Here is a 57,488-nt window from a genome sequence, read left to right as displayed (position 1 = left end):
AGTCCTACAAATCGCTGTCAAAGGAGCCTATCAGGGTCAGGGAATTGCGTCAGCCTTGTTTGCTCACTTGCCGACAGACAAGGAGCTTTTCCTCGAAGTTAGAAAGTCGAATCACCGAGCGCAAGCATTTTACAAGAAAGAAAAGATGGCAGTCATCGCTGAGAGAAAGGCCTACTACCATGACCCAGTTGAGGACGCCATTATCATGAAGAGAGAAGCAGATGAAGGATAGATATATTTTAGCATTTGAAACATCTTGTGATGAGACCAGTGTCGCCGTACTGAAAAACGATGACGAGCTCTTGTCCAATGTCATTGCTAGTCAAATCGAGAGCCACAAACGTTTTGGTGGCGTAGTGCCAGAAGTGGCCAGTCGTCACCATGTTGAGATCATTACAGCCTGTATTGAGGAGGCACTGGCAGAAGCAGGAATTACCGAAGAGGACGTGACAGCCGTTGCGGTTACCTATGGACCAGGTTTGGTCGGAGCCTTACTAGTTGGTTTGTCAGCTGCCAAGGCCTTTGCCTGGGCGCATGGCCTACCACTTATCCCCGTCAACCACATGGCTGGCCACCTTATGGCAGCTCAGAGCGTGGAGCCATTGGCCTTTCCTTTACTAGCCCTCTTGGTCAGCGGTGGACACACCGAGTTGGTCTATGTTTCTGAGGCTGGTGATTACAAGATTGTTGGGGAAACGCGAGATGACGCAGTTGGTGAGGCCTATGACAAGGTCGGCCGTGTCATGGGCTTGACTTATCCAGCAGGTCGTGAGATTGACGAGTTGGCCCATCAAGGTCAGGATATTTATGATTTCCCACGTGCTATGATCAAGGAAGACAATCTGGAGTTTTCATTCTCTGGTTTGAAGTCTGCCTTTATCAATCTTCACCACAATGCTGAGCAAAAAGGAGAAAGCCTATCTACAGAGGATTTGTGTGCTTCCTTCCAAGCAGCTGTCCTGGATATTCTCATGGCAAAAACCAAGAAGGCTTTAGAAAAATACCCCGTGAAAACCCTTGTTGTGGCAGGTGGTGTGGCGGCCAATAAAGGTCTCAGAGAACGCTTGGCAGCCGAAATCACAGATGTCAAGGTCATCATCCCACCCCTGCGCCTCTGCGGAGACAATGCGGGTATGATTGCCTATGCTAGCGTCAGCGAGTGGAACAAAGAAAACTTTGCAGACTTGGACCTCAACGCCAAACCAAGTCTCGCCTTTGATACTATAGAATAAAGAGTCAGCTTGAAGCTGGCTTTTTTGCTAAAATATTTTATAATATGTTAAAAAAGGAAAAATTTTTACGAATAGAACAGTAAAGGGAGTTTGGCCATGATTGAAAAAATGGAATTGGGAGAATTTTACAAGGAATTGCGGCTGGCGAGGAAACTCAAGCAGTCAGATGTAGCTTGTGAGGGTCTGACAGCATCCCAGCTATCCAAGTTTGAACTAGGGCAGTCTATGCTGTCTGCAGATAAGTTGATCCTAGCTATCCAAGGTATTAATGTGACCTTCGATGAGTTTGGACACAAGCTTAATAATTATCAGGAATCCCCACATATGCGATTTGGTAGAAAGGTTGTGGATCGCTTTGCCCATCAAGATATAGCTGGCTTAGAGCAACTATTAGAGGAAGTTGAGCAAGAACAGATGGCGCAGACCTATCGTCGTTTGAACGCTATTGTGATTAAAAACGCTATCCATTCTCTGGATAAAAACTATCCGCTAGAAGAGGAGGATAGCGAGTTTTTGACTAGCTACCTCTATGCTATCGAGTCTGGGACCTGGTTTGAACTCTATCTTTTTTGCAATACCATGCCCTTCTTGAGCAACCAAGACCTGATTTTTTTATCTACCTCTTTACTTGAAAAATCCAAGGAATTTAAAGAGTTGGTACACAATAGACTGTATATGAAAAGTGGTTATCTTAATATTATCTCAGAACTTATGGAGCGTAAACTTTTCTCCTACATCCCAATCTTTGAAGCCGAGTTGGAGAGTATGCTTCGCCCGTATGATGTTTTTGAGAAAGTATCATTGCAGTTTTTAAAGAAATTGAGCATTTTCCTCCAAACCAAAGGAAGCAATCAAAAAGAGATTGAACACTTTATCCAATCTCTGCAAATATTAGAAAATCCACAATTAACAGCCCTTTTTGAACTACGCTTACAGCAATATAAAGAACTTATCGATTAATCTACTATCGCGAATGTGAAATTTCCATGAGAAAAAATATCAAATATGCGATTTTCTAAAATGAGCTAATTTCCGTGTTATACTGTCCTTATTTCATAGTATAGGAGAAAATAGAATGAAAAAGATAATTTCACGCTATTACTTTTTTATAGCTATTCTGCTTGTCATTGCTGACCAGCTCTTCATTCGTTTGCTTTTACATAGCGACCTTGCTGCTGGTCTATCTGACTTTGCCTATTATTTGTCGGATATGATGTTGAATTTTCTTGTGGTTCTGCTTGCTATTATTGTTATGGTTTGGTCAGGGAAATGGCAGAAAATCAACAGCAGAAAATTTAAGGGTTCCTATCTTTTTTATTCCTTTTTAGCTCTTCTTGCTTTCGTTATTTGGAATTTCGTCACATTTTTTATTTTCCCCCCTGCCAAAAATGAAATTTCTTATCAACTCGCCATTCCGACTTTTACAGGAGCAACGGCATTTTTGATGTATTTTTTCTATCCTGTAATTGCAGGTCCCATTTTTGAAGAGATAATCTATCGTGGATTGGTGATGACCGCTCTGGAAAAAGTTAAGAAATGGGGACTGGATGTGCTTGGTTCGGCTGCTTTATTCGGGATCTTGCATATTAGTAACCACGGTTGGGTATTGACAGACTTTTTTTTCTATATGGGTGGTGGTCTCATATTTGCAGTCTTATTTAGAGTAACCAGGTCTATTTATTGGCCTATTGGACTGCATATAGTCTACAATGGCATTGGTCAAATTTTACCGTTGCTGTAATTTTGGGTGCTCAATAATACCGGTCTATCTTGCGGGGAAAAACTTCCCATTTGAACTAAAAAGGAGTTGCGATGAAAGTATTTATTCAAAATAGAGATTTTAGGCAATTAACCATCAACCAGTGGATTTCAACGGTTGGGGATACGATTTTTTATCTTGCTTTTTTGAATTATGTGGCAGATGCTTCGTTTGCCCCCTTGGCGATTTTACTCATCACGATTTCAGAGACTGTTCCTCAAGTTCTGCAAATCTTTATGGGAGTTTTGGCTGACTTTCAACATCATCGTGTCCTAAAGTACACGGTTATTAGTTTTGTCAAATTTGTACTTTATTCTATAGTGGCACTTTCGCTTTCAGGGCAGTCCTTTTCCTTATGGCTCGTATTCTTTATTTGTTTAATGAACCTCTTGTCGGATACATTGAGTTACTTTTCAGGAGCCATGCTAACTCCTATTTTTATAAGAATCATCGGGAAAGAACATCTGACAGAAGCCATTGGCTTTAAACAATCAACAGTTAGTTTAGTTCGGACAATCAGTAATATTCTAGGAGGGGTTTTACTAGGAATTCTTTCCATTCAGTTCATTTCCTTGCTAAACGCTCTGACGTTTCTGATAGCATTTGTAGGTATTCTCTTTATAAAAAATGATCTTTTGAAAGTTGAAAAAACAATTAGCTATCAAGAAGGTCTTTCTATAAAATCGTTTTGCCAGCATTTGTTCCAATCATCGAAATTGATCTGGAATATGGATAGAGTGGTCTTCATTTTATTTATCGTCTCTATCAGCCAAGCTGTAATCAATGTCACTGTTCCTATTTCGACTCTTTTTTTAAGAAACCAACCGTTTTTGAATTTGCAAACTGGTCAATCTCTTGCTTTGTTGTCAACACTGGAATTGTTAGCACTTATTGTCGGAAGCCTTGTAAGTGGCTATCTGAAAAATACGATTTCTATAAAAACAGCTCTATACGCTTCGGTCGTCGTCCAGTTACTCCTTCTAGTAGGATTTGCCACAGTTCATTTTGGCTTGATTCTGCTTTTCAGCTCCTTGGATGCCTTCATCGCAGGGTTACTCTCTCCTAGATTGCAAGAACTCGTCTTTAAACAAATACCTGAGGAGTCAATGGGAGCGGTTCAATCCTCTATTGGTGCTATTACGGTTGTTTCACCAAGTCTATTCACAATCGTTTTCGTAACGATTGCTACAAGTTTTGGAACCCTAGCGGTCAGCTTTATTCTATTGCTATTACTCCTAACCGCATTTGTCATGCTCTTGAATATTCGTGAGAGCATTTAGTAGGGATTTCTGATTTAACTTTTGTTCATACGATAAGACTGGCTTCCCAGTCTTTTTCTTATTATGACGGTTTGTTACTGACTCTTGCTCAATTTAAAACAAAAAGAAGCATTTTTAAAATCCAATCACGGAATCCGATTCTATCAAAGTTTGTCAGTCTGAGAGTTTTTTAGTATAGTAGAAATATGAAATTTACAAAAATAATCAGTAGTCTGCTTGCTCTTGGAGCTTTACTCATGCTTTTATCAGCTTGCCAGAATATCAAAAAGACACAACTGGTCTTGTTTGAAACACTTTCATTCGACATGTCTCTTAAATCCTTTGAAGAAGTATTTGGAGAGGCTAGTGAAGTGGTGGAGGAAACAGAGATGGCCTATCGGGATACTTGGCATGCAGAAGACCCCTATTTCTATAAAACGGGACGCCTTTTCTATGATTACGAAAATATTGCTTTGAATGGTTATACAGGTCAAGCAAGATTCACATTTTCAAAATCGCATCGCTTGGAAGAAGCGACAGTTCATATTCCTGTAGCTTCAAAAGGGGAGCAATATGTAGTGCTCAACAATCTATCCCAGACTATAAAAAAAGAAATTGAAGCTCTTCCAAATTTTCAATCTGTAACTACCGAGACGGTAGGACTATACGATGACGGCTATCGCTATAAAGTCAAGTTGAAAGGACAAAGGAGAGAATTTTGGATCGATGTTTATCCGACAGAAGATGAAGATGCTAAAGAAATTGAAGATAAAAAGTATACTATTCGGGTGGATCAGTTTAGGATGCATTAATAACACTCATGGGATTTCAGCATTTTTTGCTAGCTACTAGTTTCAAACTCTAAACTTTTTTCTCTTCTTTGAATGTGTTATAATATTCCTTGCTGTGGCTGTGACCTTGAACAGCCTCAAACGAAGAGAATAAGAGGAGAGAGATGAAAGAAAAAGGATTTTGGGAAGGTGTTCAGGCGGCCATGCCGACTGCCCTTGGCTATGTCAGCATTGGTCTGGCTTGTGGGATTATCGGCGCGCCCTATGTGACACCTGTTGAGATGGGTTTGATGAGCCTCTTTGTTTATGCTGGGAGCGCCCAGTTTGCCATGTTGGCATTGATTGCAGTACAAGCGCCTGTGGCAGCTATTGCTATGACGGTCTTCTTGATCAACTTGCGACTCTTTTTGCTGAGCTTGCATGCATCGACCTATTTTCGTCATACTAGTCTCTGGCAAAATATCGGCATGTCCAGTCTCCTGACAGATGAGACCTATGGGGTTTTGATGGGAGAATTAGCCCATACAGACAAGGTCAATCCTATGTGGATGCATGGGAACAATATCAACAGTTATGTAGCTTGGTTTGTGGGGACAGTAGTCGGAACGGCTCTAGGTGGACTCCTACCAAATCCAGAAATTTTTGGCTTAGATTTTGCCCTTGTGGGAATGTTTATTGGGATTTTTACTTCGCAATTCCAGATTATGCAAAGAAGGATTCCTGTCCGCAATCTGCTGATGATCCTAGCAGTTGTTGCGGTGTCTTTCTTTTTCCTCTTGACAGTGGTGTCTCAGTCACTAGCTGTTCTATTTGCGACCTTGCTAGGTTGTACCATGGGGGTGGTTTTAGATGGTCAGTAAGTATATTTTAATGGCAATCGTCTTTTCTGGATTGGTGACTTGGATTCCTCGTATGATTCCTTTCATCTTGGTCAAGTACAAGGGTTTGCCAGCTATCGTTGAGCGTTTTTTGAAGTTTTTACCTGTTTCCATTATCTTTGCCTTGATCCTTTCAAGTGTGGTGTCAGGTAAGGTTGGAAGCCTTCCTCAAATCAAATGGCTAGACTTTTTAGCAGTCTTTCCAACGGCTTGGGTAGCCTTTCGCTACCGCAATCTAGTGGGTACGGTTCTTTTTGGGGTTGTCTTGATTGCAGTCTTGCGTCTGGTCTTTTAATCAGCTATAAGAAAAACCTATCACCGAGATAGGTATCATATAATGGCGAAAAAAAATATTTTCTGTTAAGATAGTACAGTATTCTATTTTGGAGGAAATGACATGAAAAAAATCGTCAAATATTCATCTCTTGCTGCCTTAGGACTCGTTGCCGCAGGTGTGCTAGCAGCTTGCTCAGGTGGAGATAAGAAAGATAGCGCATCTAGCGAAGCAGCAACACCTGGTAAGAAAGAAATTGTCGTAGCGACCAACGCTTCACCAAAACCATTTAACTATGAAGACAACGGTGAGTTGACTGGTTATGAGATTGAAGTAGTTCGTGCTATCTTTAAAGACTCTGACAAATACGATGTCAAGTTTGAAAAGACAGAGTGGTCAGGTGTCTTTGCGGGCCTTGACGCTGATCGCTACCAAATGGCTGTGAACAACATCAGCTACACCAAAGAACGTGCTGAAAAATATCTTTATGCAGCTCCAACTGCTAAAAATCCTAACGTTCTCGTTGTAAAGAAAGACGATAACAGTATTAAGTCTCTCGATGATATTGGTGGAAAATCTACTGAAGTCGTTCAAGGAACAACAACAGCTAAACAACTAGAAGACTATAACAAACAACATGCAGACAATCCAACGATTCTTAACTACACCAAGGCTGATTTCCAACAAATCATGTCTCGTTTGAGCGATGGTCAATTTGACTACAAGATTTTTGATAAAATCGGTGTTGAAACAGTTATCAAAAACCAAGGTTTGGATAACTTGAAAGTGATTGAGCTTCCAAGTGACCAACAACCTTACGTATACCCACTTCTTGCTAAAGGTCAAGATGAGTTGAAATCATTTGTGGACAAACGCATCCAAGAACTCTACAAAGATGGAACACTTGAAAAATTGTCTAAACAATTCTTCGGAGACACTTATCTCCCAGCAGAAGCTGACATTAAATAGTTATATAAAATCATCCAGTCTGAGAAAGGCGGGTGATTTCTCAATTTTTAGATATATAGTTTCAAACTATATGTCTGCCTATCTAATAACAATTTGCTAAATCAAATAAAGTATGAGATACTATTACGGTATTATTTTTAAAGGAGAAAGAATCATGAAAATTAAAAAATGGCTCGGTGTAGCAGCTCTTGCTACAGTCGCAGGTTTGACTCTTGCAGCTTGCGGAAATTCAGAAAAGAAAGCGGACAATGAAACAGTTGTTAAAATCGCAACAGTTAACCGTAGCGGTTCTGAAGAAAAACGTTGGGATAAAATCCAAGAATTGGTTAAAAAAGATGGTATTAAATTGGAATTCACAGAGTTCACTGACTACTCTCAACCAAACAAGGCAACTGCTGATGGCGAAGTAGACTTGAACGCTTTCCAACACTACAACTTCTTGAACAACTGGAACAAGGAAAACGGGAAAGACCTTGTAGCGATTGCAGATACGTACATCTCACCAATCCGCCTTTACTCAGGTAAAAATGGAGAAGAAAACAAGTACACGAAAGTGGAAGAAATCCCAGATAACGGTGAAATCGCTGTACCAAACGATGCAACAAACGAAAGCCGTGCGCTTTACTTGCTTCAATCAGCTGGTTTGATCAAATTGGATGTTTCAGGAACTGAACTTGCTACTATCGCAAACATCAAAGAAAATCCAAAGAACTTGAAGATTACTGAATTGGACGCTAGCCAAACAGCTCGTTCATTGTCATCAGTTGACGCTGCCGTTGTAAACAATACCTTCGTTACAGAAGCAAAATTGGACTACAAAAAAGCACTCTTCAAAGAACAAGCTGATGAAAACTCAAAACAATGGTACAACATCATCGTTGCGAAAAAAGATTGGGAATCATCACCTAAGGCTGATGCCATCAAGAAAATTATCGCAGCTTACCACACTGATGAAGTGAAAAAAGTTATCGAAGAAACATCAGACGGTTTGGACCAACCAGTTTGGTAATAAGACACAGGGAGGTGGGAGAGAGTTTCCACCTCTTACTTTTGTCTAGAGCATGGATTGTAAAGAAGACTATACGTTCATAGAAAGGTAGAGAGAATATGGTTTTTCCTAGTGAACAAGAACAGATTGAAAAATTTGAAAAGGATCATGTAGCTCAACATTATTTTGAAGTCTTGCGCACCTTAATTTCCAAGAAATCAGTCTTTGCCCAGCAGGTTGGACTTAAGGAAGTCGCAAACTATCTGGGTGAGATTTTCAAGCGCGTAGGGGCTGAAGTAGAGATTGATGAGACTTATACGGCTCCCTTTGTCATGGCGCATTTCAAGAGTTCGCGTCCAGATGCTAAGACCTTGATCTTCTATAACCACTATGACACCGTGCCAGCGGATGGTGACCAGGTGTGGACAGAGGATCCTTTTACCCTTTCTGTGCGCAATGGCTTTATGTATGGGCGTGGAGTTGACGACGACAAGGGGCATATCACGGCTCGTTTGAGTGCTTTGAGAAAATACATGCAACACCATGATGACCTACCTGTCAATATTAGCTTTATCATGGAAGGGGCAGAGGAGTCTGCTTCCATGGATCTAGATAAGTATTTAGAGAAACACGCAGACAAACTTCGTGGGGCGGACTTGCTAGTCTGGGAACAAGGTACAAAGAACGCCTTGGAGCAGCTGGAAATCTCTGGCGGAAACAAGGGGATTGTGACATTTGATGCTAAGGTAAAAAGTGCTGATGTGGATATCCACTCGAGTTATGGTGGAGTTGTGGAGTCAGCACCATGGTATCTCCTCCAAGCCCTACAGTCTCTTCGAGCTGCAGATGGTCGTATCTTGGTTGAAGGTTTGTACGAAGAAGTACAAGAGCCAAATGAACGAGAACTAGCCTTGGTGGATACTTACGCCCAACGCAATCCTGAGGAAATCAGTCGCATTTATGGCTTGGAATTGCCTCTCTTACAAGAGGATCGTGCAGCCTTTCTAAAACGGTTCTTTTTTGAACCTGCACTCAATATAGAAGGAATCCAGTCTGGCTATCAAGGTCAGGGTGTTAAGACTATTTTGCCAGCAGAAGCCAGTGCTAAGCTAGAGGTTCGTTTGGTTCCTGGCTTAGAACCGCATGATGTTCTGGAAAAAATTCGGAAACAGCTAGACAAAAATGGCTTTGATAAGGTAGAATTATACTATACCTTGGGAGAGATGAGCTATCGAAGCGATATGAGTGCACCAGCCATTCTTAATGTGATCGAGTTGGCCAAGAAATTCTATCCACAGGGCGTTTCGGTCTTGCCGACAACAGCGGGGACAGGGCCTATGCATACGGTCTTTGATGCCCTAGAGGTACCAATGGTGGCCTTCGGTCTAGGAAATGCCAATAGCCGAGACCATGGTGGAGATGAAAATGTGCGAATCGCCGATTACTACACCCATATTGAATTAGTAGAGGAGCTGATTAGAAGCTATGAGTAGAGATATTATCAAGTTAGATCAGATCGATGTGACTTTTCACCAAAAGAAGAGAATCATCACAGCGGTCAAGGATGTGACCATTCACATCCAAGAAGGGGATATCTACGGAATCGTTGGATATTCTGGAGCAGGGAAATCAACCCTTGTACGGGTGATTAACCTCTTGCAAAAACCATCTGCTGGGAAAATTACCATTGATAACGACGTCATTTTTGATGGCAAGGTAACCTTGACGGCAGAGCAGTTGCGTCGTAAGCGTCAAGACATTGGGATGATTTTCCAGCATTTTAACCTGATGAGTCAAAAGACAGCAGAGGAAAATGTGGCCTTTGCCCTCAAACACTCTGGACTCAGCAAGGAAGAAAAGAAAGCTAAAGTAGCTAAGTTGTTAGATTTGGTTGGTTTGGCAGATCGTGCTGAAAACTACCCTTCACAACTATCAGGAGGGCAAAAACAGCGTGTGGCCATTGCGCGTGCCTTGGCCAATGATCCGAAAATTTTGATTTCAGACGAGTCAACGTCTGCCCTCGACCCTAAGACAACCAAGCAGATTTTGGCCTTGTTGCAAGATTTGAACCAAAAATTAGGCTTGACCGTTGTCCTGATTACACACGAAATGCAGATTGTCAAAGACATTGCTAACCGTGTGGCAGTTATGCAGGATGGCCGTTTGATTGAAGAAGGTAGTGTCCTTGAAATTTTCTCAGACCCTAAACAACCTTTGACTCAAGACTTCATCTCAACTGCCACAGGTATTGACGAAGCCATGGTCAAGATTGAGAAGCAAGAAATCGTAGAGCATCTATCTGAGAACAGTATCTTAGTGCAACTCAAGTATGCAGGTGCTTCGACAGACGAACCACTTTTGAATGAATTGTACAAACATTACCAAGTAACAGCTAATATTCTCTATGGAAATATCGAAATTCTCGATGGCACTCCTGTTGGAGAATTGGTTGTGGTCTTGTCAGGTGAAAAAGCAGCACTAGCAGGTGCTCAAGAAGCCATCCGTCAGGCTGGTGTCCAGTTAAAAGTATTGAAGGGAGGACAGTAATATGACAGAGTTTATTCAAACTTACTTACCAAATGTCTATAAAATGGGCTGGGCTGGACAAGCCGGCTGGGGAACGGCTATCTACCTAACTCTTTATATGACAGTTCTTTCCTTCATCATCGGAGGGTTCTTGGGGCTGGTGGCAGGTCTTTTCCTCGTCTTGACAGCGCCAGGTGGTGTCTTGGAGAACAAGGTAGTCTTCTGGATTTTAGACAAGATTACCTCTATTTTCCGTGCGGTTCCCTTTATTATCCTCTTGGCAATCATGTCGCCACTGTCTCACTTGATTGTCAAGACTAGCATTGGGCCAAACGCAGCCCTTGTACCCCTTTCTTTTGCAGTCTTTGCCTTCTTTGCCCGTCAGGTGCAGGTTGTCTTGGCTGAGCTGGATGGCGGTGTCATTGAGGCGGCTCAGGCGAGCGGAGCGACCTTCTGGGATATCGTGGGTGTTTACCTATCAGAAGGTCTTCCAGATTTGATCCGTGTGACGACTGTGACCTTAATTTCCCTTGTTGGGGAAACAGCTATGGCCGGTGCGGTTGGAGCTGGTGGTATTGGTAATGTAGCCATTGCTTATGGATTTAACCGTTTCAATCATGATGTGACAGTTCTAGCAACCATTATCATCATCTTGATTATCTTTACGATCCAGTTCTTGGGAGATTTCTTGACCAAGAAATTAAGTCATAAATAAAAAGAGCCGAAGGGCTCTTTTTTGTTCTAGGAAGCTGCCAACAGGGGGCATTTAAAGTTTTTAAATTATGGTATAATAGATAGAGTTAACTCTTTCTGGTGATAGGATAGGAAAAAATTAGAAAGATAAACCTTGAAGCGAGATGAGAAAATGAAAAAGGAGTTCGGTTGATATGAATTATTTTGAGGGGAATGAGTTCTTCCTTCTCTTGTTTGTAGTTTTACTGATTGGTTTTGTGGTAAACTTTTTTGAAAAACGTAAGGACTACTATATTTTGGGGCTCTCCCTCTTATTTGCAGGAGCTATCTATGGTAAGAGTCGAGCGATGATTGTCTATTTGCTCGCCTTTATCGTTTATCAATATTTTCTGGTTTTTCTAGCACAAAGGATAGAGGCAAAGCGGCTGAAACCACTGGTTTTCCTTTCCATTCTTCCTTTGGTAATCAATAAAGTCTTTGCTCTGACTTCTCTGCATTTGTTGGCCTTTATTGGAATTTCTTACATGTCCTTTAAGACCATTCAGATCATGCTAGAAATATCGGATGGCTTGATCAAAGGAAAAATCAGTGTAAAAGATTATCTACAGTTTTTGCTCTTTTTCCCAACAGTTAGTGCTGGTCCGATTGATCGGAGTAGGAGATTTTTAAAAGAGATAAACGAGGTCATGTCCCGAAAAGAGTATCTAGAGTTAGCAGGGGACGGTGTGTATCGTATCGTTCTAGGCCTTCTTTACAAGGTTGTTTTATCAACCTATGTTTACCAGATGTTACTCACTCTAAATAATACTGGCACAGTCGTTTATTCAATCAAATATATGTACCTCTATACCTTGTATCTGTTCTTTGACTTTGCAGGCTATAGTCTAATGGCCGTTGGAAGTAGTAATATTCTAGGTATTCAGACACCGATGAACTTTAACAAACCTTTCTTGAGTGTCGATATCAAAGATTTCTGGACTAGATGGCATATCACCTTGTCGACCTGGTTGAGAGATTTTGTATTTTCAAGAGTATTGATGCAGGTTATCAGGAAAAAATGGTTTAAAAATAGACTACACAATGCAACCTATGCCTATATGGTCAATATGTTGGTCATGGGTTTTTGGCATGGTCTTAGTGTTAGTTACATTGTCTATGGTTTTTACCATGGGATTTTGATGGCTGGATTTGAAGTGTATCAAAAGAAAAGCAATTTTTATAAGAAAAATAAAAACAAAAACTGGTATAAGCTGCTAAGTTGGTTTGTGACCATGAATTTGGTTATGATTGGTTTCTTTATCTTTTCAGGTGAACCCTATAAAATCTTACTGACGATTTTAAAGAGATAAGAGATTGAAAAGAAATCGGCTAGATCGAAGGGATAGGATAAAACGAGATGATTAAATTAAAAGCATTTTTACTATCGCTTGTGCTCGTAATTGCGACGCTTGCCCTTTTAAATGTGACGTATGTCAAGAAGATTGATGATTATTATAAAGTCAAGGATAACAGTATTCGTTATAGCACCTCGTATGAAAAGTATAAAAGTAGAGATATTCTAACAAGTAATATCACTCCCAATACACTGGTTTTAATGGGTTCCTCAGAGTTGGTTGCGACGATAAATGAAGACTATCATCCCAATAAAATTTTTAACTACAATGATTTTAATATCATGCAGATTGGGACCAGTTATTCACAAAATATCATTCAGGCTACGACCTTGGGTTCTATTGAAGGATCTATGAGTAAGCGAAAAGTGGCCATTGTCGAGTCGGTTCAATGGTTTGAAAAAGATGGGACTCATCAAGATGCCTTTTTGAACAAGGCTTCTCAGGAACATATTTTCCACATGCTAGATAATGACAAGATTAGTAAGGAAACGAAAGAAAAACTAATCAATCGCATTATCGAGATTACCAAGGGGAACAAGCAACAAAATGACATCTACAAAAAATACAAAAGTTATTTCATAGATGGAAAAGGAACCATTGTTGATAAAAAACTATTAGAGTTAGATAACGCGATGTATTCCTTTAAGCTCAAACAGACTTTTTATCAAAAACATGCCAAATCAGATTATCCTTCGCTAGGAGACAAAACCCCAGACTATGATTGGCAGAAGATGACGGATCAGTTTGTGGAAGAGGTCAAAAAGAAAACAGACAATAATGACTATGCTGTTGATAATAACTACTACAATACTTACTTAAAAGACCGCTATGCATCACTGAAAGATTCTAATAAAGATTTGAGTTACCTAGAGTCACCAGAATATTCAGATATGGAACTTTTCTTGACAGTTGCTAAGGAATTGGGCATTGAAGTTGAGGTTATTATTTTCCCAGTAAACGGGAAATGGAACGACTACACTGGTGTCTCAAGAGAAATGCGGGAAAAAACTTATAAAAAAATAGAAGATGTCGCAAAAAGCCATGGTGCAACGGTACTAAACTATGGAAACAGAGAGTATGATGATTACTTTTTATTTGACGTGATGCACGTTGGAGTGAAAGGATGGATGGAAGTTGAAAAAGAACTTTACAAATTTGCAAACCAAGCTAACTAACACACATCGTTTAATCTTATGGACACTATTTTTTTATACGGTTATCTTGAGCATCGTGATTTACTGTTTTGTAACCGATTTTTCGAATATTCAAGAATTTATCTATAGTGAATTTTAAGATTGTATACAAAAAGGCCCTGCTAGTCTTCAGGGCTTTTACCTTATGTTTTATCAGCTATTTTTTGATTTAGAAATTGCCCAACCACAGCCCCAATCAAGGCACAAAGGAGAATGCTTGCGACAAAGAGAAAAATTTTGTCTAGCTCTGGAGCGACCATGATACGGTCAATGTATTCTTGGGATTTTCCACGCGCGAGTAAGGTAGCCACGTAAGCTTTGGGACGGATCCACATGAGGAAGATAGGGCCACTTGTACTAAAAGCAAAGACGAGGAAGGAGAGGGTGTTTTTGATTCGATCTTTGTAATTGCCGAGATGAGCGATGGCATCTGCTGCAAGACCGCAGGCGATAGCTGGTAGAAAAGCGCCAGCGCCGTGTTTACTAGCTAGAAAAAAGAGAGCCATAAAGAGTCCGAGAGTGGTAATCGCTCCAAAACGAGGAACCTTTGCCAAAAGAAGCATGTAGACGCTACCCCCGACAAGGGCAGAAAAGGCAGGTGCATAGAACATATTGCCCGTTGAATCCACCAAGTGCCCAAGTACTACTCCGATTCCTAGACAGAGGAAGTAGAGGACGACGGCTAAGAGGGTAGTTAAGATATTTTTCTTCATGAGAATCTCCTTATATAAAACTGTCAAAATCAATTGTATCACGCTTTTAGAGGATTGTAAATGGGAGCTCTATGTTTTTGAAAACGTTTGAAATATGATATAATAGTTACATAGTTGTTTTAAGGAGGATATTATGGGAAAGTTTCTAGAATTCGTCTTTAATCGTTTCTTTTTAGGAATGATTGCGACGGCTTTTTTCTGGTTATTAACACTAGCAGGAGGTGTGGTCTTTGGTTTGGCACCAGCTAGTGCAACTCTTATGAGTTTATATGCGGAGCACGGTTATACTTATCGAGCTTATAGTTTGAAAGAAGCTTGGGAATTGTATAAGAGTAACTTTGTCAAGAGTAACCTAGCTTTCTATAGTTTTGTACTTGTAGATCTAGTCTTAGTCTATGGTTTGTACCTTTTGGTTCAATTGCCTCATCAGACTATCTTCCATCTCTTGGCAACCTTTCTCAATATCCTTGTTGTTGCCTTTGTTTTTTTGGCTTATACCGTTTCATTGAAACTCCAAGTTCACTATGAGCTCTCTTATCGAAATACTGTAAAACTCGCTCTTATCGGAATTTTTATGAATTTGCCGGCAATTGCCAAGGTTTTATTTGGTACGGTCATGCTTGTAGGAATTGGTTACTATATGCCCGCCTTGCTTTCCTTCGTAGGAATTGGGATGTGGCATTTCTTTATCAGTGATATGTTGGAACCCGTATATGAAAGTATCCATGAAAAATTGGCGACAAAATAAAATGAAGCCGTTCTGGCTCCACTCGCTCTTGCGCATCTATACCTTGGTGATGATTGTCATCATTGCAAGTTTTGCGGTCATGCTCTCCTATGCTGACTGGAGTTCCCGTGAAAAAGAAGCCCAGCGAGTAGCTCAACGTGTAACGACTCGGACAGTGAGTGAGATTGAATATTACCACAGGGAGTCGACTCAGCTAGCGCAGGAACTGGTTGAAAATCGAGCACGGATAGAGGGGATTTACAAGTATTTTAGTCTGAGTACATCGGATTATTTTTACTGGCTGTTGCAACGCAAAGCGTCTCCCTATGTCTCAGTATCCTTGTATGAAAACATTGATGATTTGTATGTAAGAAATGACTTTGTGACAGGTGTTGCAATTGTTTTGCAAGACTACAAGGAAGTCTACGTTTCTACTAGAGAGAAACGTAGCGGGGAGAAAATTCTTGCTGAGGATTTCAAACCAGCAGCCAATAGTTTTGCCATACCAGTACTTGATCCTAACTCCGATCAGTCTCTAGGTGTTATCTACATTTCTTTATCGCAGGATGTACTTTACCAAGCAATTGATAATACTCGCGGTCTGATTCCTGTGGCCGTGACGATCACCTCCCCTTTTGATACTAAATTGTTTCATATAGGGGAAAATGTAGTAGCTGAACGGGAAAATTGGATTGTAGGTTTGACATCACACGGCTATCAAGTCCAATCAGCAGTTCCTAAGGATTTTGTTCTTACTGGGACTTTAACTAGTTCCGCTGTCATTGTTGGTTTGAGTGTTCTCTTTATTATTATTTTATATGTGACCTTGAGGCAGACCTTCTCCAATTACCAAAGGCAGGTTGTGGACTTGGTGGAGTCTATCGAGGTTATTGCCCAAGGAGAAGAGGGACTTCGGATCGATACCTCTAAAAAAGACCAAGAGTTGCTTCTCATTGCAGAAACCACCAATGATATGTTGGATCGACTGGAAAAAAATATCCATGATATCTATCAGCTAGAGCTTAGTCAGAAAGATGCCAATATGCGGGCCCTGCAAGCTCAAATCAATCCTCACTTCATGTACAATACCTTAGAGTTTCTGCGCATGTATGCCGTCATGGAAAGCCAAGATGAACTGGCGGATATTATCTATGAATTTAGCAGTTTACTACGCAATAATATCTCCGACGAGCGGGAAACGACGCTGAAGCAAGAATTAGAATTTTGTCGCAAATACAGCTATCTCTGTATGGTGCGTTATCCAAAGTCAGTTGCCTATGGCTTTAAGATCGCGCCAGAATTAGAAAATATGAAGATTCCCAAGTTTACACTCCAACCATTGGTAGAAAACTACTTTGCCCACGGTATTGACCACCGCCGAACAGACAATGTGATCAGTATCAAGGTTTTGAAGGGCCAAGGTTTTGTTGAAATCCTAGTGGTAGACAATGGTCGCGGGATGACTGCTGAGAAACTAGCTAGCTTGCAAGAAAAACTAACTCAGAGAAGTTTTGAGCACGAGGCAAGCTATAGCGGAGAGCGGCAATCAATTGGAATAGTCAATGTACACGAACGCTTTGTCCTCTATTTTGGGGATCGCTACCAAATCAGTGTAGAGTCAGCTGAGCAAGAAGGTGTTCGTTACCGTATTGCTATTCAAAATGAATAGAAAGGAAGGGAAATGTATAAAGTTTTATTAGTAGACGACGAGTATATGGTGACAGAGGGGCTCAAGCGATTAATCCCCTTTGAAAAATGGGATATGCAAGTCGTCGCAACAGCCAATCACGCAGATGATGCTTTAGACTATGTCAAGGAAAATCCAGTAGATGTGATCATTTCTGATGTCAATATGCCAGATAAGACAGGGCTTGAGATGATCAAGGAGATGAAGGAGCTGCTTCCAGATACCTATTATATCTTGCTGTCAGGTTATCAGGAGTTTGACTACGTCAAAAAAGCCATGAATCTTAGTGTCGTGGATTATCTGGTCAAGCCAGTGGATAAGGTGGAGTTGAGTCATCTATTAGAAAAAATTGCGCGACAGCTTCAAGAAAAGGTGGAGCAAAGCCAAACTCTCAGCCAAGAATTGGATGAGGCAGGATTTACCAACTATTTAGCAGGTAAAGACAGCTGGTGGATAGGTCTTTCAAAGGAAAAACAAGGATCTTTCACTATTCCTTACTATGTTTTAGGTCAAGACTGGCAGATTTTTATCTCTGATCAAGCACTAGATGGAATCGTAGTAACGCCTTTTGAAGCACCCTACCAACAAGCCTTTGAAAAATGGAAGATCAACGCAGAAAAAGCCCTCTTTTACGGTTCTGTTAATCTAGAAAAATCCGAGAGTTTATTTGCTTATTACGAACCGATTTATCGCGTGATTATCCAAGGAAATATAAATCAAATCATTGAAGAATTAACCCTACTGGAGAAGGTTGTCTTAGAGAACACACCGCGCGTGGCTATCACCAAACAACTCTTTACTCAGTTTGTCATGGATGTCTTCCACTTGTTTGAGCACTTAAAAGCGGATGATATGACCGAGATTGTCAAAGCCATCCATGCTATTAACTCTTTTGAAGAATTGGTTGCCTATATCAAAGAAACCTTGACCAAATTCTTTGGCCAGTACCGCATGAATGAAAACGTGGTCAGTGTCCTAGAGGTGATTGGGCGTGATTATCAGAAAGAGCTCTCGCTTAAGGATATTAGCAAAGATCTCTTTATCAATCCTGTCTATCTCGGTCAGTTAATCAAGCGAGAAACCAACTCAACCTTTGCTGAACTGCTCAACAAACAGCGCATCAAGGCGGCGCAACAGCTCTTGCTTTCAACCAATGATAGTATTGAAGATGTTTGCTATGCCGTTGGTTACAGTAACGTCGGTTATTTCTACAAGGTTTTCCGTAAATTGTGCGGAAAATCACCAAAAGCTTATCGCAAACAAGTCGAAAGTTCCCTGTAAAACTTGTATTTACATACAAAAAATGCTATAATGTTCAAAATACCTTAAGGAGGAAAAATTATGAAAAAGAAACCAATTTATCTTTGGGTTTTATTAGTTCTATCAGCATTGATTTCAGCTATGTCTTTGTTTGGAATACTAAGTCCAGTTCCTAGTAAAGAAACACTAGGTGCCAGTCAAGCTCAAGTTCAAGGTGCTAGCGCCCAACAACTAGAGGATACGATTAATTATCTACATAAGACAGCTGAATTATCGCATTCGACTGTTAACATCGTTTTGATTATTTTATCTGCGATTTTAGTAGTCGCAGGTATTGTGCTCTTGGTTCGTAATCATTTGCAATATGCAAATTATGCTTACATTGCTTATGTTTTGCTTGCCATTGTTGGTTCGATTTATACTTACATGGGTATGCAAGATGCTGTACAAGCTATCCGTGATGAAACTTTGCGACTAGGGACAGAAGTCCTTGGAAAGGGAACAACGATTTTATTTGTTGTTATCAATGTCCTCTTCCTTGCCATTGTCTTTTACAAGATGTGGCGTCAACAAAAAGATTTGTCTGAGGAAGTCGAAACAGAAGAGCTCGCATAAGAGTTGACAAAAGGGAACTATCAAGTTACAATCTTGTTAGTTCTTTTTATATCGTAAACATAAAAATCGAGGTTAACATGAAAAAAATATCCTTAGTGTATATCAGTTTGAGCGGGAATACAGAGAGTTTTGTAACCCGACTTAAGGACTATCTCTTGTCTCAGTACGAAGGGATTGAGGTCCAAAAGATTCATATCAAGGATCTAGTCAAGGAAGGTCAAGAATTCTTTGAGATGGATCACCCTTATGTCGCCTTTTTACCAACTTATCTAGAAGGTGGAAATGGTGTCGATAACGGTGATGTTGAGATTCTAACGACTCCAGTGGGCGACTTTATCGCTTATGGAGACAATGCTAGTAAGTGTTTTGGGGTAGTGGGATCTGGTAATCGCAATTTTAATAACCAATACTGTCTGACTGCCAAGCAGTACAGCCAGCGCTTTGGTTTCCCTGTATTGGCTGACTTTGAAATGCGTGGCATGCTGGGAGATATTAAAAAGGTCGCAGCGATTATCGCGGACTTATATGGATTGGATTCAGAAAGTTAGAATCGTTCAAGTAGGCAGTTAGGTTTTCTCAACTGCCTTTTGAATGCAGAAAAAGCACCCAGACAAGGGTGCTGCTTTGTGAACTAACCTGCTTTTCCGATGGCAAGTGCATAGATAAAGAAGATGGCAAATCCAAAGAGGAAGATCAATCCTGCAATGGCGAGGAGTTTCAACCAAGAAGGAAGATTTTTATTTTCACCTGTGACCAAGACATAGTTCAAAAGGGCAAAGAATGGTGTTGTAAGAAAAGATCCAATCATGGCAAAGCGGAGCATGGTTGAAACTTGACCGGCAAAGAACTTGATGATGACGATACCAATGATAGCTGTGATGGTCATCCAGATGTTCAAAGATTTACGATTATCCTCTTTTTGATTTGCCAAGAGTTGAAGGGATGCCTGATTGACACGTGAATAGCCATCGATGACAGTAATCACTGTCCCAAAGATACAGAGGAAAGCGATGAAGGTAATCAAATATCGAGACCATTCGCCAAGGACAGAGGCATACATGCCCACAAATTGCGATATGTATTTGGCAGAAGCCGCTTCAACCGCTTGCCCTGTAGGATATTGAATAAGTGCTCCTAGTGCCACAAAGAATACAGCTAGGATAGCAGTTCCAATGTAACCAACGTTAAAGTCGAAAAGAGCATCCTCTGTATTAAAGTTGACGGTCTTTTTCTTTTCAGCAGACCAGAGTGAGTTGATAGCTGAGATTTCAATAGGGGCAGGCATCCAGCCTAGAAGGGAAACGATAAAGGGTAGGGCTGCCATTTGCCAAGGTGTTTTCTCGATAAAATCAGAGCTGTATTCTGGGTGCTTAACGGCAGCAATGATGACGGCAAGAACAGTTGCAATAGTCAAGGCAGACATGATCCATTTTGCCATACCATCCAACAGTTTGTAACCCCCAAAGAGCAACATAGCCCAAATGAGTGCAACAAGGATGAGGGACCATTGAGTGATGCTAAGTCCAATCATTGGAAAGGCGCTAGCAATGATGGCTGAGCAAAGGATGGCAACACCTGCAGTATTGATCAAGGCAGAAAAGACATTGAGAATAAAGAAAATCCAGAGATAGAGTTTCCCTTTTTCGGCATAGCCTTCAACCAAGGTCTTTCCAGTATCTGCTGTGTATTCAGCACCAAAACGGAAAAATGGATATTTAAAAACATTGGCTAAGATGACCAAGAGAAGCAGAGACCATCCATAAGAACCACCGGCTTGAGTGGAGGATACGATGTGAGAACCTCCGACTGCAGCGGAAGCCATTAGGATCCCGGGTCCCATTGCTTTTAGCTTGCTTGTCCAGGTAGACTGGTGTGATGAAGTAACTTGTGACATAAAAACCTCCCGTTTTTGAATTTTCAGAATAATCTGAATAGATAGCTACTATTCTACAAGAAACTTATGAAAAATGCAAGAGAATTTTTGAAAAATTTAGAAAATTTCAGAAAAATCATATGAAAGATATGATTATCACAAGGAAATGGTATTGATGGGAGTAAAAAATCCGAGAAGAAAGCTTCTCGGATTCCCTTATTTCAATTGCTCAGTGATTTCCTTAGAAAGCAGGAGTCCCAAACGGTAACCTTTATTGATGTAGTCAATCACATCATTGATATTTTCCGTTGTTTGGATCCTTTCGCGTATGTCTGTTTTGAAAGCTTCGTCCCTCAGAAGCTGTTCCTGAAGGAGTTGTTGAAGTTTTTCTTTTTCGTATTTATTGATGAGAAAAAGAACGACAAGACTGATAAGAACTAAGATATAAGCATACTGGCTCATAAAATTTCTCCTGGTTTGATAAAAAAGTTGATGGCATAAGAAAAGCGAAAGAAATTTTCGCTTTTCAACTAAGTGATTAGACTAGCGGAACAGGTATCCGACAGATAAAACAAGACGGTCTTGACCTTTAACTGAAAAGTCCGTATAGGATTTGGTGTTAGTTACTTAGATTGCTTTGCAATTAAGTGATTTAAAGATTACGACATGAACCAAATCAAATCGATTTTATTTGGTTTGGTGAATTAGTAAAGCGTTTAGGCAATTCGTACTGGTTACGACGTTCTGGGACATAAATCGATAATATTTATGTCCCAGAACTAGTGAAGCGCCTAGCCAAATCACCATAGTTACGACGTCATGGCCTCTAAATCGATTATATTTAGGGGTCATGACTAGTGAAGCAGTTAGCTAGTTCGCATATAAGCATAAGCGGCTAGCGTCTAACAATTAGGAACTTTAGTTCCAATTGTTAGTACTGAATCACATCTTCTCTGGTGCTTCTACTCCAAGCAAACGAAGGGCTTCTTTGAGAACAACAGCTGTTGCGTAGCTGAGGGCTAGACGGCTGTCGCGCTCTGGGCTTTCATCCAGAATACGAGTGTGGGCATAGTATTTATTGAAAGCTTGAGCTAAGCTGATTGCATACTTGGCAATGAGCGATGGATCATAGTTAACAGATGCGCGTTTGATGACACGGGCAAAGTCTTGGAGAAGTTTGATAATTTCCCAGCTTTCAGCATCATTTAGACTGTAATTTGCTTGAGCATTTGGTTGGAAGTCTGCTTTTCTAAGGAGAGATTGGATACGAGCGTAAGCGTATTGGATGTATGGACCAGTTTCTCCTTCAAAGGAAACCATAGCTTCGAGGTCAAAGTCGTAACCATTTCGGCGGTCAGTCTTGAGGTCGTAGAATTTAACAGCTCCTACTCCGACAGCTTGGGCAACCTGCTCTTTGTTTTCGAGATCAGGATTTTTCGCTTCAATTTGTGCTTTAGCACGGCTGATAGCTTCTTGAAGAGTAGGTTCGAGCAGGATAATATTTCCCTTACGAGTAGAGAGCTTTTGACGGTTCTTGGTTACCAAACCGAAGTCTACATGAATCATATCATCGCTCCAGTCAAATCCCATTTTTTTCAAGACGGCTTTTAACTGTTTAAAGTGGTTAGACTGCTCTTGACCAACCGCATAGATATTCTTAACAAAATTGTAAGTACGTGCACGGTAGATAGCTGTCGCAATATCACGTGTGATGTAGAGGGTTGCACCGTCAGATTTCTTAATCATAGCAGGTGGAAGTTCAACATCATCGAGGTTAACAATGCTAGCTCCGCGTGATTCTTCTAGCAAGCCTTTTTCTTCAAGGATTTGCACGGCCTCGTCCATCTTGTCATTATAGAAGGCCTCCCCGTTTAAGCTGTCAAATTCAACGTTTAACAGTTTGTAAATGCGGTTGAACTCAACCAAACTTTCATCACGGAACCATTGCCAAAGTTGAGTTGCTTCTGGATCGCCATCTTCCAATTTTTTAAACCAGAGACGTCCTTCATCATCAAGAGCTGGGTCATTTTCGATTTCGGCATTGATGCGAACGTACAATTTCAACAATTCGTCAATCGGATTAGCTTCGACGGCTTCCTTACTTCCCCATTTTTTATAGGCAACCATGAGAAGACCAAACTGTTTACCCCAGTCTCCAAGGTGGTTGATTTTAATAGTGTTGTAGCCCATTTTCTTAAAGATATTAGAAAGAGCATCTCCGATAACTGTTGAACGCAAGTGACCTACTGAGAAGGGTTTTGCGATGTTTGGACTTGATAGGTCAATCGTGATATTTTGCTCTTTGCCTTCCGTTTGTTGAGCGTAGTCAGATCCTTTTTCGATGATCTCTTTGATAACTGCTCCAGAAATGGCAGATTTATCAAGGAAGAAGTTGACGTAAGGACCAGTTGCAACAACTTTTTCAAAGGCTTGGCTGTTGATTTTTTCAGCGATTTCAGCAGCAATCATTTGAGGGGCTTTGCGTTCGACTTTTGCAAGTGAGAAAGCAGGAAAAGCGATATCTCCCATGTCAGAGTTTTTTGGTTGTTCTAATAAATTGAAAATAGCCTCTTGATCTAGGCTATCGATGACGCTAGCCAATTCACTAGCAATCAGTTTTTTTGTACTCATAAGTAGGCTCCTTTTGGACTTTTATTCTATTTTATCATAAATTTAGTGAAAGAAGAAAGATTTTTTTGAATTATTCAGTTTTTTTGGTATAATTATATCTAAAAATAAACCCGAAATCGGTTATAAATATTCATGTAAGAGGTTGATATGAGAAAAAAAGAACGACACCAGTTGATTAAAAAGATGATCACTGAGGAAAAACTAGCTACACAAAAGGATATTCAAGATCGCCTAGAAGTTCGGAATGTCTTTGTGACGCAAACGACCTTGTCTCGCGATCTGCGCGAGATCGGCTTGATCAAGGTTAAGAAAAATGGTATGGTATATTATGTGCTAGCGAATGAAACAGAAAAGATTGATTTGGTAGAGTTTTTGTCGCATCATCTAGAAGGAATTGCGAGAGCAGAGTTTACTTTGGTACTTCATACCAAGCTGGGAGAAGCGGCTGTTTTAGCAAATATTGTTGATGAAAATAAGGACGAGGCTATTTTAGGGACGGTTGCTGGTGCCAATACCTTACTGGTTATTTGTCGAGACCAGTATGTTGCCAAGCTCATGGAAGAGCGTTTGCTAGATTTGATGAAGGATGAATAGGGTTTTGGGACTTGTTCCCAAGCCTTATTTTTGACAAGGAGAGAGCCAATATGACGACAGAAAAACTATCACCTGGTATGCAGCAGTATGTGGATATTAAAAAGCAATATCCAGATGCTTTTTTGCTCTTTCGGATGGGTGATTTTTATGAGCTGTTTTACGAAGATGCGATCAATGCGGCACAGATTTTAGAGATTTCACTGACCAGTCGTAATAAAAATGCAGAAAATCCGATACCCATGGCGGGCGTCCCCTATCATTCTGCCCAGCAGTATATTGATGTTTTGATTGAGCAGGGCTATAAGGTGGCCATTGCCGAGCAGATGGAAGATCCCAAACAAGCAGTTGGGGTTGTTAAGCGAGAGGTGGTTCAGGTCATCACACCAGGTACAGTCGTTGATAGCAGTAAGCCGGATAGTCAGAACAATTTCTTGGTTGCCATAGATCGTGATGGCAATCAATTTGGCCTGGCTTATATGGACCTGGTGACGGGTGATTTTTATGTGACGGGTCTATTGGACTTTACCCTCGTTTGTGGGGAAATTCGCAATCTCAAGGCTCGTGAAGTGGTGCTGGGTTATGACTTGTCTGAGGAAGAAGAACAAATCCTCAGTCGTCAGATGAATCTGGTACTTTCCTACGAGAAAGAAGGCTTTGAGGACATTCATTTACTGGATTCACGTTTAGCAGCTGTGGAGCAAGCGGCAGCTAGTAAGCTGCTTCAGTATGTCCACCGTACCCAGATGCGGGAATTGAATCATCTTAAACCGGTAATTCGTTATGAAATCAAAGATTTCTTGCAGATGGATTATGCGACCAAGGCCAGTCTGGATCTGGTAGAGAATGCTCGTTCAGGCAAGAAGCAGGGGAGTCTTTTCTGGCTTTTGGATGAAACCAAAACGGCTATGGGTATGCGGCTCTTACGCTCTTGGATCCATCGTCCCTTGATTGATAAGGAACGAATCATCCAACGTCAAGAGGTGGTGCAGGTCTTTCTTGACCACTTCTTTGAGCGTAGTGATTTGACGGACAGTCTCAAAGGTGTTTATGACATCGAACGCTTGGCTAGTCGAGTTTCCTTTGGTAAGACCAATCCCAAGGATCTCTTGCAGTTGGCGACCACCTTATCCAGTGTGCCACGGATTCGTGCGATTTTAGAAGGCATGGAGCAGCCTGCTCTAGCCTACCTCATCGCACAGTTGGATGCCATCCCTGAGTTGGAGAGTTTGATTAGTACTGCCATTGCTCCTGAAGCCCCTCACGTTATTACGGAAGGTGGCATTATCCGTACGGGATTTGATGAGACCTTAGACAAGTACCGTCGTGTGCTCAGAGAAGGGACTAGCTGGATTGCTGAGATTGAGGCTAAGGAGCGAGAAAACTCTGGCATCAGCACGCTTAAGATTGACTACAATAAAAAGGATGGCTATTATTTCCATGTGACCAATTCACAACTGGGAAATGTTCCTGCCCACTTTTTCCGCAAGGCGACGTTGAAAAACTCCGAACGTTTTGGAACTGAGGAGTTGGCGCGTATTGAGGGAGATATGTTGGAGGCGCGTGAGAAGTCAGCCAACCTAGAATACGAAATCTTTATGCGTATTCGTGAAGAAGTCAGCAAGTACATTCAGCGTTTGCAGGCTCTAGCCCAAGGAATTGCGACAGTTGATGTCTTGCAAAGTCTAGCAGTTGTAGCTGAAACCCAGCATTTGATTCGACCTGAGTTTGGGGATGATTCACAAATCGATATCCAGAAAGGGCGCCATGCTGTCGTTGAAAAGGTCATGGGAGCCCAGACCTATATTCCTAATACGATTCAGATGACAGAAGACATCAGTATTCAATTGATTACAGGGCCCAACATGAGCGGGAAGTCTACCTACATGCGTCAGCTAGCCATGACGGCGGTTATGGCCCAGCTAGGTTCTTATGTGCCGGCAGAGAGCGCCCATTTGCCTATCTTCGATGCCATCTTTACCCGTATCGGAGCAGCAGATGACTTGGTTTCAGGTCAATCAACCTTTATGGTGGAGATGATGGAGGCCAATAATGCCATTTCGCATGCGACCAAGAACTCTCTCATTCTCTTTGATGAATTGGGACGTGGGACTGCAACTTATGACGGGATGGCTCTTGCCCAGTCCATCATCGAATACATTCATGAACATATCGGAGCCAAAACTCTCTTTGCCACTCACTATCATGAGTTGACTAGTCTGGAGTCCAGCCTGGAACACTTGGTCAATGTCCATGTGGCAACCTTGGAGCAGGATGGGCAGGTAACCTTCCTTCACAAGATCGAACCAGGGCCAGCTGACAAATCCTACGGTATCCACGTTGCCAAGATCGCTGGTTTACCAGCAGAACTTTTAGCAAGGGCGGATAAGATATTAACTCAACTGGAGAGTCAAGGGACGGAAAGCCCTGCTCCCATGAGACAAACGAGTGCTGTTACTGAACAGATGTCACTCTTTGATGCGCCTGAAGAACATCCTATCCTAGCAGAATTAGCTAAACTGGATGTGTACAACATGACACCTATGCAGGCTATGAATGTCTTAGTTGAGTTCAAACAAAAGTTATAAAAAGAGCCCACTCACATTTTTGTGAGTGGTTTTTTCTCTATTACTTTTTATGGGCCAAAAGTTGATTGATGTGGTCTACTTTTTTAGCTTCTCTTTTATAGAGAATAGCCCAGATGATGAGGTAGACAATCGCAAACTCTGGAATGAGCTGGAGATAGAAGGTCCAGTGGAAGGGAAACCAACCAGCCAGAGTTGCCAGTGGGATAAAGCCAGCCAGCATGAGGAAAAAATGGGAAAGTGTTGCACGAAGCATGCTCCAGTCACGGCTGAATAATTGCTTGCCAAAGTTGAAGAGAATACCGATAGCTGCCCAGATAAGTGTGCAGTAGAGCAAGACGAGGGCACCGTGAACCTGATGTTGAAGCATCACTTGGCCGATTAGAGAATCGGAACTCAGTGGCGCATAGGTATTTGGGGCGTACATGAGTGAAAAGATGATAGAGAGGATGAGGCCGATAAGAACACCAGCGGCTGCATCGTGAAAGATTTGTTTTTTCATAGTTCTAATTTCTCCTTGATGGTTTTTAGGTAACGGCGTGAAGAGTAGGTGAAGCTTTCATTTTTTAGAAAGATTTCTACCAGACCGTTGGGGGTTAGCTTGAGATGAGAGATCGAGTCGATATTGATGATTTCCGATTGGGAAATTTGGATAAAAGTGGTCGGCAGAATTTCAAGAACTTGATAGAGACGCAAATCAATGGTGTAGGTCTGAGATGCAGTTTCTGCTAGAACCTTCCGATTCTCGATATAGAAGCGTTGTATCTTACCAATCTTAACTAGATAGACCTGATCTTCAATCTTTCCTTTGATTGTTTCTTTTTGGTCAAGATTTTCTGCGAACTCGATGACTTTCTGGACTTTTTCGGTTGGCTGAGGTGCTTGGACAATCAGCTTTTCTTCCTCGTAAGTTTCATTAATCTGTAGTTCTACTTTCATAAATTTCCCTCCCTTTTTCAGTTATACAAGCTTGTGATCACTTCCTGTACACTTTTATTAAACACTATTTTATTTTCAAAAACAAGAGCTTTTGCCTATGTGGAGGGATTTGGAGTCTATGTGGTATTTGCTTTTTCTGGTAGCATCTGAAATATGGTATAATAGCACTAATCAATTTCTAGGAAAATAGATACAGAAAGGGGCTGAAAGATGTCTCATATTATTGAATTACCAGAGGTGCTGGCAAACCAGATCGCGGCAGGAGAGGTCATTGAACGTCCTGCCAGTGTGGTCAAAGAGTTGGTAGAAAATGCCATTGACGCGGGTTCTAGCCAGATTATCATCGAGATTGAGGAAGCTGGTCTCAAGAAAATCCAAATCACCGATAATGGTCATGGAATTGCCCACGATGAGGTGGAATTGGCCCTGCGACGTCATGCTACCAGTAAGATAAAAAATCAGGCAGATCTCTTTCGGATTCGGACGCTTGGTTTTCGTGGTGAAGCCCTGCCTTCTATCGCTTCTGTTAGTGTCTTGACTCTGTTGACGGCGGTGGATGGTGCGAGTCATGGGACCAAGCTCGTTGCGCGTGGGGGTGAAGTTGAGGAAGTCATCCCAGCGACTAGTCCTGTGGGGACCAAAGTTTGTGTGGAGGATCTCTTTTTCAACACGCCAGCCCGTCTCAAGTATATGAAGAGCCAGCAAGCGGAGCTGTCCCATATCATTGATATTGTCAACCGTCTGGGCTTGGCCCATCCCGAGATTTCTTTTAGTTTAATCAGTGATGGCAAGGAAATGACACGAACAGCTGGAACTGGTCAACTGCGACAAGCCATCGCAGGAATTTATGGTTTGGCGAGTGCTAAGAAGATGATTGCCATTGAGAACTCTGACCTAGATTTCGAAATTTCAGGATTTGTGTCATTGCCTGAGTTGACTCGGGCCAACCGCAACTATATCAGTCTCTTCATCAATGGCCGTTATATCAAGAACTTCCTGCTCAATCGTGCCATTTTAGATGGTTATGGAAGCAAACTTATGGTGGGGCGTTTTCCACTGGCAGTCATTCACATCCATATCGACCCTTATCTGGCTGATGTCAATGTTCATCCAACCAAACAAGAAGTGCGGATTTCTAAGGAAAGAGAACTAATGGCGCTGGTTTCAGAAGCTATTTCTAACAGTCTCAAAGAGCAAGCCTTGATCCCTGATGCTTTGGAAAACCTTGCCAAATCTACTGTGCGTAATCGTCAAAAGGTGGAGCAGACCATTCTCCCACTCAAAGAAAATATGCTCTATTACGAAAAAACAGAACTCTCAAGACCCAATCAAGTTGAGGTGGCTGATCATCAGGTCGTGTTAACTGAGGAGGGTAGGGACCTAACCTTGTTTGCCAAGGAAACCTTGGACCAGCTGACTAGACCAGCAAAACTGCATTTTGCAGAGAGAAAGCCTACTAACTACGACCAACTAGACCATCCAGAGTTAGATCTTGCTAGTCTCGATAAGGCCTATGATAAGCTGGAGCGAGAAGAATCATCCAGCTTCCCAGAGTTGGAGTTTTTCGGGCAAATGCACGGGACCTATCTTTTTGCCCAAGGGCGAGATGGGCTCTACATCATAGACCAGCACGCGGCTCAGGAACGGGTTAAGTACGAGGAATATCGTGAAAGCATCGGCAATGTTGACCAGAGCCAGCAGCAACTCCTAGTGCCCTACATCTTTGAATTTCCAGCGGATGATGCCCTTCGTCTCAAGGATAGAATGCCTCTCTTAGAGGAAGTGGGCGTCTTTCTAGCAGAGTACGGAGAAAATCAATTTATCCTGCGTGAACATCCTATTTGGATGGCAGAGGAGGAGATTGAGTCAGGCATCTATGAAATGTGTGACATGCTACTCTTGACCAAGGAAGTTTCTATCAAAAAATACCGAGCAGAGCTGGCTATCATGATGTCCTGCAAACGGTCTATCAAGGCCAACCATCGCATCGATGACCACTCAGCCAGACAACTCCTTTATCAGCTTTCTCAATGTGACAATCCCTATAACTGTCCTCATGGACGTCCCGTTTTGGTGCATTTTACCAAGTCAGATATGGAAAAAATGTTCCGACGTATTCAGGAAAATCATACTAGTCTCCGTGAGTTAGGGAAATATTAAGAACACAAAAAGCCTTTGTTCCTTTTGAACCAGGCTTTTTAGTTTTTCTAAGGTGGTACTTTGATTGGACATGGCAACTTGCCATGAGGTTTACACTTGCTTGACAAGACCAGTCTTATAAAAAGTACTGAGAAATATGAATCAGTTGACTCAAGATTTTGTAGTGTCGTCTTTGTCTGAAGGATTCTCAAGATCAATCGCTTTATCAAGATAACGCTGTTTGGTTTTGAGAGTCTTGTTGATAGCAATCGCTGAAGCAATCAAGAGAACGAAGGTCAGCCAAATCCAGGCGGTGAATTCGGCTGGGAAACTAGAACCAGCTAAAAAGAGATAGATAGCCAGAGCCAATACGAAAATATAAATCACTTGCCAGATACCAAAGGATTTAACCTCTTTATAGTATTTGTCCTTGTCTTCCTCCAAGGTCACTGCTGTGGAACCTTTTTCAGGGTTTTCATCCAGTAGTAGATAGTCAGTTGTTACTTGGAAAATCTTGCTTAATTCAATGATTTTTTCGATCTCAGGAAGAACTTGACCAGACTCCCATTTTGAGATGCTTTGCCGAGAAACATTGATTTGTTCTGATAGCTTTTCCTGGGACCAACCTTTTTCCTTTCTGAGCTCAAATAGTTTTTCTGCGAGTTTCATCATTCTATCCTCCTTTTTCTACCTCTATCCTAACAATTTTTACTTATAATGAGAATACAATCTCCTGTACTATTTGTCAACCAGAGGTTGCACCTTTTGTTGCCATCTGTCTTAAGGAAATATGATATACTAGATAGGCAAAATAATGGAGAAAAAACTATGTACGAATATTTAAAAGGAATCATTACTAAAATCACTGCTAAATACATTGTTCTAGAGGTAAATGGTATCGGTTATATCTTGCATGTAGCTAATCCCTATGCTTACTCAGGTCAGGTTAATCAAGAAACTCAGATTTATGTGCACCAAGTTGTCCGTGAGGATGCCCATCTGCTTTACGGCTTTCGCTCAGAAGATGAGAAGAAGCTCTTTCTTAGTCTGATCTCGGTTTCTGGGATTGGACCTGTGTCAGCTCTTGCCATTATCGCTGCCGATGACAATGCTGGCTTGGTTCAGGCGATCGAGACTAAGAACATCACCTACTTGACTAAGTTCCCTAAAATTGGCAAGAAAACAGCCCAGCAGATGGTGCTAGACTTGGAAGGCAAGGTAGTTGTGGCTAGCGATGACCTTCCTGCCAAGGTCGCAGTGCAAGCCAGTGCTGAAAACCAAGAACTGGAAGAAGCTATGGAAGCCATGTTGGCACTGGGCTACAAGGCAACCGAGCTTAAGAAAATCAAGAAATTCTTTGAAGGAACGACGGATACAGCTGAGAACTATATCAAGTCAGCCCTTAAGATGTTGGTAAAATAGGAGATTTTTATGACAAAACGCTGTGGTTGGGTTAAAATGAACAACCCATTATATGTAGCCTACCATGATGAAGAGTGGGGCCAACCCCTTCATGATGACCGTGCTCTTTTTGAGTTGCTTTGTTTGGAAACTTACCAGTCGGGTCTATCTTGGGAAACGGTGCTAAACAAACGCCAAGGATTCCGAGAAGCATTTCATGGCTATCAAATTCAGGCGGTCGCGGAAATGACAGATGGGGAGTTGGAAGCCTTGTTAGAGAATCCAGCCATTATCCGAAATCGCGCCAAGATTTTTGCGACGCGTGCCAACGCCCAAGCATTTTTACAAATCCAGAAAACCTTTGGCTCTTTTGACGCTTATCTCTGGTCCTTTGTTGAGGGAAAAACCATCATCAATGATGTTCCTGACTATCACCTAGCGCCTGCTAAAACAGCCTTGTCTGAAAAGTTATCTCAAGATCTCAAAAAACGTGGTTTCAAATTCACAGGTCCAGTCGCAGTTTTAGCTTTTCTACAGGCGGCAGGTCTGATAGATGATCATGAGAATGATTGTGAGTGGAAAAGCGGAAGTTAGTGAGTCCAAGCGTCTAACTATCTGAGAATATAGAAAAAGCTGAGAAATTCCTCTCAGCTTTTTGATTATATGCTAGTAATTTTTATAGTGCAGTGAGAAATGTCAGTCCACCTAAGACAACGCCAGCTGAGTTTGGAATAATTAGTATCCAATCCTTCTTAGGTTCTTTTGTCCACCCGTAAATAACCCAAATTAAACAAGATACTGCTGCGGATAAAGGCTGGAATGGTTGAGCTTTGTTGCCTTGTAAATTGGCAAAAATTTGTGGGATGTAGGCGATAAATACAATAATCCCGATAAAGGCTCCAATTGAACCGACAATTTGATTTATTTTTTGTTTAGTCATATATACCTCCTTCAAAAAGATATCATAGAAATAAGCAAAATGCAATAAATTTAGACACAAATTGTAACGAAAATCAATACCAAAGCACAAAAATAGAGAAATTGTTTATTTTTTGTTATGGTCAAAGCGAATGACTTGCTCCTGTGCATCCACATAAGCGTGAACGCCAAAGGGCACAATGGCTCTTGGAGTTGCGTGGCCGACATTCAGATTATAGACAATCGGGATATTGCTGTCAATGATGTCCAGTATTGCTTCCTTATAGTCGTCATAAAAGGTTTCATCCATTGGCTTTCCGACCAAGAGCCCACTGATAACCTCAAATATTCCAGTTTTTTTCAAAGTTAGCAACATATTTTTGAAGTCATCAGGCTCAGGCTTTTCTTCGCTTGTTTCTAACAAGAGAATCTTTCCTTCCCAGTCGGATAAGTCAGGGAAGAGTTTGTACTTTTGGCAGAGCTCCGTGCTGTCTGCGTATCGAGAGTTGTCAAAGATATCGTAGAGAGATTCAAGACAACCGCCGAGAATTTCTCCCTTAAACTGAGCATTTCCTTGTAATAAGTCAAAACCTGTATTTACATGACTGATACGAGCTGTTCCCAGAGCCTTGGGACTAAAATCAGTCCGCTCCTCATACCAAACGTCGCTAGGGCGGATTTCTGAGATTTTTCCAGTCTCAATCAATTCTTTAAAGTAGTGAAGGCTATAGGGCAACATCTCCTTGTCCAATTCACAAATGTCTGCTAGAAAGGATTGACCATAAAAAGTCTTGATCCCTAGTTTATGCAACATAAGGTGGTTCATGGTTGTATCTGAGAAGCCAAGAAAAATCTTTTGTTTGATAACCTTCTGTAGTTGGTTATTTTCAAAAAAGTAGGGCAATAAACGATAGGTATCGTCCCCACCGATGGCGCATAGGATCATGTCGATGCTATCATCCGAAAAGGCCTGCATCAAATCCTCTGCACGCGCCTCAGGATGGTCCTTGATAAAGTCTAAACCCTTTAGCGAATGTTGCAAAAAGACAGGATTGAGTCCCAAATCCTTGAGACGTTGGATACCCAAGTCGACTTCGTGTTTGACAAAATCCTCTCCGATAACACCGCTAGACAAACTAACAATACCAATAGTAGAAACCATATCTCATCCTCCTAGAAATAGATTGAGCCTATTTTATCAAAAAAGATAGGAGAAAGCTATGGCGAATGTCAGAAGAATGCTTTTAAATCAAGAAAGTAATAAATAAGCAACCGCCTGAACAGTTGCTTATTTATTATCTTAGTAACGTGATGGGCCCGCGCTTGCACTTCGGATATTGAAACGTTTCTTGAGATAGAAGCGAAGAGCGAGAAGGGCAGCTCCCAGGATAGCCAAAGGCAATGGAGCAAGGATTGGATTGAGGTTGGCTGGTAGGAAGCTTGTTGCAAAGAAGACAACCAACCAAAGGACCATAGAGGCCAGGATGACGAGGATTGACTTCCAGAATGGAGGACGTTGGCTACGGTCTGTGTCTGGTCCATAGTACTGGTAGACAAAGTAGTACATCAAGTAGAAGGCAAGTCCTCCTACAAGTCCAACCAACAAGAGGGTAATCAACCCATAGCCAATAGCCTGATCTGTAGAGAAGAAGGTAGTTAGAGCGCTAACCAATGCAAAGAGACTGGTGATAAAAAGGGCTGAGTCCATAATCATGAGTTTTGGATCGTCATTTTCCTTAGGGTGCTCTTTTTCATATTGCTCCTTGACAGTGAAGCTATGAGCCCAGTGGGTTGGAGCGCCATAGAGGGAACGAGCTGTCGTTCCTTTGGCTTGTTCTTCAAGGATTTTAGGAATAACTTCCTCAAAGACAGCCTTGATTTCAGCGTCTGTTTTGCCATCTTTGAGAAATTGTTGGGTAGCGATGTGGATAAACTCTTGGTTTTTCTTGGTTAGTTTTTGTAAATCAATCTGAGACATAGGGATTCCTCTTAGAACCATTTTTTATGGATGAGATAGAGAGTGAGCGAAACACTCATAGCAAAGGCGATAAAGACGATTAACCAGAAGGCGTGCGGCTCACCGTTCAGAGGGATTTCATTATCCTTGAAGTTCATGCCGTAGGCTGAGAAAATCATGGTTGGGACAGACATGACGATGGTCACGAGAGCCAGAGTTTTCATGATGTTGTTCTGGTTGTTGGAAATGATAGAGGCAAATGTCTCTGTCATAGAGTGAAGGACATTTCCATAGATATCTGCCATCTCGATGGCCTGTTGGGTTTCAATCAGGGTGTCTTCGAGTAGGTCTTGGTCCTCTAGGTATTTCTTGATATTGCTAGTTGCGCTGGTTAATTTCTTAATCACGCGCTCGTTCGTCTTAAGTGAGGCCTTGAAATAGACGATGGTCTTTTCCAATTCCATGAGCTCGATCAGCTCCTCGTTTCGAGTAGACTTGTGAAGTTGACTTTCGATTTGTTCACTCTTACGGTCGATTGAACGAAGGGCCGTAAGGTAAAGCTCTGCGTTGCGGTAGAGAATCTGGAAGATAAAGCGTGAACGCATGAAGGTGTAAAAGTTGCGCAGTCTACGGTTGATAAAGACATCGAGAACGGGGAGGGCTTCCAAGCAGGTGGTGATAATGGTTTCCTCGGTGATGATAATTCCCAGCGGAATCGTTACGTAGTAGGTGCGGTTGTTTCTTTCCTCTGTGATGGGAACGTCTACGATGATCAAAGTATACTCATCTTCGATGGTAATACGGGACATTTCTTCCGCATCAAGTGGTGCTCGGAGGTCGGTGATGTCGATATCGAAGGCGTTGGCGATTTCCAATGATTCATTTTGTGTAGGATTGACGAGGTTGATCCAAGTACCCGGTTCAAGCGTGTCGATCTCTTTAAATTCAGTTGTTGTTGAGAGAAAAACTTGTTTCATATCCCCTATCCTTTCCTACTATTTCAGTGATTCATTTTTTGCACCGTACTATTATACTATAAAAACAGCTTTTTGGGTAATAGAATTTCACATTTTTTGGTATAATGGAAAGCAATAATGGACTAGAAAGAACAAAGATGCAAGATAAAATTGTGATTCATGGGGCGCGTGCCCATAACTTAAAAAATATTGATGTGGAGATTCCACGAGACAAGCTGGTCGTCGTGACTGGTTTGTCAGGTTCTGGGAAATCCAGTCTGGCCTTTGATACCCTCTATGCGGAGGGCCAACGTCGCTATGTAGAGAGTCTATCAGCCTATGCTCGCCAGTTCTTGGGCAATATGGAAAAACCAGATGTAGATGCCATTGATGGCCTCAGCCCTGCTATTTCCATCGACCAGAAAACCACTAGCAAAAACCCTCGCTCGACGGTGGGAACGACGACTGAAATCAATGATTATCTGCGTCTCCTCTACGCACGTGTGGGGACGCCTTACTGTATTAACGGGCACGGGGCTATCAAGGCTTCTTCTGTGGAGCAAATCGTGGATAAGATCTTGGAATTGCCAGAACGCCAACGTCTGCAAATCTTAGCTCCAGTTATCCGAAAGAAAAAAGGGCAACATAAGAGCGTCATTGAGAAGGTTCAGAAAGATGGTTATGTCCGCGTCCGTGTGGATGGGGAGGTCTATGATGTGACCGAAGTTCCAGAGCTGTCTAAGAGCAAGCAACACAATATCGATGTTGTGGTCGACCGTATTGTCATCAAAGAGGGCATTCGTAGCCGTCTCTTTGATTCCATTGAGGCTGCCCTTCGTATCGCAGAAGGCTATGTGATTATCGACACTATGGATGATTCTGAGTTGCTATTCTCTGAGCACTATGCCTGTCCAGTTTGTGGCTTTACTGTTCCAGAGTTAGAGCCACGTCTCTTCTCCTTCAATGCGCCTTTTGGCTCTTGTAGTGAGTGCGATGGTTTGGGCATAAAGCTAGAGGTGGATGTTGACTTGGTGGTTCCTGATACCAGCAAAACTTTGCGTGAAGGAGCGCTGACGCCTTGGAATCCTATCTCATCTAACTACTATCCAAACATGCTAGAGCAGGCCATGACAGCCTTTGGAGTCGATATGGATAAGCCCTTTGAGGACTTGTCAGAAGAAGATAAAAACTTGATTCTTTACGGCTCGGATGGCAAGGAATTTCATTTCCACTATGAAAATGAATTTGGTGGTGTGCGCGATATTGACATTCCTTTTGAAGGAGTGATTGGCAATATCAAGCGTCGTTACCATGAAACCAATAGTGACTACACGCGCACCCAGATGCGCCTCTACATGAATGAGCTAACCTGCGGAACTTGCCATGGCTACCGTCTCAATGACCAGGCCTTGTCTGTTCGTGTGGGTGGAGAGCAAGGACCCCATATCGGAGAGATATCAGACCTGTCTATCGCAGACCACTTGGACTTGGTGAGCCAGCTGACCTTGTCTGAAAACGAAGCCATCATTGCTCGTCCCATTCTCAAGGAAATAAAGGATCGTTTGACCTTCCTCAATAACGTAGGTCTTAACTATTTGACTCTGTCACGTTCGGCAGGAACCCTTTCGGGTGGGGAGAGTCAGCGAATTCGCTTGGCAACCCAGATTGGGTCCAACCTCTCAGGCGTCCTCTATATATTGGATGAGCCGTCAATCGGTCTCCACCAGAGGGATAATGACCGTCTCATTGCCAGTCTGAAAAAGATGCGTGACTTGGGCAATACTCTCATCGTGGTAGAACATGACGAAGATACCATGCGCGAGGCGGATTATCTGATTGACGTTGGTCCGGGTGCTGGTGTTTTTGGTGGGGAGATTGTTGCTGCAGGAACGCCCAAACAGGTTGCTCGCAACAGCAAGTCTATCACAGGTCAGTATTTGTCAGGGAAACGTGCCATTCCAGTGCCAGCAGAGCGCCGTTCCGGAAATGGTCGTTTTATCGAGGTGACAGGAGCGCGTGAGAACAACTTGCAAAATATCACTGCTCGCTTCCCGCTAGGGAAATTCATCGCAGTGACGGGGGTATCGGGTTCAGGGAAGTCGACCTTAATCAACAGCATCCTCAAAAAAGCCATTGCTCAAAAACTCAACCGTAACTCAGACAAACCTGGTAAGTTTAAAACGATTACGGGGATTGAGCATGTCGATCGTCTGATTGATATTGACCAGAGCCCCATTGGACGAACGCCGAGGTCTAACCCAGCTACCTATACGGGAGTTTTTGATGATATTCGTGACCTCTTTGCCCAGACAAATGAAGCCAAGATACGAGGCTACAAGAAGGGCCGTTTCAGTTTCAACGTCAAGGGTGGTCGTTGCGAAGCCTGCTCAGGTGACGGGATCATCAAGATCGAAATGCACTTCTTGCCAGATGTATACGTAGCTTGTGAAGTCTGCCACGGAACTCGTTACAACAGTGAAACCCTAGAAGTTCACTACAAGGAAAAGAACATCTCGCAGGTCTTGGACATGACCGTCAACGATGCGGTGGAATTCTTCCAACACATTCCTAAGATTCAACGCAAACTCCAGACCATCAAGGATGTAGGGCTGGGCTATGTAACGTTAGGTCAACCGGCTACCACCCTTTCTGGAGGAGAAGCTCAGCGTATGAAGTTGGCTAGTGAGCTCCACAAACGCTCGACAGGAAAATCTTTCTACATTCTGGATGAGCCGACGACAGGGCTTCATACCGAGGACATCGCTCGCTTGCTTAAAGTCTTGGCTCGCTTTGTTGACGATGGCAATACCGTCCTCGTCATCGAGCATAATCTAGATGTTATCAAGACAGCAGACCATATTATCGACTTGGGACCTGAGGGCGGTGTCGGTGGTGGAACTATCATCGCAACAGGAACTCCAGAAGAAGTAGCGGGCAATGAAGCCAGCTACACAGGACACTATTTGAAAGGAAAGTTACATCATGAATAAACGTGTACAAGCATTTCTAGCTAAAATGCAAGAAAAAGAACTAGATGGTATCATCATCAATAACCTTAAAAACGTCTATTATTTGACCGGTTTTTGGGGCTCAAACGGAACAGTCTTCATCAGCCGTAACCGTCAGGTTTTGGTGACAGACTCTCGCTATATCATTGCGGCCAAGCAAGAAGTGACAGGTTTTGAGATTGTGGCTGACCGCGATGAGTTGGCTGTCATTGCAGGAATTGTCAAGGATATGGGCTTGTCTCGCATCGGTTTTGAGGACGAGATTTCGGTCTCTTATTACCACCGTATGCAGGCAGCTTTTACAGGGATTGATTTGCTTCCGCAGACTCAGTTTGTTGAAGGTCTTCGAATGATTAAGGATGAGAAAGAGATTGCGACTATTCGCAAGGCTTGTTCCATCTCAGACCAAGCTTTCCGCGATGCACTTGACTTTATCAAACCAGGAAAGACAGAGATTGAGATTGCCAACTTCCTTGATTTCCGCATGCGTGAGCTAGGAGCGGCCGGCTTGTCTTTTGATACCATTTTAGCGAGTGGTATCAACTCTTCCAAACCCCACGCTCATCCTATGCATAAGCCAGTAGAGCTTGGCGAAGCCATTACCATGGACTTCGGTTGTCTCTACGACCACTATGTGAGTGATATGACACGGACCATTTATCTAGGTCATGTCAGTGACGAGCAAGCAGAAATCTACAACACAGTTTTGAAAGCCAACCAAGCTCTGATTGACCAAGCCAAGGCAGGTCTAGGTTTCCGCGACTTTGACAAAATTCCTCGTGATATTATCGTAGAAGCGGGTTATGGCGACTACTTTACCCACGGTATCGGACACGGTATCGGACTGGATATCCACGAAGAACCTTACTTTAGCCAAACATCAACTGATACGATTAAGGCAGGCATGACCTTGACAGATGAGCCTGGTATCTATATCGAAGGCAAATACGGGGTTCGTATTGAAGATGATATCCTGATTACAGATAACGGATGTGAATTATTGACCCTTGCTCCGAAAGAATTGATTGTTATCTAAAAAATGAGATAAATCGTTGACTTTTATATTTTAAAGGTTTATACTGATAGACGAAAACGGTAGGTGAGACTACCATAGGGATACGGATGACTACCGCAAAGCAGTGGAGACACTACTCGTTGGTCAACAGTCCTGGTCGCGAAGGCCAAGACTAAGCTCATTTCATTGCCCTATGGAGTTAAAGCTTGAACGAAAAAACAGATAATGAGTTTTTTAATCCTGCCATTTTATGGTGGGATTTTCTACTGTTTTAGAACAAGGAAAGGAGACAGACGATGCAAATTGACGATCACCCAGAACCGCACATACACAGCCAATCGCTGATTTGTGTCGTTTTGCCCTTATAAAGTGATTGGTCTCTGTGTATGAAACACATTATTCATACAGATAGGAGAAACCAATGAAAACTACAAAAGAAAGATTAGCAGCAGCTATTCACACACCTCTAAAAGAAACTCTATCTTTTTACAAGACAAGTCTAACAGGCTTGACTGAGGAGCAGGTGGAGGAAAATCGTAACCTATATGGTGAAAACACCATCACCAAGGGTCAAGAAGACAGTATCCTCAAAAAGATTTACGAATCTATTATCAATCCATTTACAATCATCCTGCTGGTCATTGCAATGATTTCCATGGTGACCAATGTCTGGTTGGCGAAGCCTGGACAAGAGGATCCGACAACCTCTATCATCATCGTCGTTCTCGTTTTAATATCTGGTGGCATACGCTTTGTTCAAGAATTACGGAGCGATAAAGCTGCGACCAATCTTTCAAAAATGATTGTGAACACAGCTACGGTTATTCGCGAGGGCCAGAGTTTAGAGGTTGCAATTGAAGATTTGGTCGTTGGAGATATAGTCAAATTGAGTGCTGGGGATATGATTCCGGCAGACCTCATTTTAATTGAATCACGCGATTTCTTTGTTCAACAGTCTGGCTTGACAGGTGAAAGTGACTCGGTTGAAAAACTGGCCTTGTCAAAAATGAGTCAGTCAAACTTTGATAGTCTGCTAGAAGCAGAAGCGCTCGCCTTTATGGGAACCAATGTGATATCAGGAAGTGCCAAGGCTTTGGTTCTAGCGGTCGGTGATGACACCATGATGGGAGAAATCGAGCAAACCCTCAATACCTATGACGAACCGACCTCTTTTGAGCGGGAGATGAACAGTATCTCTTGGCTCTTAATCCGTTTGATGTTAGTCATGGTTCCCATCGTCTTTCTCTCCAATGGCTTGACAGATGGAGATTGGTTAGAAGCTGGCGTATTTGCTTTGAGCGTAGGAGTCGGGCTTACACCTGAGATGCTTCCCATGATTATCACGGCAAGTTTAGCAAAAGGCTCCATTATCATGGCCAAGGAAAAAGTCGTCATCAAAAAACTCAATGCCATACAAGATCTAGGTGCTATTGATATCCTATGCACGGATAAAACCGGAACCCTTACCCAAGACGAAATTGTCCTTGAATATCCTTTGGATATACATGGAGATTTGGATTTGTCTGTGTTGAGACGTGCCTATCTCAATTCCTATTTTCAAACCGGTTTGAAAAACTTGATGGACCGTGCCATTATCAGTAGAACTGAAAAAGAAGCTAAAGAACACGCTATTCTACAAAATTTGGATACTAGCTTCCAAAAAATAGATGAATTGCCCTTTGATTTTGAACGCAGACGGATGAGTGTTATCGTCAAGGATGAAAACGAAGTTGTTAGTTTGGTAACCAAGGGTGCCCTAGAGGAAATGCTTGCGATTTCAACCCATGTGGAATATCAAGGTCAGATTAGCCCTCTGACGGATGATATCCGAGTGGAAATCTTAAAAGAAGTAGACCAACTCAATCAACAGGGCTTGCGAGTCTTGGGAGTCGCCTATAAAACAGGCCTAAAAGAAGGTTTTGCTTACTCCGTTGAAGATGAAAAGGAGATGATTCTAACAGGATATCTTGCCTTTCTAGATCCACCAAAACCATCTGCAGCCCCTGCTATCCAAGCTTTGCTGGAGCATGGTGTTCAAACGAAAATCTTGACGGGGGACAATGAGAAGGTAACACAAGCGGTATGTGAAAAAGTTGGTTTAGACGTTGATCAAATCTTGCTGGGTTCTGATATTGATGCCATGACGGACGAAGAGTTGACCCAAGCAGTTGAGAAGGTGACTGTCTTTGCCAAACTCTCTCCAGATCAAAAAGCACGAATTATTTTACAAATCAAATCTAATGGACATTGTGTCGGCTATATGGGAGATGGGATCAATGATGCCCCTTCTATGAAAGTAGCAGATGTGGGGATTTCTGTTGATACAGCAGTAGATATTGCCAAAGAGACAGCTGATGTCATTTTGCTAGATAAAGATTTGATGGTGCTTGAAAAAGGTTTGGTTGAAGGACGCAAGGTCTATGCCAACATGACCAAATACATCAAGATGACGGTCAGCTCTAATTTCGGGAACATTTTCTCTCTTTTAGTGTCTGGTATCTTTTTGCCTTTCCTTCCTATGGCTCCGATTCACTTGATTGTGTTAAACCTAGTCTACGATCTTTCTTGCATTGCCTTGCCATTTGATAATGTAGATGAAGACTTTTTAAAACATCCTCATAAGTGGGAAGCCAAGTCTATTACTCGCTTTATGATTTGGATGGGTCCGATTTCTTCTGCCTTTGATATTTTGACCTTTATCTTGCTCTATTTTGTCATTGTTCCAATGGCGACAGGTCAAGCCTATGTCCACGGAGCAGAGTCGGCAACGGACTTTATCATCTTGTTCCAGACAGGTTGGTTCATTGAATCCATGTGGTCCCAAACCATGGTTATCCATATGCTTCGTTCAGCAAAGCTTCCTTTCTTACAAAGTCGTCCATCATGGTTTGTTCTTGGAACAACCTTGCTAGCAGCCAGTTTTGTGACCTTCCTTCCCTATTCTTCAATCGCTGGCCTCCTTCATTTAATCCCTTTGAAACCAATTTATTTCCTTTTTTTGCTATTGATAATCGTTCTCTATATGATCAGTGTTACAGTTGTGAAACGAATGTACATCAAAAAATTTAAAAGTTGGCTATAAATTGATTTTGTCAAGAAAAAAGTACGAAAATAGCGAAAAAAGTTAAATTTTTTTAAAAATAGGTCGCAAGTCGGATGTTTTTTATGGTATAATAGATTAAACTGATAGTAACATGTAGCGAAAGGGGTAGGCACATGATTAAGATTTATACCGTCTCCAGTTGCACAAGCTGTAAGAAAGCGAAGACTTGGCTCAACGCACACCAGTTAAGTTATAAAGAACAAAACCTTGGTAAAGAAGGGATTACGAGAGAAGAACTACTTGATATTCTGACAAAGACAGATAATGGAATTGCCAGCATTGTATCATCAAAAAACCGCTATGCGAAAGCTTTAGGAGTTGACATCGAAGATTTGAGTGTGAATGAAGTACTCAACTTAATCATGGAAACGCCACGGATCTTAAAAAGTCCTATTCTAGTTGACGAGAAGCGTTTGCAGGTCGGTTACAAAGAAGATGATATCCGTGCCTTTTTACCACGCTCTGTCCGTAATGTAGAAAATGCAGAAGCACGTTTGCGTGCAGCTCTATAAACATCGAGGCTGGGGTATCTCCTAGCCTTGTTCATTTTTTATCAAAAAATCATGTGAGGAATTATGAAAAAGATAGTAATTGGCGCAGCTACTCTCCTCCTGCTACTTGCAGGATGTAGCCAAAAGAAGGAAACGACATCCAGTTCAAAACATGAATCCGAAACACTCCAGTCTACTCTGCCCATTTTGGAAAATGCGGAAAAGAATACGGTTGTGACCAAGACTTTGATTTTCCCCGAGTCAGGAGATGGCGTCAAGCAAACGCAAACCATTACCTATAAAGGGAAACAATTTCTAAAATTGGTTATTCGGCAGATACGGCCCTTAAGTGAGGAATTGAAATCCTTTATCGCTGACCACGGTCTTGAAGAAACTCAAAAAGCTCTTTTAGAAGCAGAAGAAAAGGATGAAATGCTTCAGGAAGCGCGCAAATTGGCAGGTTTTACACTTGAAACCAAACTGCTCAGTGAGACTGAAATCCAGACCACAACGACCTATGATTTACAAGTCTTGGATGTCAAAAAGGCGTCACAGACAGATTATTTGAAAAATCTTGGCTTAGAGACTCTTTTGAAAAATGAACCAAGCCAATATATCGCAGACAGAGTGGCAAATGGTGCGACAGAACAGTAAGAAAATCCAAATAAATGGATTGACTTAATTGTAGAACGTAAGGAAATATGCTATAATAGTACTATTCTAAGGAAAGAGGGTGTTAGAATGGGATTTACTGAAGAAACTGTACGTTTTAAATTGGATGATTCCAACAAGAAGGAAATCAGTGAAACGTTGACAGATGTCTATGCTTCTCTGAATGAAAAGGGTTATAATCCGATAAATCAAATCGTCGGTTATGTATTGAGTGGAGACCCTGCCTACGTTCCTCGTTACAATAATGCACGAAATCAAATCCGTAAGTATGAGCGTGATGAAATTGTTGAAGAATTGGTACGCTATTACCTTAAAGGACAAGGAGTCGATCTATAATCTATGAGAATTATGGGATTGGACGTCGGTTCAAAAACGGTAGGCGTGGCCATTAGCGATCCACTGGGCTTCACCGCTCAGGGACTTGAAATCGTCCAGATTAATGAGGATCAGGGCCAGTTTGGTTTTGACCGTATCAAGGAATTGGTTGACAGCTATAAGGTGGAACGTTTTGTAGTAGGTCTGCCTAAAAACATGAACAATACCAGCGGTCCGCGAGTAGAAGCTAGTCAAGCCTACGGAGCAAAACTAGAGGAACTTTTTAGTTTGCCAGTAGAGTATCAAGATGAGCGCTTGACGACAGTCGCAGCTGAGCGTATGTTGATTGAGCAGGCTGACATCAGTCGCAACAAGCGAAAAAAAGTCATTGATAAATTGGCTGCTCAGCTGATTTTGCAAAATTATTTAGATAGAAAATTTTAAGACAGAGGAGAAACTATGTCACACGATCACAACCATGACCACGAAGAACGTGAATTGATTACACTAGTAGATGAGCAAGGAAATGAAACCTTGTTTGAAATTCTTTTGACCATCGACGGGAAAGAAGAATTTGGCAAGAACTATGTTCTTCTAGTGCCAGTTAATGCAGAAGAAGATGAAAATGGTGAAGTTGAAATCCAAGCTTACTCATTCATCGAAAATGAAGACGGAACAGAAGGCGAATTGCAACCAATCCCAGAAGACTCAGAAGACGAATGGAACATGATCGAAGAAGTCTTCAACAGCTTTATGGAGGAGTAAAAATAAAGATTGTAAGTAAGTCTGGGAGACTGTATCAGCCCAACTCCTGAAAATTAGAAGAGTTGGAACGTCCGGGGGATATTTTTACCCCAGTTCCTTTAACTAAGAGAGAACTGGTAAGTCTGGGGAATATTTTTACCCTTACGCTAAAAATAAAGACCGTAAGTAAGTCCAGTGGACGTTTTTAGCCCTGCGCTAAAATTCATAGTAGCTAGTGATTAGCTAACCAGGTAAGAGGTCGGGATTTTTGTCCCGACCTCGCTTTTTACTTGTAATTATACTTTGTTGTGGTAGTGGAATGTACTTTTGTTAAGGAGATATGCATGTTTGAAGTAGAAGAATGGCTTCATAGTCGGATTGGTTTAAACTTTAGATCTGGACTTGGAAGAATGCAGCGAGCAGTGGATTTGCTGGGGAATCCAGAGAGGGCCTATCCTATTATCCACGTAACAGGGACTAACGGTAAAGGGTCAACTATTGCCTTTATGAGGGAGTTGTTTGCAACTCATGGTAAAAAAGTTGGTACTTTTACCTCTCCTCATATCATCAGTATCCATGATCGAATCTGTATCAATGGGCAACCAATCGCAGAGGAAGACTTTGTCCGTATAGCTAACCAAGTCAAGGAGATGGAGAAAACTCTCTTAGAAACACATGATCAATTGTCTTTCTTTGAGTTGTTGACCTTGATTGCCTTGCTTTACTTTAAAGAGCAGGGAGTGGATCTAGTCCTGCTAGAAGTGGGGATTGGTGGTTTGCTTGATACCACTAATGTCGTAACAGGAGAAATTGCAGTTATTACTTCCATTGGGCTAGATCATCAGGAGACCTTGGGCGATAGTCTGGAGGAAATAGCCGAGCAGAAAGCTGGTATTTTCAAGGCTGGCAAGCAGGCGGTTATTGCCAAGCTTGCTCCAGAAGCTGAGCTTGTCTGTCAAAAAAGAGCAAGAGAGTTAGCTGTTGAACTTTATCAAGCTGGACGAGACTTCATCTTGAATGCGGGGGATTTTTCAAGTAAGCTAGCAAGCCTTTCACAGCTCGAAATCGGTTTGGAAGGTGCTTATCAGCAAGAAAATGCTACCCTGGCTTTAGAAACCTTTCTTCTGTTTATGGCGTCAAGAGAGGAAAAAGTCGATGAACAGCTTGTGAGACAGGCCTTGCAAGAGACCCATTGGGCAGGTCGATTGGAACGGATTCGCCCGCAAATCTACCTAGATGGGGCTCACAATCTTCCAGCCTTAACCCGTTTGGTCGAGTTTATTCAAGAGAAAATCCAACAAGGCTATCAAGTCCGTATCCTTTTTGGTGCCCTTAAACGCAAAGATTATCAAGGGATGTTAGGTTATCTATCTGAGCAGTTGCCTCAGGTGGAACTTAAGGTGACAGGTTTTGACTACCAAGGTTCTTTGGATGAGAAGGATGTGGCGGGTTACGATTTGATTCCTTCCTATGGCGATTTCATCAGCGAATTTGAAGAAAAGGCCAATGATCAGGACTTGCTTTTCGTGACGGGGTCACTCTACTTTATCTCGGAAGTACGAGCGAGTTTGTTAGGAAGCGATGGGACTAGTTGACCTTCTAGGCTTAAGTTGTTATACTGGAGGTAGGAGGTACATCTGGAAACTGTTCCAGCAAAACATTGGCACAAAAGAAAGGAAATCGCTATGAGAACGAAAACATTCACACTTTCTATTGCTTCCCTAGCAATTCTTAGTCTTTTAGCAGCTTGTGGACCTAAGGCGCAAGCCCCTACCCAGCAATCTGCTCAGCAACCATCTACTCAACAAGAATCATCTTCTAGCGCTGCAACAAGTGCCAGCCAACCACAAGCCTCCTCAAGTCAGGACACTACTGTAGCCCAACCTACTAACATCGATGGTACCTATACTGGAAAAGATGAGAATGACCAGATCACTCTTGTTGTAACAGGTAAAACTGGTACATGGACTGAGGTCGAGCCAGATGGAGATAAGGAAATCAAGCAAGTCAGCTTTGAGCCAGAAAATCAACGTGTCATTATCGATGATGATGTCAAAATTTATGCGGTTAATGGTAATCAAATGATTATCGACGATATGGACCGAGAGGCATCTGACCGAGTAGTCCTAACTAAGCAATAATCATTAAGTAAAAGTTCCAATGAGATGAAATCAGCCTTTTTGGAGCTTTTTTGTTTTAAAACGTGACCAGTGCTTCTTTACTGATTTTTTACTTAAAACGCTTACAAATATTTGTAAAGCACCCTATAACATCGTATACTTATAGTAAATAATCAAATAGCGCAAAGGCGCAGGAGGAAAAGCATATGGCTACATTTTACGTTCCATCAGTTAACCTTATCGGTAAAGGTGTTGTAAATGAAGTAGGTCCGTATATCAAGGAACTTGGGTATAAGAAGGCCCTTTTGGTGACAGATAAGTTCATCGAAGGTAGTGATATTTTACCCAAAGTCCTAAAACCCTTAGATGCTGAAGGGATCGAATATGTGATCTTTAGCGATGTGGAGCCAAATCCGACTTGCAAGAACGTCACAGACGGAGTGGCTGCCCTGAAAGAGCATGGATGTGACTTTATCATCAGTCTTGGTGGTGGGTCTCCACAGGATGCGGCTAGTTGTATCTCTATCATCGCTACAAATAGTGGCAAACCACAGGACTACGAAGGACTTCACAAGTCTGCTGAAAAAGGGTTGCCAGTGGTTGCTATCAATACAACAGCTGGAACTTCAGCAGAAATTACCATTAACTATGTCATTACTGATGAAGAACGCAAGGTCAAGATGGTAATGGTTGATAAGAACAGTCTTGCCCTCATCTCTGTCAATGATCCAGAACTCATGCTTTCAAAACCGAAAGGATTGACAGCGGCGACAGGTATGGATGCTCTTACTCACGCTGTCGAAGCCTTAGTAACACCAGGTGCTTATAATGTGACCAAGAAACTCTCTATCGGAGCGATTGAACTCATCAAGGAGTATCTCCCTCGTGCTGTGGCTAATGGCCAAGATATCGAAGCGCGTGAGGCGATGGTTAATGCGATCTTCCTTGGCGGTATGAGTTTTAACAACGCTGGTTTGGGCTACGTTCACTCAATGGCTCACCAACTCGGTGCAGTGTATAACTTACCACATGGTGTCTGCTGTGCCATGCTTCTTCCAGTTGTTGAACGTGAAAATGCCAAACGCGTGCCAGAAGCTTTCCGCAATGTAGCCAAGGCCTTGGGACTCCATGTTGAAGGGAAAACAGACCAAGAATGTGCTGACTATGCTATTGCTGAAATTGAGAAGCTGTCTGAAACCGTTGGTATTCCTAAGAAACTCACTGAACTCGGTATCGAAGAAAAGGACTTTGACTTTGACTACCTTTCTAAGAATGCCTTGATTGATGCATGTGCGCCAGGTAATCCATTTATGCCAACCTTAGAAGAAACTATTGCTCTCTACAAAGAACTTTTCTAGAGATTAACTTAAGAGGAAGCGACGTATTCCCGAAAATATAAATAATATTGGAAAGAACTATCATTTTGGTAGTTCTTTTTAAGTCCCTTAATATCCTAGTTAAAAATATAAAAAGGTAAAAGGTTGCCATCTACCCCTGAACTGAGGTATACTAGTAGAAACATTAGTTTATCAAGCAGTTAAGGAGAATGTTAGAAAAGGAAGGGGATGTATGACGGCTAGAAAAATGCAGCTACTCATGTCCAAGTATGGTTTTAGTATTACCATTATGTTGGCAGAGTTGTTTATCGTCTTTGGTTTATTTCTCTATCTAGGGCAGATGGCTCCAATTATCTGGATTATCCTAGTTATTTTAGTGAGTATGGCGACCATTGTATCGATTGTCAATCGGTCCATGAATCCTGAGAGTAAGGTAACATGGCTGTTAGTAGCCTTTGTGCCAGTATTTGGCCCCTTGCTCTATATCATGTTTGGAGAACGCCGTTTATCTAAAAAAGAAATGAAACAGCTAAAGCAGCTTCAATCAATGGTTGACCGAGAGGACAATAGCAGAGCCCTCCGTTTGGAGTTAAAAGAACAAGATAAGTCGGCTTACGGAGTCATCAAATCCCTCCTCAGTATGGATACGAATGCGGATGTCTATAATCGAACAGATACCCATTTCTTCCCTTCAGGTGAAAGTATGTGGCGCCAGATGTTGGAGGATCTCAAAAAAGCTGAGAAATTTATCTTTCTCGAATACTATATCATCGAAGAAGGCTTGATGTGGGACAGCATTTTGGAGATTTTGGAAGAAAAGGCAGCTCAAGGAGTAGAAGTGAAGCTCCTCTATGATGATATTGGTTGTATGGCAACCTTGCCTGGGGATTATACCATCCAGCTTCGTAGCCGAGGAATTGAAGCCCATAAATTTAACAAGGTGATTCCGCGCTTGACCGTTGCCTATAACAACCGTGACCACCGTAAAATCATGATTATCGATGGGCAGATTGCCTATACAGGTGGTGTTAATCTGGCAGATGAGTATATCAACCATATCGAACGCTTTGGTTATTGGAAAGATAGCGGTATTCGCCTAGATGGATCAGCGGTCAAGGCTTTTACTAGACTCTTTTTATCCACCTGGTATATCAACCGTGGGGAAATTAGTGACTTTGACCAATACCATCTCGAAAATCAACCAAAAGATGGGATGGGGCTCTGTATTCCCTATAGTAGCGGGCCAAAACCCATCTACCGAGCTCAAGTTGGAAAAACGGTCTATCAAAATCTTATCAATCAAGCTACAGATTACGTCTATATCACGACTCCCTATCTGATCACTGACTATGATTTAACAGAAAGTATCAAAAATGCAGCTCTGAGAGGGGTAGATGTGCGAATTGTGACGCCGTGTATCCCAGATAAGAAGGTTATTCAGTTAGTTACTCGGGGAGCCTATCCAGATTTGCTATCTGCGGGAGTTCGCATTTACGAGTACAGTCCCGGATTTCTTCATAGCAAGCAAATGCTTGTTGATGGAGAGGTGGCTACTGTGGGAACCATCAATTTTGATTATCGTAGCTTGCTTCACCACTATGAAAATGGCGTTTTGCTTTATAGAACACAGTCTATCATCGATATTGAGAGGGACTTCGAAGAGATTTTTAAGGTTTCTCAAGAAATTTATCCCCACACAATCAAAACAAGCTGGTATCAAAGCTTAATCAAGGAAATTGTCCAGTTGTTTGCGCCCATGCTCTAACTATCCACCAAGATCTAGCCCAAGGCTGGATCTTTTTTGTCTTTTTGCGAATAGATAAGCAGGAGGATGAAAATGCTAAATCAAAAAGAATATGATTTTATCCTAGAGTTTCAAACAAGCAGTTTACACCGTTTTCGAGAGATTGAACGCTATGCTGAGCTAGATAAGAAGTTAAGGAAATATCAATCCCTAGCTGACATTCCTGTAAGATTTTGATATACTAAAACAGATAAACTTAGAGGAGAAATTGAATGAACGTATATGAGGAAAAAGACGAACAGCTAGAAGAATTTCGATACCAGTATCGGGAACGGCTGGATCAAGAGTCTGAATTTGGACTGGAGCAAGGTAAGAAGAAACGAACTCCGCTTCCATTTTTTAGTATGGCAATTTGGAGTCTGGCTGCTACAGCTGTTTCTGTCATGTTGCCTCTGATCTTTGGTTTGGTGAGTCCTCAACAGATGCAAGATCTTTATACTGGTTGGGCGCTACATCAGAGTGGGCAGATTTACACGGATTATTATGGTTCAAATGGACTGCTTTATTACGTACTAATCTATCTCTCTCAAGGGAATATCCTTTTTGCTTTGGTGGAATGGTTGGCCTTGTTCGGAGCTGGTGTTTTTCTATTTAAATCCGCTGATACCTTGACAGGTCAGGGAGAACAGGCTAGACAGCTTTTGTTGATTTTCTATCTTCTTGTGGGCAGTCTGGGATTTGGCGGTAGCTATGCAGTAGTTGTGGCCTTGCCTTTCCTGTTTTATAGTTTTAGTCTAGTGGCTGACTATCTGGATGATCCAAGTAACGATAAAGGTTTCTTGCGAGTTGGGATGAGTTTAGCCTTAGCTTTCTTCCTATCACCTATTCCCACAGCTTTGTTTGCAGTCATACTTGCCTTGAGTTTGTTTGGATTTAATATTGCCAAGCGTAAATTTGCTCATGGTTTGTATCAATTTTTCGCATCAGCTCTAGGATTTTCTCTCCTTTTTTATCCAATTGGCTACTATACAGTCTTAACAGGAACTTTTGGTGATGCGATTAGCCATACTTTGTATCCAATAGATACGCTTAGTCTATTTTCAAATACCAATCTTATGGAGAATGCTGCTTTCTATGGTTTGCTATCCATCGGTGTTGGGACTTTGACATTGATCTTTTCAGGATTGTTTCAGACCAAGTCAGCTCAGCAATCTGCTGTCTCAATAGGCGCTATTTTAGGATTATTAGTAACTCTTTCTTTGTTAATTCTTTCAAAGGAACCTTTGCATGGCTCACGTTTGGCAGCGATTTTGCCCTTTCTGACATTGTTATTGTTAACCAACATCAAAGAAGGAAGCTCTGATCGTATCAGTCGTAGTAGACGAAGAGTTCGTTCTTCATCACTCTTTGGTCGCTACCTCAAGGGAAATTTCTATCTACCATTAATTGCGATAGTCTCTTTACTTTTCCTACCTGTTTTGAGTCGCTATATTTCGCATCCAAGTACTTATCAGGAACGCGAGCAGCTTGCTAGCTTGGTCAAGCAGCAAACGAGCTCTGAAGATCGTGTCTATGCTTGGGATGATCGTCCAGATTTTTATCGAGCAAGTGAACGCTTGGCACCAAGCTCTCTAGTAACACCGACGCTCTATACTGCAAGCGACGAGAATAAAACGAAACTAGTCAATGACTTGAAAGAAAATCAACCGAAGATGATTTTGGTCAACCAAAAGGTTGCCTTGTGGTCGGATGTAGAGAGCCTACTTAGTGAAAAATACGAGCTTGTTCAGACGGATAGTAAGGAATTCAAGCTTTATAAATCTAAATAACAAATCAATATCTTGTGTATTTTTAAAAATTTTAGAATTTTTAACACAAGATATTGATTTTTCTTTTTAGAGTGGTATAATATCACTTAAGAAGTAAAATAGAAAAGAGCATGGATATGATTGTATTAGAAGAAAAGCTTGCAACCGTTCCCACCTTGTTTGTTGAAAAACGAGATGGTAGACGTGTAGTGTTTGATATAGACAAGATTGACAAAGCTCTCCACAAGGCGGCTGACAAAGTCATGGATGTGACACCCTTGGTCGAAAAACGTCTAAATGGACTGCTTGAGCGTATTGTTGCGGAAATTCACAGTCGTTTCCCTCAAGGTGTCAAGATTTACGAGATTCAGAATATCGTAGAACATGAACTCCTTGAAGCCAAAGAATATGCGCTGGCTGAGGAGTATATCACTTATCGGACACAAAGGGATTTTGAGCGCTCAAAAGCGACAGATATCAACTTTAGCATTCATAAGCTTCTTAATAAAGATCAGGCAGTTGTCAATGAAAATGCCAATAAAGACAGTGATGTCTTTAATACCCAGCGTGATTTGACAGCAGGGATTGTTGGGAAATCAATCGGACTGCAAATGCTTCCTAAGCACGTAGCCAATGCTCACCAAAAAGGAGATATCCACTATCATGATTTGGACTATAGTCCCTACACTCCTATGACCAACTGCTGTTTGATTGATTTTAAAGGCATGTTGGAAAATGGTTTTAAGATTGGAAATGCGGAGGTAGAGAGTCCCAAGTCTATCCAGACTGCGACAGCTCAAATTTCACAAATCATCGCTAACGTCGCTTCTAGCCAGTACGGGGGCTGTTCAGCTGACCGTATTGATGAAGTCTTGGCTCCTTATGCAGAGAAGAATTACCAAAAGCATCTCAAGGATGCAGAAGAATGGGTCTTACCTGAAAAACGGGAAGATTACGCTTGGAAGAAAACGCAAAAGGACATCTACGATGCCATGCAATCTCTCGAGTATGAAATCAATACTCTCTTCACTTCAAATGGACAAACACCTTTTACTTCACTAGGTTTTGGTCTGGGAACCAATCGTTTTGAGCGTGAAATTCAAAAAGCTATCTTGACCATTCGTATCAAGGGCCTTGGTTCAGAACATCGAACAGCCATCTTCCCTAAACTCATCTTTACGCTAAAAAGAGGACTCAATTTAGAGGAAGGTTCACCTAACTACGACATCAAACAGTTGGCTCTTGAGTGTGCAACCAAGCGGATGTATCCAGATGTCTTGTCCTATGATAAGATTATCGAGCTGACAGGTTCTTTCAAGGTTCCTATGGGTTGCCGTTCTTTCCTCCAAGGATGGAAGGATGAGAATGGTGTCGAGGTCAATTCAGGTCGTATGAATCTAGGTGTTGTGACAGTCAATCTGCCTCGTATCGCCCTCGAGTCCGAAGGTGATCTGAACAAGTTCTGGGAAATCTTTAACGAACGGATGAACATCGCAGAAGATGCTCTGGTTTACCGTGTCGAACGAACCAAGGAAGCGACACCAGCAAATGCTCCTATCCTTTATCAGTATGGAGCCTTTGGCCGCCGTCTTGGAAAAGAAGAAAGTGTTGACCAGCTTTTTAAGAATCGTCGAGCGACAGTTTCGTTGGGCTATATCGGTCTGTATGAAGTAGCGACTGTCTTCTTTGGAAATAGCTGGGAAAGCAATCCTGAAGCCAAGGAATTCACACTGGATATTATTCGTGATATGAAACGTCGTGTGGAAGAGTGGTCTGACCAATATGGTTACCATTTCTCTATCTACTCCACACCGTCTGAAAGTCTGACAGACCGCTTCTGTCGCTTGGATACAGAGAAGTTTGGCTCTATTCCTGATATTACGGACAAGGAATACTACACTAACTCTTTCCACTATGATGTTCGTAAAAATCCAACACCGTTTGAGAAACTGGATTTTGAAAAAGTCTATCCAGAAGCAGGTGCGTCAGGTGGCTTTATCCACTATTGTGAGTATCCAGTTCTTCAGCAAAATCCGAAGGCTCTGGAGGCAGTGTGGGACTATGCCTATGACCGTGTCGGCTATCTAGGGACCAATACTCCGATTGATCGCTGCTACAAGTGTGATTTTGAAGGGGATTTTGAACCGACTGAGAGAGGTTTTGCTTGTCCCAACTGTGGCAATAACGACCCAAAAACAGTAGATGTTGTGAAACGAACTTGTGGCTATCTTGGAAACCCTCAAGCGCGTCCAATGGTTAACGGACGCCACAAGGAAATCGCTGCGCGGGTCAAACATATGAATGGCTCAACCATTAAAACGGCAGGACATGAAGTAACAAATTAGAAGGAAATAGAATGGGGAAATACCAATTAGATGATAAGGGACGCGCTCAAGTGACCCGTTATCATGAAAAACATTCGAAAGGTGGAGTAGGAAAAAAAGAACGCTTGCTCAACCTCAGAGAACAGTTTTTAAACAAGAAAAAGAAAAAATAAAAGTGAGAGTCCGCTCTCGCTTTTCTCTTAGCAGGAGGTAAGGATGGAACTACGCAGACCGACATTGGCAGATAAAGAAACAGTTTTAGAGATGATGGCAGAGTTTGAACAGACTCAATCACCCCACGATGGTGGGTTTTGGAACGCCAACAATTTTGTTTATGAAGAGTGGCTAGAAGAAAATCTTCAAGCGGAAGCGGGACTCAATATTCCTGAAAACTGGGTTCCTGCTATCCAGCTGGTTAGTTTTGACATAGCAGGCCAGGCTCTTGGCTTTCTCAACCTTCGTCTCCGGTTAAATGACTACTTACTAGAAAATGGGGGCCATATTGGCTACTCCGTCCGCCCCTCTGAAAGAGGTAAGGGTTATGCGAAAGAATCCCTCCGACAAGGTCTACAAGTTGCTAAGGGGAAGAATATTAAACGAGCTCTGGTAACTTGTAGCACAGAAAATCCAGCAAGCCGAGCTGTTATCTTAGCTAATGGTGGGGAGTTGGAGGATGTTCGAAACGGAACGGAGCGCTATTGGATAGACTTGGAGTAGACAGCATGACATGGAATACACCAAAACCAGGTGAATGGAAAAGCGAGGAGCTTAGTAAAGGGCGAATTATTGACTACAAAGCCTTTAACTTTGTAGATGGAGAAGGCGTGCGCAACTCTCTCTATGTCGCAGGCTGTATGTTCCACTGTGAAGGGTGCTATAATGTTGCGACTTGGTCTTTCAATGCAGGCATTCCTTATACAGCAGAGTTAGAAGAACAGATTATGGAAGATCTTGCCCAACCCTATGTTCAAGGCTTGACTTTGCTGGGAGGAGAACCTTTTCTAAATACTGGGATTCTCTTGCCTCTCGTTAAACGCATTCGTAAGGAATTGCCAGATAAAGACATCTGGTCTTGGACAGGTTATACTTGGGAAGAGATGATGCTGGAGACTCCAGACAAACTGGAACTCTTGTCGCTGATTGACATCCTTGTCGATGGTCGTTATGACAAAAGCAAGCGCAATCTCATGCTCCAGTTCCGAGGATCCTCTAATCAACGAATTATCGATGTGCAAAAATCTCTCAAAAGTGGTCAAGTAGTGATTTGGGACAAGCTCAATGACGGAAAAGAAAGCTATGAACAGGTGAAGAGAGAATGAAGAAAAAAGACTTAATAGACCAACTGGTCTCAGAGATCGAAACTGGAAAAGTCAAAACACTGGGGATCTACGGTCACGGAGCGTCAGGGAAATCAACCTTTGCTCAAGAATTGTTTCAAGCCCTAGATGCTGAAAAAGTAAATCTACTAGAAACAGACCCCTATATCACCTCAGAACGTCATCTGGTAGTGCCAAAGCAAGCACCAAATCAAAAAGTGACAGCTTGTCTACCAGTGGCGCATGAACTGGCGAGTTTGGAGAGAGATATTCTCGCCTTAAAGGCTGGCATGGACATCTTGACGATTGATGAACCTTGGAAGCCAAGCGAAGTCTTATCTGGTTCAAAACCAATACTGATAGTCGAAGGGATGTCTGTGGGTTTTCTACCCAAGGAACTCTTTGATAAAACCATCTGTTTCTACACGGACGAAGAAACGGAATTAAAGAGGCGCCTAGCTCGAGATACGACTATGAGAAATCGCGATGCTTCCTTTATATTAGCTAGCCATCAGATGAGACGGGAGCAATATCTGCGTTACTATAGAGAAACCGAGTCTGAAGCAGATATCTTAGTGGATCAATCAGAAGATAAGTTTGAAGTCAACATGACTCGTCTAATATAGAAGAAAAGATTGAATTTTAAGATCGTAAATCAGTAGTCATAAGGAGATGAAAAAGGAAAACAGTTTCATCCTAAAAAAACGAAAAAAAGCTCACAAATCCCTTGCAATCGCAGGGGCTTTGTGTTATTCTATTATGGTGCTGTAAATTACAGCCTTAGCTTTGATGCAAGAGGTTGCGACACGCTCGGTTGCATTGCCACGCAACGCGCGTCGGTTTTCTTGTGGAGCTAGCCTATTATCTTAAATAGACGAAAAGGAGAAAAAGATGGCAAACAAAAAAATCCGTATCCGTTTGAAAGCTTACGAACACCGTACGCTTGACACAGCGGCTGCAAAAATCGTAGAATCAGCTACTCGTACAGGTGCACAAGTTGCGGGTCCAATCCCACTTCCAACTGAGCGTAGCCTCTACACAATCATTCGTGCGACTCACAAATATAAAGACTCTCGCGAACAATTTGAAATGCGTACACACAAACGTTTGATCGATATCGTTAACCCAACTCAAAAAACCGTTGATGCGTTGATGAAATTGGATCTTCCAAGTGGTGTAAACGTAGAAATCAAACTTTAATCTAAAATATAAAAGAGCAGAGGCTGGTGTTTCAATTTAATTGAACACGGGCTAAACTCGGTGTGAAAAAGATAAACTTCCTAGTGTCTGTTAGACACTGCGTCAGTTTCCTATTTTCACTTTGAGTTTGACGCCCTTTGTATCTTAGACTTGAGCATAAAAAACGCTCGTTAAAAACTTTTTGAATAAAAAATATAGAAAAGGAACTATTTTCTCATGACAAAAGGAATCTTAGGGAAAAAAGTGGGAATGACTCAAATCTTCACTGAAGCTGGCGAATTGATCCCTGTAACAGTTATTGAAGCAACTCCAAACGTTGTTCTTCAAGTTAAAACTGTTGAAACAGACGGATACAACGCTATCCAAGTTGGTTTCGATGACAAACGCGAAGTATTGAGCAACAAACCTGCTAAAGGACATGTAGCGAAAGCTAACACGGCTCCTAAGCGCTTCATTCGTGAATTCAAAAACGTTGAAGGCTTGGAAGTTGGTACTGAAATCACAGTTGAAACATTCGCAGCTGGAGACGTTGTTGACGTAACTGGTACTTCTAAAGGTAAAGGTTTCCAAGGTGTTATCAAACGCCACGGACAATCACGTGGACCAATGGCTCACGGTTCTCGTTACCACCGTCGTCCAGGTTCTATGGGACCTGTTGCACCTAACCGCGTATTCAAAGGTAAAAACCTTGCAGGACGTATGGGTGGCGACCGCGTAACAATTCAAAACCTTGAAGTTGTACAAGTTGTTCCAGAAAAGAACGTTATCCTTATCAAAGGTAACGTACCAGGTGCTAAGAAATCTCTTATCACTATCAAATCAGCAGTTAAAGCTGGTAAATAATAAAGAAAGGGGAAATCAGTCACAATGGCAAACGTAACATTATTTGACCAAACTGGTAAAGAAGCTGGCCAAGTTGTTCTTAACGATGCAGTATTTGGTATTGAACCAAATGAATCAGTTGTGTTTGATGTGATCATCAGCCAACGCGCAAGCCTTCGTCAAGGAACACACGCTGTTAAAAACCGCTCTGCAGTATCAGGTGGTGGACGCAAACCATGGCGTCAAAAAGGAACTGGACGTGCTCGTCAAGGTTCTATCCGCTCACCACAATGGCGTGGTGGTGGTGTTGTCTTCGGACCAACTCCACGTTCATACGGCTACAAACTTCCACAAAAAGTTCGTCGCCTAGCTCTTAAATCAGTTTACTCTGAAAAAGTTGCTGAAAACAAATTCGTAGCTGTAGACGCTCTTTCATTTACAGCTCCAAAAACTGCTGAATTTGCAAAAGTTCTTGCAGCATTGAGCATCGATTCAAAAGTTCTTGTTATCCTTGAAGAAGG

Annotated in this window: 58 protein-coding genes and 1 riboswitch (2 of these 59 only partly in view); of the genes, 47 read left to right on the top strand and 11 right to left on the bottom strand. The window is 42.0% G+C overall.

Annotated elements, in window-relative coordinates; all coding sequences use genetic code 11:
- The 15 genes from rimI to dltD all read left to right on the top strand — a co-directional run.
- Window positions 1-232, top strand: partial view of a ribosomal protein S18-alanine N-acetyltransferase gene (gene rimI / locus EJF26_RS06670; RefSeq protein WP_000569836.1) — the 3' portion only. 206 nt of this gene lie to the left of the window's left edge; the window shows 232 of its 438 coding nt (coding positions 207-438); the start codon falls outside the window, past its left edge; the stop codon is at window positions 230-232.
- Window positions 222-1,232: a tRNA (adenosine(37)-N6)-threonylcarbamoyltransferase complex transferase subunit TsaD gene (tsaD, locus tag EJF26_RS06665; protein WP_000655021.1), complete on the top strand. Its 1,011-nt coding sequence runs from the start codon at window positions 222-224 to the stop codon at window positions 1,230-1,232. Before rimI ends, tsaD begins: the two co-directional genes overlap by 11 nt.
- Before the next feature lie 96 nt (window positions 1,233-1,328).
- Window positions 1,329-2,192, top strand: coding sequence for an Rgg/GadR/MutR family transcriptional regulator (locus EJF26_RS06660; RefSeq protein WP_000570724.1), 864 nt, complete (start codon window positions 1,329-1,331; stop codon window positions 2,190-2,192).
- Between the two features lie 115 nt (window positions 2,193-2,307).
- Complete coding sequence (locus tag EJF26_RS06655) at window positions 2,308-2,973, top strand: CPBP family intramembrane glutamic endopeptidase (RefSeq protein ID WP_000720889.1); 666 nt, start codon at window positions 2,308-2,310, stop codon at window positions 2,971-2,973.
- A 71-nt stretch (window positions 2,974-3,044) separates the two neighbouring features.
- Complete coding sequence (locus tag EJF26_RS06650) at window positions 3,045-4,271, top strand: MFS transporter (RefSeq protein ID WP_000862373.1); 1,227 nt, start codon at window positions 3,045-3,047, stop codon at window positions 4,269-4,271.
- 185 nt (window positions 4,272-4,456) lie between these two features.
- The gene (locus EJF26_RS06645; RefSeq protein ID WP_004246719.1) at window positions 4,457-5,062 is read left to right on the top strand and encodes a hypothetical protein; all 606 of its coding nucleotides are present in this window, start codon (window positions 4,457-4,459) and stop codon (window positions 5,060-5,062) included.
- 143 nt (window positions 5,063-5,205) lie between these two features.
- Window positions 5,206-5,901, top strand: a complete 696-nt coding sequence (locus EJF26_RS06640) for an AzlC family ABC transporter permease (protein WP_000659755.1) — start codon at window positions 5,206-5,208, stop codon at window positions 5,899-5,901.
- Window positions 5,891-6,214 carry an AzlD domain-containing protein gene (locus EJF26_RS06635; RefSeq protein ID WP_000253910.1) on the top strand — a complete coding sequence of 108 codons (324 nt, stop codon included), beginning with the start codon at window positions 5,891-5,893 and terminating at the stop codon, window positions 6,212-6,214. Before EJF26_RS06640 ends, EJF26_RS06635 begins: the two co-directional genes overlap by 11 nt.
- Window positions 6,215-6,316: 102 nt before the next feature.
- A complete protein-coding gene (locus EJF26_RS06630; RefSeq protein WP_000724963.1) occupies window positions 6,317-7,162 on the top strand; it encodes a transporter substrate-binding domain-containing protein in 846 nt (281 codons plus the stop codon).
- Between the two features lie 154 nt (window positions 7,163-7,316).
- Complete coding sequence (locus EJF26_RS06625; protein ID WP_000694539.1) at window positions 7,317-8,171, top strand: MetQ/NlpA family ABC transporter substrate-binding protein; 855 nt, start codon at window positions 7,317-7,319, stop codon at window positions 8,169-8,171.
- A 98-nt stretch (window positions 8,172-8,269) separates the two neighbouring features.
- The gene (locus EJF26_RS06620; protein ID WP_000231804.1) at window positions 8,270-9,643 is read left to right on the top strand and encodes a M20 family metallopeptidase; all 1,374 of its coding nucleotides are present in this window, start codon (window positions 8,270-8,272) and stop codon (window positions 9,641-9,643) included.
- Complete coding sequence (locus EJF26_RS06615) at window positions 9,636-10,697, top strand: methionine ABC transporter ATP-binding protein (protein WP_000085644.1); 1,062 nt, start codon at window positions 9,636-9,638, stop codon at window positions 10,695-10,697. Before EJF26_RS06620 ends, EJF26_RS06615 begins: the two co-directional genes overlap by 8 nt.
- Window position 10,698: 1 nt before the next feature.
- Window positions 10,699-11,391, top strand: coding sequence for a methionine ABC transporter permease (locus EJF26_RS06610; RefSeq protein ID WP_000134268.1), 693 nt, complete (start codon window positions 10,699-10,701; stop codon window positions 11,389-11,391).
- Between the two features lie 172 nt (window positions 11,392-11,563).
- Window positions 11,564-12,718: a D-alanyl-lipoteichoic acid biosynthesis protein DltB gene (gene dltB / locus EJF26_RS06605; RefSeq protein WP_001105742.1), complete on the top strand. Its 1,155-nt coding sequence runs from the start codon at window positions 11,564-11,566 to the stop codon at window positions 12,716-12,718.
- 47 nt (window positions 12,719-12,765) lie between these two features.
- Window positions 12,766-13,938, top strand: coding sequence for a D-alanyl-lipoteichoic acid biosynthesis protein DltD (gene dltD, locus EJF26_RS06600; RefSeq protein ID WP_000593513.1), 1,173 nt, complete (start codon window positions 12,766-12,768; stop codon window positions 13,936-13,938).
- 161 nt (window positions 13,939-14,099) lie between these two features.
- Here the strand turns inward: dltD and EJF26_RS06595 are convergent, their stop codons facing one another.
- Window positions 14,100-14,669: an MptD family putative ECF transporter S component gene (locus EJF26_RS06595; protein WP_000739520.1), complete on the bottom strand. Its 570-nt coding sequence runs from the start codon at window positions 14,667-14,669 to the stop codon at window positions 14,100-14,102.
- A gap of 133 nt (window positions 14,670-14,802) precedes the next feature.
- Here EJF26_RS06595 and EJF26_RS06590 point away from each other — a divergent pair, with 133 nt between their 5' ends.
- The 5 genes from EJF26_RS06590 (at window position 14,803) to nrdI (ending at window position 19,506) form a co-directional block, all read left to right on the top strand.
- Window positions 14,803-15,417, top strand: coding sequence for a YesL family protein (locus EJF26_RS06590; protein ID WP_000514455.1), 615 nt, complete (start codon window positions 14,803-14,805; stop codon window positions 15,415-15,417).
- The gene (locus EJF26_RS06585) at window positions 15,395-17,065 is read left to right on the top strand and encodes a sensor histidine kinase (RefSeq protein WP_000800551.1); all 1,671 of its coding nucleotides are present in this window, start codon (window positions 15,395-15,397) and stop codon (window positions 17,063-17,065) included. Before EJF26_RS06590 ends, EJF26_RS06585 begins: the two co-directional genes overlap by 23 nt.
- Before the next feature lie 12 nt (window positions 17,066-17,077).
- The gene (locus EJF26_RS06580; RefSeq protein ID WP_000278909.1) at window positions 17,078-18,364 is read left to right on the top strand and encodes a response regulator transcription factor; all 1,287 of its coding nucleotides are present in this window, start codon (window positions 17,078-17,080) and stop codon (window positions 18,362-18,364) included.
- 60 nt (window positions 18,365-18,424) lie between these two features.
- Complete coding sequence (locus EJF26_RS06575) at window positions 18,425-18,958, top strand: ABC transporter permease (RefSeq protein WP_000729041.1); 534 nt, start codon at window positions 18,425-18,427, stop codon at window positions 18,956-18,958.
- Between the two features lie 77 nt (window positions 18,959-19,035).
- Window positions 19,036-19,506, top strand: coding sequence for a class Ib ribonucleoside-diphosphate reductase assembly flavoprotein NrdI (nrdI, locus tag EJF26_RS06570; protein ID WP_000724238.1), 471 nt, complete (start codon window positions 19,036-19,038; stop codon window positions 19,504-19,506).
- An 83-nt stretch (window positions 19,507-19,589) separates the two neighbouring features.
- On the opposite strand, the gene EJF26_RS06565 is transcribed toward nrdI, so the two are convergent.
- The 3 genes from EJF26_RS06565 to argS all read right to left on the bottom strand — a co-directional run bounded on the left by EJF26_RS06565 (window position 19,590) and on the right by argS (window position 23,462).
- Window positions 19,590-20,852: an NRAMP family divalent metal transporter gene (locus EJF26_RS06565; protein WP_000084740.1), complete on the bottom strand. Its 1,263-nt coding sequence runs from the start codon at window positions 20,850-20,852 to the stop codon at window positions 19,590-19,592.
- Window positions 20,853-21,047: 195 nt separating this feature from the next.
- Complete coding sequence (locus EJF26_RS06560; RefSeq protein WP_000084854.1) at window positions 21,048-21,293, bottom strand: hypothetical protein; 246 nt, start codon at window positions 21,291-21,293, stop codon at window positions 21,048-21,050.
- Between the two features lie 480 nt (window positions 21,294-21,773).
- Window positions 21,774-23,462, bottom strand: a complete 1,689-nt coding sequence (gene argS, locus EJF26_RS06555) for an arginine--tRNA ligase (protein ID WP_000104866.1) — start codon at window positions 23,460-23,462, stop codon at window positions 21,774-21,776.
- Between the two features lie 147 nt (window positions 23,463-23,609).
- Between argS and argR the strand changes: the two genes are divergently transcribed.
- Window positions 23,610-24,056: an arginine repressor gene (gene argR / locus EJF26_RS06550; RefSeq protein WP_001227365.1), complete on the top strand. Its 447-nt coding sequence runs from the start codon at window positions 23,610-23,612 to the stop codon at window positions 24,054-24,056.
- A gap of 50 nt (window positions 24,057-24,106) precedes the next feature.
- Window positions 24,107-26,641 carry a DNA mismatch repair protein MutS gene (gene mutS / locus EJF26_RS06545; protein WP_000206070.1) on the top strand — a complete coding sequence of 845 codons (2,535 nt, stop codon included), beginning with the start codon at window positions 24,107-24,109 and terminating at the stop codon, window positions 26,639-26,641.
- Between the two features lie 40 nt (window positions 26,642-26,681).
- Here the strand turns inward: mutS and EJF26_RS06540 are convergent, their stop codons facing one another.
- Entirely contained in the window at window positions 26,682-27,140 is a 459-nt protein-coding gene (locus EJF26_RS06540) for a DUF3021 domain-containing protein (RefSeq protein WP_000743965.1), read from the bottom strand.
- On the bottom strand, window positions 27,137-27,577 hold the full coding sequence (locus EJF26_RS06535; RefSeq protein WP_000861950.1) for a LytTR family DNA-binding domain-containing protein: 441 nt from the start codon (window positions 27,575-27,577) through the stop codon (window positions 27,137-27,139). Before EJF26_RS06535 ends, EJF26_RS06540 begins: the two co-directional genes overlap by 4 nt.
- Before the next feature lie 210 nt (window positions 27,578-27,787).
- Between EJF26_RS06535 and mutL the strand changes: the two genes are divergently transcribed.
- Entirely contained in the window at window positions 27,788-29,737 is a 1,950-nt protein-coding gene (gene mutL, locus EJF26_RS06530) for a DNA mismatch repair endonuclease MutL (RefSeq protein WP_000018190.1), read from the top strand.
- A 150-nt stretch (window positions 29,738-29,887) separates the two neighbouring features.
- On the opposite strand, the gene EJF26_RS06525 is transcribed toward mutL, so the two are convergent.
- Entirely contained in the window at window positions 29,888-30,385 is a 498-nt protein-coding gene (locus EJF26_RS06525) for a helix-turn-helix domain-containing protein (RefSeq protein ID WP_025168986.1), read from the bottom strand.
- Between the two features lie 159 nt (window positions 30,386-30,544).
- On the opposite strand from EJF26_RS06525, the gene ruvA reads away from it, so the two are divergent.
- Together ruvA and EJF26_RS06515 are read left to right on the top strand one after the other, a co-directional pair.
- Complete coding sequence (ruvA, locus tag EJF26_RS06520) at window positions 30,545-31,138, top strand: Holliday junction branch migration protein RuvA (RefSeq protein WP_000273426.1); 594 nt, start codon at window positions 30,545-30,547, stop codon at window positions 31,136-31,138.
- Between the two features lie 9 nt (window positions 31,139-31,147).
- Entirely contained in the window at window positions 31,148-31,711 is a 564-nt protein-coding gene (locus EJF26_RS06515) for a DNA-3-methyladenine glycosylase I (protein ID WP_000166571.1), read from the top strand.
- A gap of 82 nt (window positions 31,712-31,793) precedes the next feature.
- Here EJF26_RS06515 and EJF26_RS06510 read toward each other — a convergent pair whose 3' ends face one another.
- The 4 genes from EJF26_RS06510 to EJF26_RS06495 form a co-directional block, all read right to left on the bottom strand.
- Window positions 31,794-32,057 carry a SemiSWEET family transporter gene (locus EJF26_RS06510; RefSeq protein WP_000166112.1) on the bottom strand — a complete coding sequence of 88 codons (264 nt, stop codon included), beginning with the start codon at window positions 32,055-32,057 and terminating at the stop codon, window positions 31,794-31,796.
- Between the two features lie 105 nt (window positions 32,058-32,162).
- Window positions 32,163-33,197, bottom strand: coding sequence for a S66 family peptidase (locus tag EJF26_RS06505; RefSeq protein ID WP_000255131.1), 1,035 nt, complete (start codon window positions 33,195-33,197; stop codon window positions 32,163-32,165).
- Window positions 33,198-33,335: 138 nt separating this feature from the next.
- Window positions 33,336-34,013, bottom strand: a complete 678-nt coding sequence (locus EJF26_RS06500) for a DUF1129 domain-containing protein (RefSeq protein ID WP_000078007.1) — start codon at window positions 34,011-34,013, stop codon at window positions 33,336-33,338.
- Between the two features lie 11 nt (window positions 34,014-34,024).
- A complete protein-coding gene (locus tag EJF26_RS06495; protein WP_000815625.1) occupies window positions 34,025-34,969 on the bottom strand; it encodes a magnesium transporter CorA family protein in 945 nt (314 codons plus the stop codon).
- A gap of 137 nt (window positions 34,970-35,106) precedes the next feature.
- On the opposite strand from EJF26_RS06495, the gene uvrA reads away from it, so the two are divergent.
- From uvrA to rplD, 22 genes are all read left to right on the top strand, one after another.
- Window positions 35,107-37,938 (top strand): excinuclease ABC subunit UvrA, encoded by a 2,832-nt coding sequence (uvrA, locus tag EJF26_RS06490; protein WP_001152848.1) that lies wholly within the window; start codon window positions 35,107-35,109, stop codon window positions 37,936-37,938.
- A complete protein-coding gene (locus EJF26_RS06485) occupies window positions 37,931-38,992 on the top strand; it encodes a M24 family metallopeptidase (RefSeq protein ID WP_001042881.1) in 1,062 nt (353 codons plus the stop codon). Before uvrA ends, EJF26_RS06485 begins: the two co-directional genes overlap by 8 nt.
- A gap of 53 nt (window positions 38,993-39,045) precedes the next feature.
- Window positions 39,046-39,197: riboswitch (M-box (ykoK) riboswitch) on the top strand.
- A 195-nt stretch (window positions 39,198-39,392) separates the two neighbouring features.
- The gene (gene mgtA / locus EJF26_RS06480) at window positions 39,393-42,053 is read left to right on the top strand and encodes a magnesium-translocating P-type ATPase (protein WP_000858841.1); all 2,661 of its coding nucleotides are present in this window, start codon (window positions 39,393-39,395) and stop codon (window positions 42,051-42,053) included.
- Window positions 42,054-42,187: 134 nt separating this feature from the next.
- Complete coding sequence (gene spx, locus EJF26_RS06470; protein WP_000591165.1) at window positions 42,188-42,586, top strand: transcriptional regulator Spx; 399 nt, start codon at window positions 42,188-42,190, stop codon at window positions 42,584-42,586.
- Window positions 42,587-42,649: 63 nt separating this feature from the next.
- Entirely contained in the window at window positions 42,650-43,219 is a 570-nt protein-coding gene (locus tag EJF26_RS06465) for an SP0191 family lipoprotein (RefSeq protein WP_000724881.1), read from the top strand.
- An 87-nt stretch (window positions 43,220-43,306) separates the two neighbouring features.
- Window positions 43,307-43,573, top strand: a complete 267-nt coding sequence (locus tag EJF26_RS06460) for an IreB family regulatory phosphoprotein (protein ID WP_000507060.1) — start codon at window positions 43,307-43,309, stop codon at window positions 43,571-43,573.
- 3 nt (window positions 43,574-43,576) lie between these two features.
- The gene (gene ruvX, locus EJF26_RS06455) at window positions 43,577-43,996 is read left to right on the top strand and encodes a Holliday junction resolvase RuvX (protein ID WP_004246611.1); all 420 of its coding nucleotides are present in this window, start codon (window positions 43,577-43,579) and stop codon (window positions 43,994-43,996) included.
- 15 nt (window positions 43,997-44,011) lie between these two features.
- On the top strand, window positions 44,012-44,317 hold the full coding sequence (locus tag EJF26_RS06450) for a DUF1292 domain-containing protein (RefSeq protein WP_000017624.1): 306 nt from the start codon (window positions 44,012-44,014) through the stop codon (window positions 44,315-44,317).
- A gap of 323 nt (window positions 44,318-44,640) precedes the next feature.
- Complete coding sequence (locus EJF26_RS06445; protein WP_000464349.1) at window positions 44,641-45,891, top strand: bifunctional folylpolyglutamate synthase/dihydrofolate synthase; 1,251 nt, start codon at window positions 44,641-44,643, stop codon at window positions 45,889-45,891.
- Window positions 45,892-45,981: 90 nt separating this feature from the next.
- Window positions 45,982-46,437 carry an SP_0198 family lipoprotein gene (locus tag EJF26_RS06440; RefSeq protein ID WP_001259379.1) on the top strand — a complete coding sequence of 152 codons (456 nt, stop codon included), beginning with the start codon at window positions 45,982-45,984 and terminating at the stop codon, window positions 46,435-46,437.
- A 185-nt stretch (window positions 46,438-46,622) separates the two neighbouring features.
- Complete coding sequence (locus EJF26_RS06435) at window positions 46,623-47,774, top strand: iron-containing alcohol dehydrogenase (RefSeq protein WP_000190432.1); 1,152 nt, start codon at window positions 46,623-46,625, stop codon at window positions 47,772-47,774.
- 211 nt (window positions 47,775-47,985) lie between these two features.
- Window positions 47,986-49,518 (top strand): cardiolipin synthase, encoded by a 1,533-nt coding sequence (gene cls / locus EJF26_RS06430; protein WP_000126972.1) that lies wholly within the window; start codon window positions 47,986-47,988, stop codon window positions 49,516-49,518.
- 72 nt (window positions 49,519-49,590) lie between these two features.
- Window positions 49,591-49,734: a hypothetical protein gene (locus EJF26_RS09840; RefSeq protein WP_000934190.1), complete on the top strand. Its 144-nt coding sequence runs from the start codon at window positions 49,591-49,593 to the stop codon at window positions 49,732-49,734.
- 35 nt (window positions 49,735-49,769) lie between these two features.
- Window positions 49,770-51,326: a hypothetical protein gene (locus EJF26_RS06425; protein WP_001103703.1), complete on the top strand. Its 1,557-nt coding sequence runs from the start codon at window positions 49,770-49,772 to the stop codon at window positions 51,324-51,326.
- A 116-nt stretch (window positions 51,327-51,442) separates the two neighbouring features.
- The gene (gene nrdD, locus EJF26_RS06420; RefSeq protein WP_004246697.1) at window positions 51,443-53,650 is read left to right on the top strand and encodes an anaerobic ribonucleoside-triphosphate reductase; all 2,208 of its coding nucleotides are present in this window, start codon (window positions 51,443-51,445) and stop codon (window positions 53,648-53,650) included.
- 11 nt (window positions 53,651-53,661) lie between these two features.
- Window positions 53,662-53,802, top strand: a complete 141-nt coding sequence (locus EJF26_RS06415; RefSeq protein ID WP_000521628.1) for a hypothetical protein — start codon at window positions 53,662-53,664, stop codon at window positions 53,800-53,802.
- A 43-nt stretch (window positions 53,803-53,845) separates the two neighbouring features.
- The gene (locus tag EJF26_RS06410; RefSeq protein WP_000423434.1) at window positions 53,846-54,346 is read left to right on the top strand and encodes a GNAT family N-acetyltransferase; all 501 of its coding nucleotides are present in this window, start codon (window positions 53,846-53,848) and stop codon (window positions 54,344-54,346) included.
- Window positions 54,347-54,351: 5 nt separating this feature from the next.
- Window positions 54,352-54,948, top strand: a complete 597-nt coding sequence (gene nrdG, locus EJF26_RS06405; RefSeq protein WP_000220155.1) for an anaerobic ribonucleoside-triphosphate reductase activating protein — start codon at window positions 54,352-54,354, stop codon at window positions 54,946-54,948.
- Window positions 54,945-55,571, top strand: coding sequence for a uridine kinase family protein (locus EJF26_RS06400; RefSeq protein WP_000725965.1), 627 nt, complete (start codon window positions 54,945-54,947; stop codon window positions 55,569-55,571). Before nrdG ends, EJF26_RS06400 begins: the two co-directional genes overlap by 4 nt.
- 265 nt (window positions 55,572-55,836) lie before the next feature.
- On the top strand, window positions 55,837-56,145 hold the full coding sequence (gene rpsJ / locus EJF26_RS06395; RefSeq protein ID WP_001284513.1) for a 30S ribosomal protein S10: 309 nt from the start codon (window positions 55,837-55,839) through the stop codon (window positions 56,143-56,145).
- A 216-nt stretch (window positions 56,146-56,361) separates the two neighbouring features.
- A complete protein-coding gene (gene rplC / locus EJF26_RS06390; protein ID WP_000160200.1) occupies window positions 56,362-56,988 on the top strand; it encodes a 50S ribosomal protein L3 in 627 nt (208 codons plus the stop codon).
- A 24-nt stretch (window positions 56,989-57,012) separates the two neighbouring features.
- Window positions 57,013-57,488: the 5' portion of a 50S ribosomal protein L4 gene (gene rplD / locus EJF26_RS06385; RefSeq protein ID WP_000024537.1), read on the top strand. It continues 148 nt past the right edge of the window; 476 of the gene's 624 nt are visible here — the first part of the coding sequence; its start codon is at window positions 57,013-57,015; its stop codon lies off the right edge, out of view.

This window comes from Streptococcus oralis subsp. dentisani (assembly GCF_007475365.1).
In the GTDB taxonomy this organism is placed as follows: Bacteria; Bacillota; Bacilli; order Lactobacillales; family Streptococcaceae; genus Streptococcus; species Streptococcus mitis_AX.
The sequence above is the reverse complement of the archived record's forward strand: the minus strand, read 5'-3'. Positions and strand labels throughout refer to the sequence as shown.

Coding starts and splice junctions, on each gene's coding strand:
- tsaD (WP_000655021.1), top strand. CDS start 222: ATGAAGGATAGATATATTTTAGCATTTGAAACATCTTGTGATGAGACC.
- EJF26_RS06660 (WP_000570724.1), top strand. CDS start 1,329: ATGATTGAAAAAATGGAATTGGGAGAATTTTACAAGGAATTGCGGCTG.
- EJF26_RS06655 (WP_000720889.1), top strand. CDS start 2,308: ATGAAAAAGATAATTTCACGCTATTACTTTTTTATAGCTATTCTGCTT.
- EJF26_RS06650 (WP_000862373.1), top strand. CDS start 3,045: ATGAAAGTATTTATTCAAAATAGAGATTTTAGGCAATTAACCATCAAC.
- EJF26_RS06645 (WP_004246719.1), top strand. CDS start 4,457: ATGAAATTTACAAAAATAATCAGTAGTCTGCTTGCTCTTGGAGCTTTA.
- EJF26_RS06640 (WP_000659755.1), top strand. CDS start 5,206: ATGAAAGAAAAAGGATTTTGGGAAGGTGTTCAGGCGGCCATGCCGACT.
- EJF26_RS06635 (WP_000253910.1), top strand. CDS start 5,891: ATGGTCAGTAAGTATATTTTAATGGCAATCGTCTTTTCTGGATTGGTG.
- EJF26_RS06630 (WP_000724963.1), top strand. CDS start 6,317: ATGAAAAAAATCGTCAAATATTCATCTCTTGCTGCCTTAGGACTCGTT.
- EJF26_RS06625 (WP_000694539.1), top strand. CDS start 7,317: ATGAAAATTAAAAAATGGCTCGGTGTAGCAGCTCTTGCTACAGTCGCA.
- EJF26_RS06620 (WP_000231804.1), top strand. CDS start 8,270: ATGGTTTTTCCTAGTGAACAAGAACAGATTGAAAAATTTGAAAAGGAT.
- EJF26_RS06615 (WP_000085644.1), top strand. CDS start 9,636: ATGAGTAGAGATATTATCAAGTTAGATCAGATCGATGTGACTTTTCAC.
- EJF26_RS06610 (WP_000134268.1), top strand. CDS start 10,699: ATGACAGAGTTTATTCAAACTTACTTACCAAATGTCTATAAAATGGGC.
- dltB (WP_001105742.1), top strand. CDS start 11,564: ATGAATTATTTTGAGGGGAATGAGTTCTTCCTTCTCTTGTTTGTAGTT.
- dltD (WP_000593513.1), top strand. CDS start 12,766: ATGATTAAATTAAAAGCATTTTTACTATCGCTTGTGCTCGTAATTGCG.
- EJF26_RS06595 (WP_000739520.1), bottom strand. CDS start 14,669: ATGAAGAAAAATATCTTAACTACCCTCTTAGCCGTCGTCCTCTACTTC.
- EJF26_RS06590 (WP_000514455.1), top strand. CDS start 14,803: ATGGGAAAGTTTCTAGAATTCGTCTTTAATCGTTTCTTTTTAGGAATG.
- EJF26_RS06585 (WP_000800551.1), top strand. CDS start 15,395: ATGAAAAATTGGCGACAAAATAAAATGAAGCCGTTCTGGCTCCACTCG.
- EJF26_RS06580 (WP_000278909.1), top strand. CDS start 17,078: ATGTATAAAGTTTTATTAGTAGACGACGAGTATATGGTGACAGAGGGG.
- EJF26_RS06575 (WP_000729041.1), top strand. CDS start 18,425: ATGAAAAAGAAACCAATTTATCTTTGGGTTTTATTAGTTCTATCAGCA.
- nrdI (WP_000724238.1), top strand. CDS start 19,036: ATGAAAAAAATATCCTTAGTGTATATCAGTTTGAGCGGGAATACAGAG.
- EJF26_RS06565 (WP_000084740.1), bottom strand. CDS start 20,852: ATGTCACAAGTTACTTCATCACACCAGTCTACCTGGACAAGCAAGCTA.
- EJF26_RS06560 (WP_000084854.1), bottom strand. CDS start 21,293: ATGAGCCAGTATGCTTATATCTTAGTTCTTATCAGTCTTGTCGTTCTT.
- argS (WP_000104866.1), bottom strand. CDS start 23,462: ATGAGTACAAAAAAACTGATTGCTAGTGAATTGGCTAGCGTCATCGAT.
- argR (WP_001227365.1), top strand. CDS start 23,610: ATGAGAAAAAAAGAACGACACCAGTTGATTAAAAAGATGATCACTGAG.
- mutS (WP_000206070.1), top strand. CDS start 24,107: ATGACGACAGAAAAACTATCACCTGGTATGCAGCAGTATGTGGATATT.
- EJF26_RS06540 (WP_000743965.1), bottom strand. CDS start 27,140: ATGAAAAAACAAATCTTTCACGATGCAGCCGCTGGTGTTCTTATCGGC.
- EJF26_RS06535 (WP_000861950.1), bottom strand. CDS start 27,577: ATGAAAGTAGAACTACAGATTAATGAAACTTACGAGGAAGAAAAGCTG.
- mutL (WP_000018190.1), top strand. CDS start 27,788: ATGTCTCATATTATTGAATTACCAGAGGTGCTGGCAAACCAGATCGCG.
- EJF26_RS06525 (WP_025168986.1), bottom strand. CDS start 30,385: ATGAAACTCGCAGAAAAACTATTTGAGCTCAGAAAGGAAAAAGGTTGG.
- ruvA (WP_000273426.1), top strand. CDS start 30,545: ATGTACGAATATTTAAAAGGAATCATTACTAAAATCACTGCTAAATAC.
- EJF26_RS06515 (WP_000166571.1), top strand. CDS start 31,148: ATGACAAAACGCTGTGGTTGGGTTAAAATGAACAACCCATTATATGTA.
- EJF26_RS06510 (WP_000166112.1), bottom strand. CDS start 32,057: ATGACTAAACAAAAAATAAATCAAATTGTCGGTTCAATTGGAGCCTTT.
- EJF26_RS06505 (WP_000255131.1), bottom strand. CDS start 33,197: ATGGTTTCTACTATTGGTATTGTTAGTTTGTCTAGCGGTGTTATCGGA.
- EJF26_RS06500 (WP_000078007.1), bottom strand. CDS start 34,013: ATGTCTCAGATTGATTTACAAAAACTAACCAAGAAAAACCAAGAGTTT.
- EJF26_RS06495 (WP_000815625.1), bottom strand. CDS start 34,969: ATGAAACAAGTTTTTCTCTCAACAACAACTGAATTTAAAGAGATCGAC.
- uvrA (WP_001152848.1), top strand. CDS start 35,107: ATGCAAGATAAAATTGTGATTCATGGGGCGCGTGCCCATAACTTAAAA.
- EJF26_RS06485 (WP_001042881.1), top strand. CDS start 37,931: ATGAATAAACGTGTACAAGCATTTCTAGCTAAAATGCAAGAAAAAGAA.
- mgtA (WP_000858841.1), top strand. CDS start 39,393: ATGAAAACTACAAAAGAAAGATTAGCAGCAGCTATTCACACACCTCTA.
- spx (WP_000591165.1), top strand. CDS start 42,188: ATGATTAAGATTTATACCGTCTCCAGTTGCACAAGCTGTAAGAAAGCG.
- EJF26_RS06465 (WP_000724881.1), top strand. CDS start 42,650: ATGAAAAAGATAGTAATTGGCGCAGCTACTCTCCTCCTGCTACTTGCA.
- EJF26_RS06460 (WP_000507060.1), top strand. CDS start 43,307: ATGGGATTTACTGAAGAAACTGTACGTTTTAAATTGGATGATTCCAAC.
- ruvX (WP_004246611.1), top strand. CDS start 43,577: ATGAGAATTATGGGATTGGACGTCGGTTCAAAAACGGTAGGCGTGGCC.
- EJF26_RS06450 (WP_000017624.1), top strand. CDS start 44,012: ATGTCACACGATCACAACCATGACCACGAAGAACGTGAATTGATTACA.
- EJF26_RS06445 (WP_000464349.1), top strand. CDS start 44,641: ATGTTTGAAGTAGAAGAATGGCTTCATAGTCGGATTGGTTTAAACTTT.
- EJF26_RS06440 (WP_001259379.1), top strand. CDS start 45,982: ATGAGAACGAAAACATTCACACTTTCTATTGCTTCCCTAGCAATTCTT.
- EJF26_RS06435 (WP_000190432.1), top strand. CDS start 46,623: ATGGCTACATTTTACGTTCCATCAGTTAACCTTATCGGTAAAGGTGTT.
- cls (WP_000126972.1), top strand. CDS start 47,986: ATGACGGCTAGAAAAATGCAGCTACTCATGTCCAAGTATGGTTTTAGT.
- EJF26_RS09840 (WP_000934190.1), top strand. CDS start 49,591: ATGCTAAATCAAAAAGAATATGATTTTATCCTAGAGTTTCAAACAAGC.
- EJF26_RS06425 (WP_001103703.1), top strand. CDS start 49,770: ATGAACGTATATGAGGAAAAAGACGAACAGCTAGAAGAATTTCGATAC.
- nrdD (WP_004246697.1), top strand. CDS start 51,443: ATGATTGTATTAGAAGAAAAGCTTGCAACCGTTCCCACCTTGTTTGTT.
- EJF26_RS06415 (WP_000521628.1), top strand. CDS start 53,662: ATGGGGAAATACCAATTAGATGATAAGGGACGCGCTCAAGTGACCCGT.
- EJF26_RS06410 (WP_000423434.1), top strand. CDS start 53,846: ATGGAACTACGCAGACCGACATTGGCAGATAAAGAAACAGTTTTAGAG.
- nrdG (WP_000220155.1), top strand. CDS start 54,352: ATGACATGGAATACACCAAAACCAGGTGAATGGAAAAGCGAGGAGCTT.
- EJF26_RS06400 (WP_000725965.1), top strand. CDS start 54,945: ATGAAGAAAAAAGACTTAATAGACCAACTGGTCTCAGAGATCGAAACT.
- rpsJ (WP_001284513.1), top strand. CDS start 55,837: ATGGCAAACAAAAAAATCCGTATCCGTTTGAAAGCTTACGAACACCGT.
- rplC (WP_000160200.1), top strand. CDS start 56,362: ATGACAAAAGGAATCTTAGGGAAAAAAGTGGGAATGACTCAAATCTTC.